General features: G+C 59.7%; 56 protein-coding genes and 5 pseudogenes (1 of these 61 only partly in view). 36 read left to right on the forward strand and 25 right to left on the reverse strand.

The annotated features are described in order from the left end of the window. Positions 1-693: 693 nt before the first annotated feature. A complete protein-coding gene (locus NKJ73_RS30670; RefSeq protein ID WP_352457998.1) occupies positions 694-993 on the reverse strand; it encodes a hypothetical protein in 300 nt (99 codons plus the stop codon). Positions 994-1224: 231 nt separating this feature from the next. Between NKJ73_RS30670 and NKJ73_RS30675 the strand changes: the two genes are divergently transcribed. From NKJ73_RS30675 to NKJ73_RS30705, 7 genes are all read left to right on the forward strand, one after another. Continuing rightward, positions 1225-2367 carry a helix-turn-helix domain-containing protein gene (locus NKJ73_RS30675; RefSeq protein WP_352457999.1) on the forward strand — a complete coding sequence of 381 codons (1143 nt, stop codon included), beginning with the start codon at positions 1225-1227 and terminating at the stop codon, positions 2365-2367. A gap of 298 nt (positions 2368-2665) precedes the next feature. Next, complete coding sequence (locus tag NKJ73_RS30680) at positions 2666-4408, forward strand: putative bifunctional diguanylate cyclase/phosphodiesterase (protein WP_502905408.1); 1743 nt, start codon at positions 2666-2668, stop codon at positions 4406-4408. 176 nt (positions 4409-4584) lie between these two features. Next, entirely contained in the window at positions 4585-5106 is a 522-nt protein-coding gene (locus tag NKJ73_RS30685; RefSeq protein WP_352458039.1) for a ubiquinone biosynthesis methyltransferase UbiE, read from the forward strand. Beyond that, positions 5103-6281 (forward strand): class I SAM-dependent methyltransferase, encoded by a 1179-nt coding sequence (locus NKJ73_RS30690; RefSeq protein WP_352458001.1) that lies wholly within the window; start codon positions 5103-5105, stop codon positions 6279-6281. The genes NKJ73_RS30685 and NKJ73_RS30690 overlap by 4 nt, the downstream gene beginning before the upstream one ends. Further along, positions 6278-8644 carry a SpoIIE family protein phosphatase gene (locus NKJ73_RS30695; protein ID WP_352572151.1) on the forward strand — a complete coding sequence of 789 codons (2367 nt, stop codon included), beginning with the start codon at positions 6278-6280 and terminating at the stop codon, positions 8642-8644. The genes NKJ73_RS30690 and NKJ73_RS30695 overlap by 4 nt, the downstream gene beginning before the upstream one ends. A gap of 2 nt (positions 8645-8646) precedes the next feature. Beyond that, a complete protein-coding gene (locus NKJ73_RS30700) occupies positions 8647-9207 on the forward strand; it encodes a slr1658 superfamily regulator (RefSeq protein WP_352458003.1) in 561 nt (186 codons plus the stop codon). 18 nt (positions 9208-9225) lie between these two features. Then, entirely contained in the window at positions 9226-9564 is a 339-nt protein-coding gene (locus tag NKJ73_RS30705) for a slr1659 superfamily regulator (RefSeq protein ID WP_352458004.1), read from the forward strand. Positions 9565-10012: 448 nt separating this feature from the next. Here NKJ73_RS30705 and NKJ73_RS30710 read toward each other — a convergent pair. Then, a pseudogene (locus tag NKJ73_RS30710) lies at positions 10013-10486 on the reverse strand (transposase); the annotation flags it as partial. Positions 10487-10505: 19 nt separating this feature from the next. On the opposite strand from NKJ73_RS30710, the pseudogene NKJ73_RS30715 reads away from it, so the two are divergent. Together NKJ73_RS30715 and NKJ73_RS30720 are read left to right on the forward strand one after the other, a co-directional pair. Beyond that, a pseudogene (locus NKJ73_RS30715) lies at positions 10506-11042 on the forward strand (SOS response-associated peptidase). A gap of 41 nt (positions 11043-11083) precedes the next feature. Beyond that, on the forward strand, positions 11084-11338 hold the full coding sequence (locus NKJ73_RS30720) for a chitinase N-terminal domain-containing protein (protein ID WP_352458005.1): 255 nt from the start codon (positions 11084-11086) through the stop codon (positions 11336-11338). A gap of 237 nt (positions 11339-11575) precedes the next feature. On the opposite strand, the gene NKJ73_RS30725 is transcribed toward NKJ73_RS30720, so the two are convergent. Further along, positions 11576-12100 carry a helix-turn-helix transcriptional regulator gene (locus tag NKJ73_RS30725; protein WP_352458006.1) on the reverse strand — a complete coding sequence of 175 codons (525 nt, stop codon included), beginning with the start codon at positions 12098-12100 and terminating at the stop codon, positions 11576-11578. Between the two features lie 821 nt (positions 12101-12921). Between NKJ73_RS30725 and NKJ73_RS30730 the strand changes: the two genes are divergently transcribed. The 3 genes from NKJ73_RS30730 to NKJ73_RS30740 all read left to right on the forward strand — a co-directional run bounded on the left by NKJ73_RS30730 (position 12922) and on the right by NKJ73_RS30740 (position 14467). Beyond that, complete coding sequence (locus tag NKJ73_RS30730; RefSeq protein WP_352458007.1) at positions 12922-13131, forward strand: hypothetical protein; 210 nt, start codon at positions 12922-12924, stop codon at positions 13129-13131. A 157-nt stretch (positions 13132-13288) separates the two neighbouring features. Beyond that, positions 13289-13873, forward strand: a complete 585-nt coding sequence (locus NKJ73_RS30735) for a hypothetical protein (RefSeq protein ID WP_352572152.1) — start codon at positions 13289-13291, stop codon at positions 13871-13873. A gap of 303 nt (positions 13874-14176) precedes the next feature. Continuing rightward, entirely contained in the window at positions 14177-14467 is a 291-nt protein-coding gene (locus tag NKJ73_RS30740; RefSeq protein ID WP_352458009.1) for a hypothetical protein, read from the forward strand. Positions 14468-14813: 346 nt separating this feature from the next. On the opposite strand, the gene NKJ73_RS30745 is transcribed toward NKJ73_RS30740, so the two are convergent. Then, complete coding sequence (locus tag NKJ73_RS30745) at positions 14814-15200, reverse strand: hypothetical protein (RefSeq protein WP_352458010.1); 387 nt, start codon at positions 15198-15200, stop codon at positions 14814-14816. A gap of 30 nt (positions 15201-15230) precedes the next feature. Here NKJ73_RS30745 and NKJ73_RS30750 point away from each other — a divergent pair, with 30 nt between their 5' ends. Together NKJ73_RS30750 and NKJ73_RS30755 are read left to right on the forward strand one after the other, a co-directional pair. Beyond that, complete coding sequence (locus NKJ73_RS30750) at positions 15231-15827, forward strand: hypothetical protein (protein ID WP_352572153.1); 597 nt, start codon at positions 15231-15233, stop codon at positions 15825-15827. Positions 15828-16210: 383 nt separating this feature from the next. After that, a pseudogene (locus NKJ73_RS30755) lies at positions 16211-16916 on the forward strand (SOS response-associated peptidase). A 208-nt stretch (positions 16917-17124) separates the two neighbouring features. On the opposite strand, the gene NKJ73_RS30760 reads toward NKJ73_RS30755, so the two are convergent. Next, a complete protein-coding gene (locus NKJ73_RS30760; protein ID WP_352458012.1) occupies positions 17125-17394 on the reverse strand; it encodes a DUF982 domain-containing protein in 270 nt (89 codons plus the stop codon). Between the two features lie 53 nt (positions 17395-17447). Between NKJ73_RS30760 and NKJ73_RS30765 the strand changes: the two genes are divergently transcribed. After that, a complete protein-coding gene (locus NKJ73_RS30765; protein ID WP_352458013.1) occupies positions 17448-17711 on the forward strand; it encodes a hypothetical protein in 264 nt (87 codons plus the stop codon). A 67-nt stretch (positions 17712-17778) separates the two neighbouring features. Here NKJ73_RS30765 and NKJ73_RS34385 read toward each other — a convergent pair whose 3' ends face one another. The 3 genes from NKJ73_RS34385 to NKJ73_RS30780 all read right to left on the reverse strand — a co-directional run bounded on the left by NKJ73_RS34385 (position 17779) and on the right by NKJ73_RS30780 (position 19445). Continuing rightward, a complete protein-coding gene (locus NKJ73_RS34385) occupies positions 17779-18399 on the reverse strand; it encodes a hypothetical protein (protein WP_502903638.1) in 621 nt (206 codons plus the stop codon). 174 nt (positions 18400-18573) lie between these two features. After that, complete coding sequence (locus NKJ73_RS30775) at positions 18574-19026, reverse strand: Ros/MucR family transcriptional regulator (protein ID WP_352458014.1); 453 nt, start codon at positions 19024-19026, stop codon at positions 18574-18576. Positions 19027-19244: 218 nt separating this feature from the next. Beyond that, entirely contained in the window at positions 19245-19445 is a 201-nt protein-coding gene (locus NKJ73_RS30780; RefSeq protein ID WP_352572154.1) for an SAF domain-containing protein, read from the reverse strand. Positions 19446-19470: 25 nt separating this feature from the next. On the opposite strand from NKJ73_RS30780, the gene NKJ73_RS30785 reads away from it, so the two are divergent. From NKJ73_RS30785 to NKJ73_RS30815, 7 genes are read left to right on the forward strand one after another with little or no spacing between them, the layout of a single operon-like run. After that, positions 19471-20685, forward strand: coding sequence for an ROK family transcriptional regulator (locus NKJ73_RS30785; RefSeq protein ID WP_352458016.1), 1215 nt, complete (start codon positions 19471-19473; stop codon positions 20683-20685). Continuing rightward, positions 20682-21941: a M20 family metallopeptidase gene (locus NKJ73_RS30790; protein WP_352572155.1), complete on the forward strand. Its 1260-nt coding sequence runs from the start codon at positions 20682-20684 to the stop codon at positions 21939-21941. Before NKJ73_RS30785 ends, NKJ73_RS30790 begins: the two co-directional genes overlap by 4 nt. A 33-nt stretch (positions 21942-21974) precedes the next feature. Next, positions 21975-23036 carry a substrate-binding domain-containing protein gene (locus NKJ73_RS30795; RefSeq protein WP_352458018.1) on the forward strand — a complete coding sequence of 354 codons (1062 nt, stop codon included), beginning with the start codon at positions 21975-21977 and terminating at the stop codon, positions 23034-23036. Positions 23037-23096: 60 nt separating this feature from the next. After that, the gene (locus NKJ73_RS30800) at positions 23097-24158 is read left to right on the forward strand and encodes a substrate-binding domain-containing protein (RefSeq protein WP_352458019.1); all 1062 of its coding nucleotides are present in this window, start codon (positions 23097-23099) and stop codon (positions 24156-24158) included. Positions 24159-24193: 35 nt separating this feature from the next. Further along, positions 24194-25168, forward strand: a complete 975-nt coding sequence (locus NKJ73_RS30805) for an ABC transporter permease (protein ID WP_352458020.1) — start codon at positions 24194-24196, stop codon at positions 25166-25168. Positions 25169-25180: 12 nt separating this feature from the next. Beyond that, the gene (locus tag NKJ73_RS30810; RefSeq protein WP_352458021.1) at positions 25181-26380 is read left to right on the forward strand and encodes an alanine racemase; all 1200 of its coding nucleotides are present in this window, start codon (positions 25181-25183) and stop codon (positions 26378-26380) included. 9 nt (positions 26381-26389) lie between these two features. Then, complete coding sequence (locus tag NKJ73_RS30815) at positions 26390-27142, forward strand: ATP-binding cassette domain-containing protein (protein WP_352458022.1); 753 nt, start codon at positions 26390-26392, stop codon at positions 27140-27142. 104 nt (positions 27143-27246) lie between these two features. Here NKJ73_RS30815 and NKJ73_RS30820 read toward each other — a convergent pair whose 3' ends face one another. Continuing rightward, positions 27247-29637 (reverse strand): thiamine pyrophosphate-binding protein, encoded by a 2391-nt coding sequence (locus tag NKJ73_RS30820; RefSeq protein WP_352572156.1) that lies wholly within the window; start codon positions 29635-29637, stop codon positions 27247-27249. 128 nt (positions 29638-29765) lie between these two features. Here NKJ73_RS30820 and NKJ73_RS30825 point away from each other — a divergent pair, with 128 nt between their 5' ends. Continuing rightward, a complete protein-coding gene (locus NKJ73_RS30825) occupies positions 29766-30239 on the forward strand; it encodes an Lrp/AsnC family transcriptional regulator (protein WP_023679377.1) in 474 nt (157 codons plus the stop codon). Positions 30240-30436: 197 nt separating this feature from the next. Here the strand turns inward: NKJ73_RS30825 and NKJ73_RS30830 are convergent, their stop codons facing one another. Both NKJ73_RS30830 and NKJ73_RS30835 read right to left on the reverse strand, forming a co-directional pair. Continuing rightward, a complete protein-coding gene (locus NKJ73_RS30830; protein WP_352572157.1) occupies positions 30437-31069 on the reverse strand; it encodes an acyl-homoserine-lactone synthase in 633 nt (210 codons plus the stop codon). A gap of 73 nt (positions 31070-31142) precedes the next feature. Then, entirely contained in the window at positions 31143-31961 is an 819-nt protein-coding gene (locus NKJ73_RS30835; RefSeq protein ID WP_352572158.1) for an autoinducer binding domain-containing protein, read from the reverse strand. A 57-nt stretch (positions 31962-32018) separates the two neighbouring features. Between NKJ73_RS30835 and NKJ73_RS30840 the strand changes: the two genes are divergently transcribed. After that, positions 32019-32234, forward strand: a complete 216-nt coding sequence (locus NKJ73_RS30840) for a helix-turn-helix domain-containing protein (protein WP_352572159.1) — start codon at positions 32019-32021, stop codon at positions 32232-32234. A 28-nt stretch (positions 32235-32262) separates the two neighbouring features. Here NKJ73_RS30840 and NKJ73_RS30845 read toward each other — a convergent pair whose 3' ends face one another. Beyond that, entirely contained in the window at positions 32263-32541 is a 279-nt protein-coding gene (locus NKJ73_RS30845) for a helix-turn-helix domain-containing protein (RefSeq protein WP_352572160.1), read from the reverse strand. A 128-nt stretch (positions 32542-32669) separates the two neighbouring features. Between NKJ73_RS30845 and NKJ73_RS30850 the strand changes: the two genes are divergently transcribed. From NKJ73_RS30850 to NKJ73_RS30875, 6 genes are all read left to right on the forward strand, one after another. Further along, positions 32670-33461, forward strand: a complete 792-nt coding sequence (locus NKJ73_RS30850) for an IclR family transcriptional regulator (RefSeq protein WP_352572161.1) — start codon at positions 32670-32672, stop codon at positions 33459-33461. Continuing rightward, complete coding sequence (locus NKJ73_RS30855; protein ID WP_352572162.1) at positions 33451-34644, forward strand: M24 family metallopeptidase; 1194 nt, start codon at positions 33451-33453, stop codon at positions 34642-34644. The genes NKJ73_RS30850 and NKJ73_RS30855 overlap by 11 nt, the downstream gene beginning before the upstream one ends. Beyond that, positions 34641-35933 (forward strand): threonine synthase, encoded by a 1293-nt coding sequence (locus NKJ73_RS30860; protein WP_352572163.1) that lies wholly within the window; start codon positions 34641-34643, stop codon positions 35931-35933. Before NKJ73_RS30855 ends, NKJ73_RS30860 begins: the two co-directional genes overlap by 4 nt. Before the next feature lie 163 nt (positions 35934-36096). Beyond that, complete coding sequence (locus NKJ73_RS30865; RefSeq protein WP_352572164.1) at positions 36097-36843, forward strand: substrate-binding periplasmic protein; 747 nt, start codon at positions 36097-36099, stop codon at positions 36841-36843. Positions 36844-36950: 107 nt separating this feature from the next. Beyond that, a complete protein-coding gene (locus tag NKJ73_RS30870; RefSeq protein WP_352458031.1) occupies positions 36951-37607 on the forward strand; it encodes an amino acid ABC transporter permease in 657 nt (218 codons plus the stop codon). Beyond that, complete coding sequence (locus NKJ73_RS30875; protein ID WP_352572165.1) at positions 37604-38335, forward strand: amino acid ABC transporter ATP-binding protein; 732 nt, start codon at positions 37604-37606, stop codon at positions 38333-38335. Before NKJ73_RS30870 ends, NKJ73_RS30875 begins: the two co-directional genes overlap by 4 nt. Positions 38336-38375: 40 nt before the next feature. Here the strand turns inward: NKJ73_RS30875 and NKJ73_RS30880 are convergent, their stop codons facing one another. Both NKJ73_RS30880 and NKJ73_RS30885 read right to left on the reverse strand, forming a co-directional pair. Next, the gene (locus tag NKJ73_RS30880; RefSeq protein ID WP_352572166.1) at positions 38376-39431 is read right to left on the reverse strand and encodes a cysteine synthase family protein; all 1056 of its coding nucleotides are present in this window, start codon (positions 39429-39431) and stop codon (positions 38376-38378) included. After that, a complete protein-coding gene (locus tag NKJ73_RS30885) occupies positions 39428-40408 on the reverse strand; it encodes a GHMP family kinase ATP-binding protein (protein WP_502905409.1) in 981 nt (326 codons plus the stop codon). Before NKJ73_RS30885 ends, NKJ73_RS30880 begins: the two co-directional genes overlap by 4 nt. Positions 40409-40761: 353 nt before the next feature. On the opposite strand from NKJ73_RS30885, the pseudogene NKJ73_RS30890 reads away from it, so the two are divergent. From NKJ73_RS30890 to NKJ73_RS30905, 4 genes and pseudogenes are all read left to right on the forward strand, one after another. Continuing rightward, positions 40762-40899 (forward strand): annotated as a pseudogene (locus tag NKJ73_RS30890) (helix-turn-helix domain-containing protein); the annotation flags it as partial. Between the two features lie 154 nt (positions 40900-41053). Beyond that, complete coding sequence (locus NKJ73_RS30895) at positions 41054-41509, forward strand: LysR substrate-binding domain-containing protein (protein WP_352572178.1); 456 nt, start codon at positions 41054-41056, stop codon at positions 41507-41509. A 191-nt stretch (positions 41510-41700) separates the two neighbouring features. After that, positions 41701-42144, forward strand: coding sequence for an AAA family ATPase (locus NKJ73_RS30900; protein ID WP_245274799.1), 444 nt, complete (start codon positions 41701-41703; stop codon positions 42142-42144). 346 nt (positions 42145-42490) lie between these two features. Then, positions 42491-42892: a GNAT family N-acetyltransferase gene (locus NKJ73_RS30905; RefSeq protein ID WP_352572168.1), complete on the forward strand. Its 402-nt coding sequence runs from the start codon at positions 42491-42493 to the stop codon at positions 42890-42892. Positions 42893-43721: 829 nt separating this feature from the next. Here NKJ73_RS30905 and NKJ73_RS30910 read toward each other — a convergent pair. Continuing rightward, positions 43722-43883: a hypothetical protein gene (locus NKJ73_RS30910; RefSeq protein ID WP_167522729.1), complete on the reverse strand. Its 162-nt coding sequence runs from the start codon at positions 43881-43883 to the stop codon at positions 43722-43724. Positions 43884-44107: 224 nt separating this feature from the next. Here NKJ73_RS30910 and NKJ73_RS30915 point away from each other — a divergent pair, with 224 nt between their 5' ends. Beyond that, positions 44108-44779: a Crp/Fnr family transcriptional regulator gene (locus NKJ73_RS30915; protein ID WP_029356805.1), complete on the forward strand. Its 672-nt coding sequence runs from the start codon at positions 44108-44110 to the stop codon at positions 44777-44779. Between the two features lie 224 nt (positions 44780-45003). Beyond that, positions 45004-45198: a DUF4062 domain-containing protein gene (locus NKJ73_RS30920; RefSeq protein ID WP_352458912.1), complete on the forward strand. Its 195-nt coding sequence runs from the start codon at positions 45004-45006 to the stop codon at positions 45196-45198. A gap of 593 nt (positions 45199-45791) precedes the next feature. On the opposite strand, the gene NKJ73_RS30930 is transcribed toward NKJ73_RS30920, so the two are convergent. The 10 genes and pseudogenes from NKJ73_RS30930 to NKJ73_RS30975 all read right to left on the reverse strand — a co-directional run. Beyond that, positions 45792-46229 (reverse strand): tyrosine-type recombinase/integrase, encoded by a 438-nt coding sequence (locus NKJ73_RS30930; RefSeq protein ID WP_502903663.1) that lies wholly within the window; start codon positions 46227-46229, stop codon positions 45792-45794. A gap of 216 nt (positions 46230-46445) precedes the next feature. Continuing rightward, the gene (locus tag NKJ73_RS30935) at positions 46446-47690 is read right to left on the reverse strand and encodes an adenylate/guanylate cyclase domain-containing protein (protein ID WP_352572169.1); all 1245 of its coding nucleotides are present in this window, start codon (positions 47688-47690) and stop codon (positions 46446-46448) included. Further along, the gene (locus tag NKJ73_RS30940; RefSeq protein WP_140762002.1) at positions 47608-47973 is read right to left on the reverse strand and encodes a response regulator; all 366 of its coding nucleotides are present in this window, start codon (positions 47971-47973) and stop codon (positions 47608-47610) included. The genes NKJ73_RS30935 and NKJ73_RS30940 overlap by 83 nt, the downstream gene beginning before the upstream one ends. Then, positions 47970-50624, reverse strand: a complete 2655-nt coding sequence (locus NKJ73_RS30945) for a GAF domain-containing protein (protein WP_352572170.1) — start codon at positions 50622-50624, stop codon at positions 47970-47972. The genes NKJ73_RS30940 and NKJ73_RS30945 overlap by 4 nt, the downstream gene beginning before the upstream one ends. Then, positions 50590-51150, reverse strand: coding sequence for an SCO family protein (locus tag NKJ73_RS30950; RefSeq protein WP_352572171.1), 561 nt, complete (start codon positions 51148-51150; stop codon positions 50590-50592). The genes NKJ73_RS30945 and NKJ73_RS30950 overlap by 35 nt, the downstream gene beginning before the upstream one ends. A gap of 20 nt (positions 51151-51170) precedes the next feature. Next, entirely contained in the window at positions 51171-52178 is a 1008-nt protein-coding gene (locus tag NKJ73_RS30955; RefSeq protein WP_352572172.1) for an ABC transporter substrate-binding protein, read from the reverse strand. A gap of 42 nt (positions 52179-52220) precedes the next feature. Then, positions 52221-53231, reverse strand: a complete 1011-nt coding sequence (locus NKJ73_RS30960; RefSeq protein ID WP_352572173.1) for an ABC transporter substrate-binding protein — start codon at positions 53229-53231, stop codon at positions 52221-52223. Positions 53232-53277: 46 nt separating this feature from the next. Continuing rightward, positions 53278-54327: an ABC transporter substrate-binding protein gene (locus NKJ73_RS30965; RefSeq protein ID WP_352572174.1), complete on the reverse strand. Its 1050-nt coding sequence runs from the start codon at positions 54325-54327 to the stop codon at positions 53278-53280. Positions 54328-54356: 29 nt separating this feature from the next. Next, entirely contained in the window at positions 54357-55370 is a 1014-nt protein-coding gene (locus NKJ73_RS30970; protein WP_352572175.1) for an ABC transporter substrate-binding protein, read from the reverse strand. Between the two features lie 468 nt (positions 55371-55838). After that, positions 55839-56067, reverse strand: a pseudogene (locus NKJ73_RS30975) (site-specific integrase) (it continues 248 nt past the right edge of the window).

Below are 56067 nucleotides of genomic sequence, written 5' to 3' on the forward strand. Positions count from 1 at the left end.
TCAAGGTCCACGTAGCTGAAAAGTTCGCCAGTTCGATCGTCGCCGCCGCGCACTCGCCACCTCCGAATCCCTTCGGAGCCAGTGAATCATTGCTGCGGTCCGGTGGCGAGGGCCTTTTTCAACAGCCTGTTAGGTGATAGCCGCGAAACCATCGGCGCACTCGCTTGCGCCAAGATGGCAGCAATCGAGACTTCCGCGACAGCAAGGTCCGCTTGCACCAAAAACGATCTTCCGAAGCAAATATCAACCGCTGGAGGGAGTAGTATTGAAACCACTGTGAACCCGTGCCCGCGGCGGTTTTCAAGTCCGGTGTCTTGGCAACAGCGCGTCGCGACTGAACGGATTCATGCGACGCGCCTTCCCGCAGCCTTTTGCCGATGAGACTTGACAGCCACAAGTAGTTCGCGCTCGCTGGTGTGAGCATTTCGAAAAATGGCCACGACCATTACTGTCAAGATTTCGGCCGCCGGGTCCAAAGGGTCGAGGTGCTCATCCGCGCAGACCTGATCGAACACGCGTTCGCAAATAGCCAGATCATGAGGGCTGAGGCAGGTGCGATTGAAATGCCGAGGCAGCATCTGTGCGAACCTTTCAGGGCCCGCTACCGTGCTTGCGGCGGGCTTTTTGCTGATGAACCGCTGAAGCGATGGCGTGTCAAAATGACGTTGTCATCTGCAGTGACTAGGAATCAATTTACTTGGTTCCTGATTGCTCCTTTATCAATCCTAGCATAAACGCACACTCACGGGCTTTATATTGTCCGGTAATCATAAGTCTATAGTAATCCTGCCGCTTGTTTTCCGGGACGTGAAATCCGCGCCGAAATTCGGCCGCCTCTTTTGGAGTTCGAGTGCAACCGAGTTTACTGGCCGCGACCTTCAAACTCCCGAGTGAGCATCCGATTTTTGCCGAAATGTCTTTCAACGGTTCGTTGTTACCGTACCCATCAAGAATTATCTTGCGACGATCTTCGCTGTTGAGCTTTGTGTTCATTTCAGCGGTCCCCTCAACTACGCTTTCACGATGCCCGATTTTATACGCACCAGGTTGAAGAGTGTCGTTAGCCTCGCATCCAGAAACTTATCTCGGCATGCATTTCTGACTGTAATCCAGCGTGATCGCCGTTTCAGTCGCCTCGAGTCGGCCAGTCTTGCCAGATGCCTGACGTACACCACATGATTGAGAGGGGCATGGGCATACCCGAATCGGATATGACACCACGCGATGGATGCTAAAAGGCAAGAGGAGGCGCTTGCGAGGCAGGCGCTGGAGCGTGATCGACGTCGTTGGCCGCGCGAAGCTCAACCTTACAATGAGGGTGCCCCGTCACTCGCGCCGGCGCTCGAACCTTTGCCCTTTTCAACGCTCGAACTGGCGCCAGAGGATCAATTCGCCGCTTGGCAGGCGCATATGGCACCGCTCGTCGAGGTCAGGTTGCCGGATGACAAATCGCTCGACGATGGCTTTCCCGCCGACCACACGGCTTGGAACCTCGACGGCATGCTGATCGTTCAACAGCGCGCACCGGCACATAGTTATATGCGTTCTGCCGCGAAGCTTCGGTCCAGCTCGATCGATCACTGGTATATCGCCTTGCCACGTACTGGCCGGTCGTGGACGGAGGTCGATCGCCGTGTAGCGGAGAACCAGCCGGGTAAATTGGAGATCAGATCGCTTGGCTACCCGTTTCGCGGGAGGACAACGGACTCCGAAAGTCTCTTTGTCTATTTGCCGCGCGATTTGTTCGCCGATGCGGCGGCAACCCTGGACGCCAAGAACAATTCAATTCTGTCGGGCAACTTTGCCAACCTCTTGCTCGATTACGTCAACAGCATCGAAGCAAGACTGCGCAGCCTCACGGCTGACGATCTGCCCCGCATCGTGCACGCAACACGCAGCATGATCATTGCCTGCCTCGGGCCTCCGGCGGAACAGGTTGCGGCCGCCGAACTATTGACGAGTGTCGCGCTAATGGAGCGAGCGCGTCGATACGTCCACCACAATCTGGATGCGGCTCATTTGACACCGGATTCAATGTGCCGGGCGCTCGGCGTCTCGCGCTCTCGTCTCTATCAGTTGTTCGAACCAAGCGGCGGTGTTCTCCATTACATACAAAGTCGCCGCCTTCTAGCAGCCCATATTGCGCTAAGCGATCCGGCGGACAGCCGGCGCATTGTTGAAATTGCTGAAGCCTTCGGGTTTAGTTCAGCGGCTAATTTCAGCCGGGCATTCAGCAAGGAATTCGGTTACAGCCCCCGCGAAGGCCGCAGCACTGTGGTGTTGCCGCGCCCCGCCAACTCTGTTCCGCTTGCCGGACAGGAGAAGGCCTCTTCCTTTGAAGATTGGCTCAAAGCGCTCGGAAGCTGAGTACAGGATCGGCCGAGCGGGCTCAAAACAGCGGGGAAGGCCACGCCGCACAATATCTTCGTGTCGCGACCACCGCGCCATCAATCACATAGCTGATTCCCGCCAATTCACGATTTATTAACGAACTGTGACTGTTCGTCGTTACCGATAATTTGCCGCCAATCACGGCGGAGCGTACATTGCAATTACGCTGCATGCCGCGCTTGTTAAGACTTCGAGTTGAAAGTTTGCTAAGGTTGACAGTTATGCTATTTCTAGACTGGGGGGCGCGAATTTGCACCGCCTATGGAGGTGGCTCTTGCGCCCAAAGGCATCAGGCGTCGGCACGGAGAGTGAGGGGCCTTCCTCGAGCGATGCTCTACGCGGCGGCGATGGGGTTCTCGCTGACCTTTTGGCGAACACGACCGAACTTTTGTCGATCTATGACCGCGACTTCCGCCTGACGCACTATGCAACCAGGCTCAAGGGCGTGTACGGAGGCGCGGTGGCGCTGGGCGCCGCCATCTGGGAGATCTACCCGAGCTTTCTCAATGCGAGGTATCGCGACGATTTCCTTCATGTGTTCCAGGGCGGCTCTCCGGCGCGGATCGACTTGCCGCCATCATCAGGCGAAGCGCCCCGGTCCGTTTTCGTCTTCGCCACTGCAAATGGTGTGGGAATCATCGAATCAAGGGCGCACGGCGGGCGGAGCGCTGCGGAGGAGCAAGAGCATGTAATTCTGCTCCATCAGGCGACGCACGACGTGCTGACCGGACTGCAGAATCGGCGGCAATTCGGCGAGCGGCTCCAGCAAGCACTGGCGGCCCTCGGCGGACCAAAGCCTAAAGCCGCCCTGTTGCAAATCGACCTTGACGATTTCAAAGCGGTCAACGACACGCTCGGCCATGGAGCAGGCGACACTCTTCTTCAACTCGCGGCGGGTCGTATCCGCGACGCGCTGCAGGACGGCGAATCCGCATACCGGTATGCGGGCGATGAGTTCGCTGTCATCCAATTGGGAAAGGAGCAGCCAGCAGAGGCTGAACGCCTCGCCGGATCTCTAGTCGACGCGTTCAAGGACCCATTCGTCATCAACGGCATTCCCGTGTTCGTCGGCTCGAGTATCGGAATTGCTTTCGGGCCGGAGCACGGGACCGATGGCGAACAGTTGATGAAAGCCGCTGACATTGCTCTTTACGCGGCCAAGACAGATGGACGCGGCTGCGCTCGAACATTCAACCGTTCGATGCTGCTCTTGCTCGAGCAACGCGAGAATCTCAGGCGCAGCCTTCGAACCGCGCTGGAGCGCGGCGAGCTTTATTTGGAGTATCAGCCGCTCATTCGGCCTCCCTCGTCAGTGACCGGTTTCGAAGCGCTGCTGCGGTGGCGGCACCCTGAGGTCGGAATCATTCCACCCAACGTGTTCATACCGATCGCCGAAGCCGACGGTCTGATGGACGAGATTGGACGATGGGTGCTCGAGGAAGCCTGTCGCCAGGCGTTGACGTGGCCTTCCTCGCTGACAGTCGCAGTGAACCTGTCGCCGGCTCAGTTCCTTAGCGGTTCGCTGACGGACACCGTCGCTCAGGTCATCGACGCAGTTGGGATTGAAGCCGACAGACTTGAACTTGAGATAACCGAGAGGGTTCTACTTGAGAAGACGATCGACAATATAGACACATTGAATACGCTGAACGTCTTGGGAATACGAATATCGCTAGACGATTTTGGGACATACTATTCATCGTTGAGCTACCTTAAAAATTTTCCCTTCGATACGTTGAAGATAGATCAGTACTTTATTGCGGACTTGGAGACCGATCTCAAAAGCCAAACGATCGTGCGATCGATCATGAATCTGGCGCACGGCCTCGGGATAAATGTCACTGCCGAGGGGGTCGAGACCCCGGCACAGGCACGGTGGCTGATCAAGGAGAATTGCGATTGCCTGCAAGGCAACTTCCTGGGTAAGCCGCTTGGAGCCGAGGCGATCAGCGGTTTCATCAGGCGGTCCCCGCTGAGGGTGGTACGCGCGATGGAGGAATCAAAACAAGCGCTCTAGCGCCTTGCGCCCTTCGTTAACGGTGAGGCGGAGATTTCTAGAACGATCGAGGCAGATATCGCGCAATTCTTCGAGTCGGTTCGAGACTGACTCATTACGGGGCGCGGAGAAATTTTTCATGGCGGAGGCCATCACCCCGCGAGAGCTCAATACTGATGGAACAAGTGAGGATGCCGATGGGACCTGTTCATCATGACCTGGCTGGCGAGCCGACCTTTGAGCCGATGATCCAGATCGACATGGAAATCAAAGCTTTTGTCTCCGCTTGGAAGCATTGCGATTATGTCTCGACATACGTGGCCCGGATGATCAGTCAAAACAGGTCAGACTCGGTCCACCATTCAAATCTCTTTTCCTCTGCCTTCAACGAATTGCTGGAAGTCGCCTTTCGTACTCGCCATGCCGACGGCGAACTGGCATGCAGGGTGTCTCGCCATGGCGCGACGGATAGGATCGAGTTAACATTTCCTTGCGTGCCAGAGGAGCGCCAATTCTACGAAGAAGCCGTGTCGCAGTTCGTAGGAATCGAGGCCAGAGAGCGGTATCTCAATTCGGTGTCGGGGGATCTCGCGCCCAGCCGCGAGGTCGTACTCCTGGAACTGGCTGTTGACTACAACGCGACACTCTGGATCGAGGACGCCGACGGCGATGCAATCAAGCTTGTAGTGGACCTTCCGCTTGAGGGCTTGCAACATTGAGCCCTTACGACCTTCTCCCGCGCTTCAAGGCGCAATACGACGCCAACAACCAGGAGTTCTCCATTTCGGGAGTGGTCCGGCCTCAGGCGATCGATGAGCTTGGGCCGAGCATAGCATTGCTCCGCGATGCGATCGGCCATGTGCGCGGCGTTCTCTACGTCAATGTCAGGCGCCTGACGCAGATGAACAACGCTGCGTTTCACAGCTTTTCGAGGATCATCATCGACGCTTGTCGCGCTCGACCCGATCTCAAATTCGTGGTCATCACGTCAAGCGTCGTCGGATGGACCTCGCGAAAATTCGGTCGCCTGAGCGGAATCGAACCGAACATCACGGTCGAGGAGTATGACACTGAATTCTATCCGGGGCAGGGTTTTCTTGAGGAAGGCGGGTTCGTACCAATCCTGCGCACTCAGACAAAGATGACTTGGCGCCACGAGCGCACAATCTTGCCGCGACACGGCATGAGGCCCGGGATCGTCATGGCCGACATCTGTTGCGGGATCGGTGATTTTGCCGTGCTCGCGCAGAAGGAGTTCCAGCCATCGCGGATCGTCGCCCTCGACCACTCCATATCAAGCCTGAACTATGCTCGACAAGTGATGCGGGAATTCGACATCCGGGGCATCGAATATACCTATGGCGATGCCTCGGAGATGCTGCTCGACGAAGCGCAGTTCGACTTGGTCACCTGCCGACATTCCCTTCAAATCTTCAATCGACCTGAACTCATTCTCAAGGAGCTCTACCGCATCTGCAAGCCAGGCGGGCGGGTCTATATCACCAACGAGAAGAATTCGCATTGCCTCGGCGAGCCGCGCGCCGAAAGCATTCGTTGGACCTACAACGAGGTGGCGAAGCTGTTCGGGCATTTCGAGATGGATGTCGAGCTTGGGCCCAAGAGCCGGCGATACCTGATCGAAGCCGGATTCGAAGACATCCGTGTGGAGACCTTCATGGTCACTAACCTGGACGGGGATCCGCAGGACTTCGCCGATGTCATTGCGGCCTGGGCGGACGTCTATGCGGGCGAGATGGCGACCAGACGCGGCGATGGACCGGAGTTCGTCGCACGCTTCCGGCAGGGCTTCGAGGATCATGTTTTCGCTGCGCTCCACCCCAAGGGTTATGCGGGTTGGCCGATCTGGGTCGCATCGGGGCGACGGCCGCAATGAAAGCCAACGATGAGCCCACACCGCGATTCGGCCTGCGCTCCTTTCGAGCGAAATTCGTGTTGGTCGTTGGCGGCGCGGTATTGTTCGACCTCCTTTTGAGCGGTGGCCTGGCGCTTTGGAATGTTCAAAAGCTGTCGCGCGACGCAACCTCCGAAGTCGGTGAGGGCCTGACGATCGCAAACCAGGAATACATTCGTTCCTATGCCGAATCGACAGCGTTAAGCGTCGACCTGCTGCTCGATCGAGTCCATGGGGACGTCAAGGCGTTGGCCGGCGTGCTGCAGGCCCAGATCGACGATCCAAGCAGGCAACAACAGGTCGGAGCCACGCTTTCGCAGGAGGCGCCGGGCTCCGTGAAGGTCGTCTACGACTCGCGGGGCGATTGGGCGCAGAACCTGCCGGGAGCGCCTTCCGTGGTCAGCGTCTGGGGCTACCTGCTGGGCGCCGACCACAGTCCGCTGCCAAGCGTTCAGCAGGAAATAGAAGACAGCACCGTGCTGGACCTCGTTGCGCCGACGCTCATGGCCAGCGGGTCGTCCAAGCTGCAAATGTATTATATTGGTCCAAAGGAACGGCCGATTTTCAGGACGGTACCGTATACGGACCAGGCACAGACCTTCGACCGGCTCTACCCAGGCCACAACAAGGCAGAGTTCTGGGAGTTTTTCTTTCCGGGAATCTATGGGTCATGGCAGCAATGGGCCAGGGATCCAGCCTCACGTCCGGTCTCTGACGATATCACCCAGACAGCGCCTTACACCGATGCGATCACGGGAAAGCTAATCGTCAGCTTTTTCCACCCACTGTGGACGCGCGATCGCACCGGTATCGCTGGTACGGCGGGAGCAGACATCACTCTCGATCAACTCGCGGAAGTCGTCGAACGTGTGAAGATCGCTGAGACCGGGTTCGGCTTTCTCACAATGTCGACTGGCAACGTCGTGGCGATCAATCCGTCAGGCCAGGCAATCATCGGCCTGACTTCATCGAGCGATGCGGGCACCCAGGGCGTCACCGGCCTGGAGAGGTCCCTGCGGGGAAGTACGCAGCCGGCTATCGCGTCGCTGCCTCTCGACCAGAACAATGACGGCGTCATTCAGCATGTCATGCTCGCCGACAAGGGCGAACGCGTACCCTACATTGTTGTCCTCAAAAGATTAAAGCCGACCAATCTGTGGAGTTCGGGACCGATCAAGTCCGAAATGATGTCGGTCGGGATCGTCGTTCCCGAACGAGAGATCTATGCATCCCTGTTCGCCGCGCAGAAGAGTATTTCCCGTGCAACCAACCGTATCCTGCTCTTTCAGATCGCCGCGATCGTCGTTTCGCTTCTGATTGTTTTTGCCGCCGTGCTCGGAATTTCGAAGCGGATCACCGCGGGCCTCAGGGCGCTTGCCAGCGCCGCCCAGCGGCTCCAGTCCAAAGACTATTCAGTCCGAGTGAGCATCCCAACGCGCGACGAAGTTGGAGCGGCAGGGGTCGCTTTCAACCGCATGGCTGAGCAGATCAGCTTTCACACGGAAAACCTCGAGCAACTCGTCGACGAACGAACCAGGGAACTTGGGGACGCAAATCAGGAGATTTCCGCACTCAACGAAAAGCTGCAGGACGAGAACGTCCGCCTTGGCGCCGAACTCGCGGTCGCCAGGCAGATCCAGATGATGGTCCTGCCGAAACAATTCGAACTCGAAGCGATTCCGGGGCTGGAGATCGCGGCCTACATGCGGCCGGCCGACGAGGTCGGCGGCGACTATTACGACGTCCTGCAGAACGGGTCCCGGGTCAAGATCGGCATCGGCGACGTCACCGGTCATGGTCTCGAGAGCGGCGTGCTGATGCTGATGGTCCAATCTGTTGCACGTGCGCTGCAGGAGACCAACGATGGGGACCCGCACCAGTTTCTGGATCGATTGAACAGGGCAATCTACAAGAACATCGAGCGGACGAACACCGGCAAGCATCTCTCGTTGGCCTTTCTTGACTTCGAGGATGAGCGGGTAACGCTATCCGGCCAGCATGAGGACGTTCTCGTCGTGCGTGCGGATGGGGAAGTTGAACGTATCGATACAATTGATCTGGGTCTGCCGGTTGGCTTGGAGAATGACATCTCGAAGTTCATTGCTACGCGTGACATCCTGTTCGGGAGTGGCGACGTGATCGTGCTGCACACAGACGGTGTGACCGAGGCCGAAGACCAAGACAGAGAATTGTTCGGGTTCGAGCGCCTCTGCCAGAGCGCACAAAAACGTCACGGCAGCAGCGCCGAGGATATCAAAACCGGGATCATCGAGGATCTCATGGCCCATATCGGGATCCAGAAGATCCACGACGACATCACCCTCGTGATCATAAGGCACACATAGCCATGACAACGCTGTTCGGGACCCCTGACGTTGCAATCGGGATGAAGGAGAGCGTCAGTCGCGTGCGGCTGTTCGACGGACCTCTCGACTTGAGTTGGCGTCATTGTGCCACGACCTCGGACTTCATCGCCGATCTTTTCGCGTTGCGCTTCCGGTCGTCCCGCAATGACTACATAGAAGTGCGGCACAGTATCGGATATCTGGTCAACGAACTCATCGAAAATGCGGTCAAGTTTCGCGCACCAGGTGAGATCTTGATCGAGGCGTCGATGGATTCGGAGTGCTTCAAGCTCAAAGTGTCGAACGACGTCGATGGTGAAGATGCCTCTAAGTTCCAAAGTCTCCTGGCAGATCTCACGGTTGGCGACCCCATGGATCTGCTGATACAGCGAATTGAAGAGAATGCCGCGAACCCCGACCTGGCAGGCTCCGGACTTGGATTGCTGACGTTGATGAGCGACTACGGCGCACGCCTGGCTTGGATATTCAGCGCCGCCGACGAAAGCGATCGGCTTTGCGTGGAGACATATGCCTCTATTCCGATCTCGCAAATTCACAACTAGAAGAAACGAAGCCCGGCTATGGAAATCAAGACAGACGACTACCGTGTGTGGACTGAAGGAAGCGAAATTTTCTTCGACGGTGCAATGCGGCTTGCCAGTTCCGAGGCCGGTGCGCCTATCTCGGCGTTGGCGACCAGTGTTCTTGCCTGTAATCCCGCTTCCATTACGCTCAATCTTAAGGATCTTCACTTTCTAAACTCTTCCGGCATCAACCTGCTCGCGAAATTTACCATCGAGGTGCGCAAGCGTCCCGATGTTCGACTCGTCGTGCGTGGAACGCCAGATATACCCTGGCAATCGAAATCATTGCCGAATCTGAAGAAGCTGCATCCCGCTGTGGTGCTTTTGATGGACTGACGAAGGTCGTCCGAAGTTAGCCAAAGGACGGCGTGCAAGAGCGCTGCAAGAGCGAGATATGTACGCCCGGATAAGTATTCGGATGCGAGGCTAACGACAATTTGGCCACGTGCGCAGATGCTCGCAATGACTTGGCGGGGGCTGGCACAGGCGGCAGGCGTCCGGGTTGGGGGGATGTCGGGCCGCCTGTGCCGATCAGCCGTCGCTGCGCAGTGTGGCGTCGTGCAGTCGCGGTCCACGACCGTGAGATAGATCGTGTCGCTCGACGGCGCGGGCGACTTCGGCAGTGGCACGCGCTTGCCGGGATCAAGCAACTTCGCGAGCTTCCTCGCAAAACCCTTGTCGAGCAGCCCCGCGACCGGCTCACGTATGTAGGCAGGAATCCGCGATGTGCGTGTCCCGTACGCCGAATGCAAGCCGCGCGGCGTCGAACGCGAGATGCAGCCGCTCCGAAGTTCGGTAGCAAGCCGCGGGGATCGTTCTCAACGGCAATGGCCTTTTCCTGCAAGAGCTTGCGGGCGGTCAGCAGCGCCCGGCGCTTCTGGCTCGTCAGGGTCTTCACATGCACCGGGCGAAACAGGTTGACCCGCATCATCTGCGCATCTGCGCAACGCCGCGAGCATCATTGCGGTCGGTTTGTTCACCTGCGCCTTAAGGAATGCCTTGGTGTGGCGGGTCTCGATGCAGATCACCGGCAGGCCGGCCCTGGCCGGCCTTCGAACAACCACTGCGACAAGGGCCCGGCTTCAAGCCCAACCCGCTCAACCCGCCAGCTGGGCTCCTTGAGCACCCGTGCCAGATCCTCCGGATGGCTAGCCACCTTTATCTCGCGGCAAATCTGGCGGCAAATCTGGCCTGTTTCGTCGATAATGCAAATGGCGGTCTCTTTCACTGACACATCCAATCCCGCGTAATGATTCATGCTGCGCTTCTCCCTTCTGATGCTTGTGGCTGCCCATGCAGACCACGTTTATCATCAGCTCGAAGCGCAGCGCGCCAAGAGCGAGACCGTAAAGACCAACGGCATGTTCAAAGCCGTCTATCAGTCACGCCGCGCGCTGATGCCGATCGACGGCTTCTTTGAATGGAAGGACATCTCCGGCACGGGCAAGAACAAACAGCCCTATGCCATCGCGATGAAGTCGGGCGAGCCGTTACCTTGGCCGCGCTCTGGGAGGATTGGCGCGACCCCGCTACCGGCGACAACATCGCACCTTCACGCTGCTGACCTGTGAGCCGAATCCGCTCATGGCGACGATCCACAACCCTATGCCGGTGATTCTGACGCCCGAAGACTACATGACCTGGCTGACGACCCCGACCCGGAACATCTCATGAAGCCGTTTCCAGAAGAGCTGATGACCATGTGGAAGATATATTTTCTCTCGTTGTTACGTTGTGAGCATGCTTCTGAATCCGGTTCTTTGGCCATTATGAGGGGCACAGACAGGCAGGCAAAAAGCATAATCACAACGTGACAACCGGCGGTTCAATCTGAGGAGAGAAAATAGAAAACGACATGATCGCCCTAACCACCCAATTCGATGCCATCCACTCGGAAAGCGGACGGATAGTCAAGGTCGTCGGCACCGACGGCACCAGCGCATTCTCGCCGAAACTTGTGCTCGTCGCAGATGTCGACGGGACGCACGTCGAGGCTTTGGACTACGTCAGGAACAAGCGGCCGGGGCATAATAGGGCAACCACAAGGCCGGTGATATCTAAGGATTCTGCGTGCGGTAGAAGCCGCAAATTACAAACGCGATGCCGATGAGGCGCATCAAACCAGGGGAATATGAATAGGCTACGAAGTAGGCGATCCCAAGCACAGCAGTAGCTATCAACCACCTGCCTGTGTGCTTGTCCGTAGACGCCATTGCGGCTTTGGTGCCTGCGAGTGACTCTCTTTTTCGAGATTCATACTCCTCTGCCCGCCCCGCGCCATCGCCCAGCGGAAAATCAAAGCGTTTCGGGATTGGCTGTCTGCTGAGATGCATCCAAACGACGGCCCTTATGGCAAGACTGAAATGCGCCCAAGAAGAGCCACCAGTTCCGCCTGACGTTTCGTTTCGGTCTTGGCGAACAGCGAGGCAAGCTGGGAGCGGATCGTGGTGCGGCTGAGGCGCCAACTGCGGGCGATCTCCAGCGGCGCATCGCCCTGAGCCAAGCGCAACGCCAAGTGCGTTTCCGCGCTCGTCAAGCAAAACATCTTTTGCAGTGTCTGAGGATTTGGCCCCGACCTGTTCTCGCGGTCCAGTAACGCCACAATGCTCGTTCCGTCAGGAGCGATAAACCCGTTCTCGTTCAATATCACCGGCCTGTCGCCGTTGCTGCGGATCACCACCCACGATAGTGAGCCCGGCAGGAAATGGGCCGGAACATTCGCGATCAGCCGCCTCAAGGCCACCGAAAGACCGCTGGCCGTATCGGCCACTTCTCCCTGGCGCTCCAGTGTGGTTTGAGCGGCTGCGTTCCATTCGACCACTTTCCTCTCGCGGTTCAGCACGAGATAGCCGCAGCCGATGCGATCAAGCATGCCGGTTATGGATTCCAGGCTGCGTGCTCTTGGCTCCCCGACCCCTGCGCCCGATGCACGATCTGGAGGAAAAACATAAGAGGGCCGCGTCGTGCGCGCCTCATGGTTATACTTGGTCGTTATCGCAATGTATCGGCTACCCGAAACAGAATCACTGTGTCTATCCATCAGAGTCATTTTCTACCCCTACCCAAAGTTTCACCCACCAGAATAAAGTTATTCGTGATCTACAGAAGTCTTCAAGTGATAATATCCGTTCGCAATAATCTTACTGGAAATCTGATGATTACACTGTTAAGATTCCCAGAATTTGGGCGCAATCGCGAGATTTATACCGTCCAGAGATCATCAACTGGTTGTAATCTTCCCGTTTGTGTTCCGGCATATGAAAGCCACGCCGAAATTCCGCGCCTCCGTCGGGGTTCGAGTGCAACCGAGTTTACTGGCTCTGACTCTTAAACTAGCATCCGATCTTGGTCGCAATATCTTTCAACGGTTCGTTATTAAGGTATCCATGAAGAATTACCTTGCGACGGGCTTCGCTCTTGAGCTTTGCGTTCATTTCGCGGGCTCCTCAACTACGCGTTCACAACACGCGATTCTATACGAATCAAATTGAAGATTGTCGTTAGCTTCACATCCAGAAACGTATCTCGGAATGCATTTTTTGAGATTTCTTCATGCCGCCAAGCTGCCGATAATATTCCTGCTCACCTGTTTCCGAAAGCGCTCAAGTAAATGATCGTCCTCAACGGCCATCTTCAGGGCCGTCTTGACGCACTCTCGACATCGCGTCGGGCGGTCCGCTAAGAGGAACGACAATGGGCATCATTCGCCTGGATGGCGAAACCAAAGCTGAACTGCATTCTGAAGCGGTTAAGCTCATCGCCCGGTACGGCAGCCCCCTAAAGACGATAAAGGCGCTCATGGCGTATAAGTGCGAGCTTGAGACTCAAATTCTGGCTCTCGCTCACCGGCACCCTGGATTGGTGACCCTCGGGTATGACGACACGCCGCCAACCTTGGAATGAGCCATGGACGTCTGTCATGACGGCGAGCGACCCGGGACTTTTGACTTACAAGGAACCCAAACGGTCCGGAACAAGAAATGCCGGGCGGAGAATTCGAGGCCGAGCCAGCCGGTCATGACTGCTATCTTGTTTGCGGCACGACGGGGTCGAGTTGACGATGCACGATGTTATCAGTTTTTTGGAAGCGAACTCCACGCTGGTGCTGGCGAACCCGGCCGTCTTTGCCAGTTTTGCCGTTCTCTTCGGAGGAGGCGGATTTGTGGTCGGCCGCTATTTGTTGACCGAACGTCTCGCGAATCTGGAAAGCCGCATTGCCAGACGTGACGAGGAAATTACTGAACTAAAAGCAAAGAAGAAAGTGCAAGATCCGGAGCCGCCGATGGTGCCGATAATCGGTACTGTTGCAATTGGTCCCACCAACCGAAGTGAATTGGACAAGCTCGATGCAGAAGCGGCCGGGCGACTGCCAATGGAAGTCAATGAGCGTGTCAAAGGGCAGCCATCCGGCTTGTCGGGAAACGCACGAGAGCCACTGGGCGAATGGATCGACACTGCGCTAACGCGCTGGTTGAGGCGATCATCGCCGTCACGTCTGTCGTCGACATCAAGGCAATCATCTCGACAGCATCTGCGGCCCTCCGTGGGCGAACGGTCTAGCCGAGACTTTGGCCGATTTTCAAAAACCCACCCGGCACGACTGGCAACTGCGTCGCTACCTTGGGCGTATTGCATGCCCGCTTAGCTTGCCGCATGTTCGGATGGGGCTTGGGAGGGCTGAAAATGCTGTTCTTCGTGGCGGTTTGCTTCTCTGCCAGCGCGACAACCTATCCAACTTATCCGATGAGCGCTTCGTCAAATGAACACATCGCTCAATCGTGGAGCTGTAGCCCGCGACTGACGTGCGGAAAGATTCGGTCCTGTGCGGAGGCAATCTGGTACCTGCAGAATTGTCCGTGGGGAGGCAATCTCGACCGCGATTGCGACGGAGCACCCTGCGAAAACCTTTGCGGCAGTAGCAATTGAGTACCACCACGGACCGGGGCCAATGACACGCCGATCTTTCGCGGAAGATCTCGAAAGCGCCGCCGAGCGCATAGCCGACATGCCTCGCGCGGATTTGCAGATTATCCTGCGTCGCGCTGCTTTGATGCTAAGAAACGTCGGTGGCGTGCCGCTTGAGCCAGCAACCGCAGACGCACTCGATTCCATAGCAGCCGAGATGAAAATCGGCAGGCCGGAGCTTATCCAGATCATTCTGCGAGAATGGCTTGAGGCCAACGCGTATTTGCCGTTTCGGACTATCGACGAGGAAAGCGAGACTGACGGGAGCGCCTAAACAGGTCTGCTAGTTCCGACGTCCAACGGATGACCGATTTCCGCGTCTTTCAAGGCGCCGCATTCAAAGCGCACGTGCTTTGTTTCGGGCGGCACTTAGGGAAGGGCAACAGGAAAACATTTACAACCATTAGCTTGTTGCGCCCACATTCTGGCGGCGATCTATCTGGTTGCGCATGCCGATCTTACATGCATGCCGAAGTCTGCCGGAAAACTTCCTTCGCCTGGCCGGTGCTGCCATTGGTGGCCGGCGCCAGCGACGGCCGAGACGCGCCCGGCCCTGGCGGCCCAGCGGTGTGCCGGCCAACGGCCGCATTCCCGCAGCCGGGTTCGATCGAAAAATGCCGTCACTCGTCCCTCCATACGACGCGCCGCTCCCATCTGATTTCAACCAGGCGGCGGTAGCGGATCGTCTCCAATTCCTGACCGACAGGATGGAATAGTTCGGCTCTCATCCATTCGTTGCGACCGCATTTTTCGCAACGGACCTTTGCCCGCACCTGGTCAATGGTGACGTTGCCGATCACCTCGCGCAGCTCCAGCGGCTTGTAGAAACGCTTGATGTTGCAGTGGCCGCAGCTGATGCGGGCCACCTGCCCCGTATTATGGGCATGCATCAACGTCCATGGCGCGCCCCTCGGCCACTTTTCGGGTTGTTCTGGCATGCCTAAAAATGAGGAACATTTTCCTCGTCCGTCAAGGCGCTCTTGACTTTTTGTTCTGTTTTTGTTCACTTGCAACGTTAACAGCAACAGGAGGCAGATATGAACCTGCTTTTGCGCGTCAAGGGTGCCTCGGGCGAGGAGATTTTGCGTGGGTTATTGGCCGCCGAGGCTGTATTGGAGCGTGCCGGCATCACAGCAAGCAGACAAGCAGCAGAAGGCATGTTCGCGCTCGAGGGCTGGGACATAAGTGGTTTTCCCGATGACGGCCAGCCGACAGAAAAAGAAGACAAAGCCGCTCAAATCTGGATGGAAGCCCAGCTAGCGGCGCTTGAGGCATGTTGCGCTGGTTGGTCTGCCGAGAAAAGGCCGGCTGCCGCAGATTTGGAATTGCCGACCGACCCGGAAGCACAACTCGCCGACAGGGCCATAGCTCTGGCAAAGCTTCGCGCGCTGACCGAGGCGGAGGACGGCAACGGCGAGTTCATGGATTCAGCCGCCGGCACGCTGGCCTGGAGTGTTGCTGCCGCGCTCGACGAATTTCTGGCGCGAGATCTGGTTTCCGATGTGACGGTCGCCTTCACCACGCTCGCACTTGCCGGTTTCCATCCAGACGAGCCAATCGAGCCCAAGCGCAAAGCCGTGCTGGACGCCATTGAGGCACTGGAGAAGGCGATAGAGAAACCGACCGCGCAGTGATGCGATGCGCAGCCCAGGGCCCACGCCGGCCAGGATCGACCGGGAATGGCCCTAGTCAGATCGTGCTGCCCGACGACCTATGTACCGGACACAGCTTTGCGCTGATCCGTGAATTCTGCGGAGAGCGCGGGCTGGCCGGAATGGTAAGGCGGGTGCAGGCGACATGGCCGAATCTTAAAAAAAGAACTGGAGACTCTACTGCTTCGCCGACCAGGCGTCCGCACAGCTGTTCCTTCAGCACTTCGGAGGCATCATTCGATCCTAGGTGTGATCGAGAAAACGGCCACCCAAACGGGGTCTGGCGCCGGACAGGCGAATACAAGAGAATTCTCGATCTCGGGCCGCTGAGTGTTCCCGAGGCCCTCCGCAACTAAGGCAACGACATGTGTAATCTTTACAGCATCACCACCAGCCAAGAGGCGATCCGCCAATGGACCGGGGCGTTGCGCGACATTCTGGGCAACCTGGAGCCGTCGATCGACATCTACCCCAACCAGTTCGGCCCGATCGTTCGCAACGCAGCGGACGGGGAGCGCGAACTGGCTAAACTGCGCTGGGGAATGCCGACGCCCTTGGAGCGCGTCAAAGGCAACGCCGATTCCGGCACGACGAATATCCGCAACCCGCAATATGGCCACTGGCAGCAATATGTCGGCATCGAGCATCGTTGCGTGGTGCCAGTGACGAGCTTCGCAGAGCAGCCCCACGCCTGGCGATAGGGACCCGGAGACAGGCGGCATACAGCGGAACTTCTGGTTCGCGCTCAGCGAGGAGCGGCCGCTGTTCTTCTTCGCTGGCCTCTGGCCGCGCTGGCAGGGAGTCCGAAAGGTCAAGGAAGGTCCGGGCGAACACGAGGTCTACGCATTCATGACCACCAAACCCAACGCGCTGATCGCGCCAATCCACGAAAAGGCGATGCCGGTGATCCTGACCACGCGAGAGGACATCGAGACTTGGTTGACCGCGCCATGGACCGAAGCAAAGCAGCTACAGCGCCCAGCTCCCGACGACGCCTTGGTGATCGTCGAGAAACCCGCCACCCAGATCAAAATCCCGCAGCAGAGCCCGGCACAAGGGTGGCTACTCTAACGGGCTTGCCAATGAGCAACGAACAGGTCATTCGCGTTCCCAGCGCCATAGAACCCGTCACACGCGCCCAGGTATTCAGCATCATAAGTGCGAGCATGCCGATTGTGGCAAGGATGTTGGATGGGGATGCGCCAAGTCCAGACAGCCATTGCATTGGGCTCTGTTTTGAACACCGTGCCGACGGAGAGCACTTCCTCTGACTGCCACCTCAGGCCCGCGGACCCAGTTCAACCAAGATGTCCGCCTCCTTCGCGGCCTCAACGAAAGCCTTACGGACGAGGTGAGCTTCCTTCAGTCCTTGGAGAGCACCAAGACAGGCTTTCCGGGCCGCGACGTGCTTCTTGCTGGTCGTCGTCGGCCATCTGTTCAGAAGGATATCGGCGGCTTGGGCAACCCGCTCCACGGTGTAGACAGTGTTCCGCGACCTGCCGAGTGCAACGCGCACAGGCTCCTCAAAACGGTGGTCTTGCACGCGCACCTCCCGAGTCTCGAAACGCGACTCAATTCTCGGTCATGTGATAGGTTCCTGCCATGTCTGATCATATTCTGCCCGGTCAAAAGAAGCCCAAGCTAATCGTCGTAGTGGCGTTCGATCGTGGCGAGGACGGCGAACTGTTTCCCGCCTTTGGTCCCGCCGATCAGCAAAGCGAGGAACGCGCAATCCGCACCGGTCAGGCGCTCGCAGTGAAGCACGTTGGCGTAATAGCATGGAGCCGCGACGCCGACCCGGCCATTGGCGATTATGGCCCGCCGACCGTGCTATTCACCAGCGGTGACGTGCCGGATATGGAGTAAATTCAGCCCCGAGATTCCATTTCGCGGTGTTCGGAGAACTCCCCTTCAATGGTTATTTGTGGATCATTTATTGGGTAACGCCGCTATTGGCGATGCGCTCTTCGAAGTCGGGGCCAAGCCCGACGGCTGAAGCACTGGCCAGCGTCCATCGCGGCGGCAGCTTCTGGGCCAAGCGGATGCCTTCTGTTACTTGCGGACGTTTGATGTGGCGCAAAGGATCAGCAGAAGTTAACATATCTTGTTCTTGGAGGCTGTCGTGCGTACGAAACGTTTCAGAAAGCCCGTCGTCGTTCAACCCGGCCGGATCGATCGCGACAGAGTTGTTGCGTCGGTATCCGACGCGGCCGAAGTTCTGCTGAGGGATTGGCCGAGGCCGGAGGGCAAGTCGCGGCTCGCCGCAATCGAAGCATGCCTCGCCGTAATCCGTGGAGAAAAACCACCAAGGATAGCGCGCCAGGCCTTCATCGCTGCTGCCAAGGAGGCCAGGATATTGCTCGGGGAAGAAATTTAGGCTTACCCAGCATCCGTATGGCCATGCCCTTGAAGCACGGAGCGCTGCTGGATTCAGCGGCGTTGTTGCTTTGTGGCATCGAGCAGAGCGTGATGTGTCGATGTAGTGCGATTTTATCGATATGATTTGATTGTCTGTCGAGGGCGACGATGTATCGGCTCGACTTGTCGATCGCACATTGATCGGCCTCCCCTGCCCCGCCAGGATGCGAGGACGTGAAGACGCAAGCCGTGCTGAAGCTTGTGTTGTGGCGTGAGCGGTGCTTACTGAACCGCGAAACTAGGTAGCTCATTCCCAGTCAGGCCATCTGGACCATCCAGACCTGATGGCATGGCCCGAAGTCGTGCACTGTCAGGCTTTGGCCTTGCGCTTTGCTGGTGCTTTCTTTGGCGTTTTGGCAACCGCCTTGCGGCCGAGACCGGCAGCTTTGGCAAGCGCAGACCGCTGAGCCGCATAGCTGGGCGCTACCATAGGATAGTCCCACGCCAAACCCCACTTGGCTCTGTACTCATCAGGTGTCATGCCAAGCAAGCCCAGGTGGCGCTTCATCGACTTGAACTTGCGCCCGTTCTCAAGGCTTATAATGTATTCGGGAAAGATCGACTTCTTAGGATTTACCGCGGGCGTAAGTATTGGCGATGGTGCAGCGACCGGCTTAGCCAGGCCAGACAACGCAGAATTAACGCTGGCGATCAAATTCGGCAGATCCGCCACGGGCGTTGCGTTGCTCTGGACATAGGCTGCGACGATATCTGCTGTCATCCCTAGCAGATCAGCCCTTCTCTGCCCAATTGCTTCATCCATCAAAATCGTTCCCTTGTTGATCTCCGGCGTTCCTATTTGGAAAATTCGGCCTGCGCAATTGCAAACAACGATTATTTGACGCTAGATCGCTCCAAGGACCGACTGCGGTGTACTGACGCCTGGCTCAGAAGAAAAATGAGATCAGTCGACCCGCTCTCGACGGTCGACCCCAAGTACATCACGCACACATCGCCGTGCGCTTCGAGAGCGGGCGCAGTTCAAACTTCGCGCAGACTTTCAAGGTTGTGAACATGCACATGGTCGCCCGCGACGACCGGAGCTGTAAGGCGACCGATCACGTCTGCGTACTTGCGCACCTTGGAGCTTGCCGCGAGATCTGCAGCGCGAGCTTGTGGCAAAAAACCCTTTTTTGAGCGGCCAGTTGACTGCCGTCTAAAATGATTATTAAGTTCGGTCACAGAACGAACTTAATCGGAGCTGCCGTTGAACGACTTGCCGCGCATTTCTCGTCAGTTCTCGCAGCGCTCCGTCATGGAGGCGATCGTGCAAGGCGGGCCGATCTCGCGCGCTTCAATCGCAAAGCAGACCGGCTTGTCCAAGCAGACAATCTCCGAGATCGTCAGGACACTCGAGCAGGAAGGCTGGGTACAGGAAACAGGGCGCACGAGCGGACATGTCGGACGCACGGCTGTCACTTACGAACTCGTATTTAACGCGGCCTACATCGCGGCGGTCGACCTCGGCGGCGCCAAAGTCCGGGTCGCCCTCACCGATCTTGCCTGCCAGATATTCGCAGAGGAAACGGCGCCGACCGATCCTCGGGGCGGACAGTTCATCGTCGACCAGATCGTGGATCTAGCGCTTCAGGCGGCCGAGAGGCACCGAATCTCGCGCACAAAGATAAGGCTGGCGGTGATTGGTGTTCCCGGTGCACCCGACAAGAAGACGGGCCGCGTCCTGCTTGCCCCGAATATTGCCGGCTTTGGCACGATGAATGTCGTTCGCGCTTTCGAGAACGCATTCGGGTTTCATGTGGTGATCGAGAACGATGTCAACCTGGCGGTGCTCGGCGAGAACTGGCAGGGGTGCGGCCGCGGTATCGACAATCTCGCCTTCATAGCGCTGGGTACCGGTATCGGCAGCGGCCTCATGGTTGGAGGCAATCTGGTGCGGGGCGCCAGCAATGCAGCCGGCGAGATGGGCTTTTTGCCGATTGGCGCCGATCCTTTCGCGCCGACATCGTTGCGCGCCGGCGCTTTCGAGCGCGTGGTCGCAACCAACGCCATGGTTGAACGCTACGCAGCGCTGACGGGCAACATCGTCAACGTGCCGACGATTTTCCACAGTGCATTGGCCGGAGACCGGCATGCCGCGACGGTGCTCGACGAAACCGCACGCTACCTCGCGCAAGGCATTGTGGCCATAGCGGCAATTGCCAATCCGCAAAAGGTCGTCCTGGGCGGCTCGATCGGGCTGCGGCCGGAAATCCTGTTGCGCGTTAGGGACCTGCTGCCGCGCTGCTTCCCCTATCCTATCGCCGTTGAGGCCAGCGAACTCGGGTCGCGGGCAGCGCTCATCGGCGCTGCCGCCATCGGGCTCGGCCAGTTGCACAACACACTGTTCGGCGTCGACGCGCCCGACGGACGCATTTCGCTTCCCCCAGCCAGTTCGGCCGTGCTGCGCGAGGCCACGTTATGACCGCCTTAAAGGACATTACCGCCCGCTTGCGCGACGCCCTCGATTGCGACGCAGCGGTGAAGCTTCTGCAGGGGGCAATCGGCCGCGAAAGCATAACCGGTCACGAAGAAAACTTTGTCGCCTTCCTTGAAGACCGGATGCGCGTGCTTGGCTTGAGCGAAATTCGGCGTGCGGAATTCGCGCCCGGCCGGCCCAACGTCTGGGGTGAGCGCAAAGGTGCTGGCGCCGGCAAGCGGCTGCTCTTCATCGGCCACACCGATACGGTCCATGTCGAGGGCTGGCGCGAGCACTGGGCTGGCACCGCCAAGCGGGATCCGTTTGCCGCGCCAATGATCGACGGGCAGATCTGGGGCCGCGGCGCTGGCGACCTCAAGGCCGGGATCTGCTCCGCGCTGTCGGCACTCTCTCTGCTCGACACAGCCGACATCCAACTGGCCAGCGACGTTGCCTTTGCCTTCGTCGGCGACGAGGAGAGCGGCCAGCCTGGAACCGGCGTCTCCGCCGGCATCAAGGACTTCGTCGGCCGCATTGAGAGAGGCGAAGTCTTGGCGCCCGATTTCGTCGTCTATGTGGAGCCTACCCGCCTTTCGGTTTATCCGGCCCAAATTGGCTTCTTCATTACCGACATCACCATCACCGGACGATCAGCCTATTTCGGCGTACCCGAACTCGGCAAGGATGCCTTGCGTGCAAGCCACGCCGTCATGAGCGCGCTATGGAAGCATTCGGAAGATGTTGCAACAAGAGCCGAGCACCCGCTGATTGGGCGTGGCTTCCTGCTGATCACCGGGCTTGCGGGCGGCGGCTACATCGCTGTGCCCGAACGCTGCACGTTGTCGCTGATCCGCAAGCTGTTGCCCGGCGAGTCGCTGGACGAGGCCGCCGCCGAAATCGAGGCAGTGGTGCGCGGCGCCATCACCGATCCCGAAATTACGTTGGCGTTCGCCTATCCGGCAGGCCGCGATCATCCGCTCGGGGGTAACGCCGCCGAGATTGCACCTGACAGGCCGGAGGTCGGCGCTCTTGCTGCCGCCATGGCCCGATCGATGGCTGGTCGCGGCGCCATCGAAGGCGCGCCATTCTGGTCAGAGTCGTCATTTTTCACCAACCGGCTCGGCATCCCCGCCGTGTACTGCGCGCCAGGCGACATTCGCAACTGCCACACCTTCGACGAACACGTCGATGTCGAGGAATATCTGGCGGGCGTCGTAGGCTTCGCCCGGTTCATGGTGGAGTATTGCGGCGTTACGGAATGAAGGACAACTGAGAGCGAAAATGGGAGAACTACCATGCTGATAGACAGACTTGTTGCTACAGCACTTGCAGGCAGCCTTATGCTGTTGGCCGGCGGAGCCGGCGCACAGACAGTGGGACCAAGCGGCGAGACGGCGACACCCAGCGCCGAGGTTAGATTGTCGGACGCAGACCTGGCCGCAGTAAAGGAGAAGGGCTACAAGGCGGCGCTGCTGTGGCACACCTCCTCCGACTTCACCAATGCGGTCACGTCCGGTGCCAAGGATGAATTTGCCCGTGCCGGCATTCAAATCGTCGCCACCACCGACGCGGGCTTTGACGCCGCGCGCCAGCGCAGCGACATCGAAACCGCGCTCGCGGCGAAGCCAAACGTCATCCTGTCGCTGCCCCTCGATCCGGTCACTTCGGCCGAGGCGTTCCGTCAGGCGCTCACCGACGGCACCAAGCTGGTATTCCTTTCCAATCTGCCGAAAGGCTACAAGCACGGAACCGACTATGCCGCCATCGTCACTGACGACCTGTTCCAGATGGGCAAGCAGGCGGCCGATGCACTGGCCAAGGCGCTCGATGGCAAGGGCAAGGTCGGCTACATCTTCCACGACGCCAGTTACTATGTGACGAACCAGCGCGACCAGGCTTTCAAGACAACGATCGAGAAGGATTATCCCGGTATCAAGATCGTCGCCGAGCAGGGGATCTCCGATCCGGCGCGGGCAGAAGAGCTGGCCAGCGCCATGCTCGTGCAGCATCCCGACCTTGACGGCATCTACGTCACCTGGGCCGAACCGGCCGACGGCGTGCTGTCGGCCTTGCGGGCAAGCGGAAACACCAAGACCAAGATCGTTACGCTCGACCTCGCCGAACCGGTCGCGCTCGATATGGTCAAGGGCGGCAACGTGACCGCACTGGTGGCCGACAAGGCGTATGAGCTCGGTCGCGCCATGGCCGCTGTCGGCATCAAGGCGCTGCTCGGCCAGGAGACGCCGGCCTTCGTCGTTGCCCCGGCGCTTACCGTGACCAAGCAGAACGTTGCGCAGGGCTGGAAGGACTCGTTGAACCGCGACGCGCCGCAATCGGTGCTCGACGCGGCCAAGTGACAGGCGAATGCCCGGCGGCCAATCAGGGCCGCCGACACCATAAAAGCAAGGGGAACTGACATGCGCACAGCAATTGGAATGTTGTCGGCACTGGTAGCGCTCGTCGCCGCCAACGCCTTCGCAGCCGAGGGCACCACCACGGGACCGAACGGGGAAAAGCCGACGCCGGCAAAGAGCGTCGTGCTCACACCAGCTGAGGAGCAGCAGATCAAGGACGGCAAATACACCGCCGCGCTGGTCTGGCATGAGATGAGCGAATACACCAACGCGGTGAACAGCGGCGCCCAGGACGAGTTGAAGCGGCTCGCCATCAGGGTGGTCGCTCAAACCGACGCTGGCTTTGATGCAGCCCGGCAGAAATCCGACGTCGAGACAGTACTCGCCAAAAAGCCCTCGATCATACTGTCCCTACCGGTCGATCCCGCAAGTGCGGCCACCGTCTATGATCCTGCGCGCCAGGCCGGCGTGAAATTGGGATTCGTCGACAATTCGCCGGCAGGCTACGTTCAGGACAAGGACTATGTGACCATCGTTTCGGACGACCTTTTCCAGATGGGCAACAAGGCCGGGATCGCAATGGCCGACGCGCTCGGCAAGCAGGGCAAGGTCGGCTACATCTTTCACGATGCCGATTTCTACGTCACCAACCAGCGCGATGGAGCGTTCAAGCACACGATCGAGCAGGACTATCCGGGCATGAAGATCGTGGCCGAGGCCGGAATGGCCGACCCCGCGCGCAGCGAGGAAATCGCGCAGGCGATGATCACACAGCACCCAGACCTCGACGGTATCTACGTTACCTGGGCTGAGCCGGCGCTTAGCGTGCTGTCCACATTGCGGGCGGCCGGCAACAGCCACACCAAAATCGTCACGCTCGACCTGAACGAACCGGCGGCACTGGACATGGTGAAAGGCGGCAACGTTGCGGCACTCATCGCAGACGAAGCCTACGATATCGGCGTGACGCTGGCGCGCGCCACGGCCGCCTCGTTGATCGGCAAGAAGGCCGCGCCGTTCATCGTGGTCGATTCCATCGCCGTCACCAAGGACACTGTCAAAGACGGGTGGAAGCGGTCCCTCAACAAGGACGTGCCCGCGACCATCGCGGCCGCCATGAAATAGGGGCAGACGATGGCGCCCCGCCGGAGGAAGTGAGAATGTCGAGTGTCAACACCAGCCCCGGCCGGGCAGCGAGCTTGGTCAGCCGCTTCAACCTGCAGCAATATGTCGTCTATCTCGGATTTCTGGCGATCTTTCTGTTCTTCGCGATCATACTGAAGGACAGCGGTTTTCTGACGGTCCGCAACCTATCGAACATCGTGCTGCAGACGGCACCCGTGACGATCATGGCGATCGGCCTCGTCTTTGTCATGTCGGCGGGCGAGATTGATCTTTCGATAGGTTCGATCGTTGCCGTGGCAGCCCTTGCCGCCGCGGTGGCGATAAACGCCTACGGCTTGTTGGCCGGGGTACTGGCCGGCCTCGGCGCCGGCCTGCTGATCGGCCTGCTCAACGGCGCCCTCGTGGCTTACGTCAAGTTGCCTTCATTCCTGGTAACGCTGGCGACGCTCGGGTTGTTTGCCGGCGTATCTCGCTCGATGACCGATTTGCGGTCGATCCCGGTCACCAACGACGCCTTCACCGGCTTCTTCGGCTCAGGTTCTTTGCTGGGTGTTCCGTCGTTGATCTGGTGGACGGTCATTGCCGTTGCGATCGCGCATCTCATCTTTCGCGAGACGCGCTTCGGCGCCCATGTGCTGGCCACCGGCGACAACAGCCGTGCCGCCAGTGTTTCCGGCATCAGCGTGGCGCAGATAAGGCTGGCCGTTCTGACCATAAGCGGCGGGCTCGCCGGCCTTGCCGGGCTGCTCTATGCCGGCCGGCTGCAGGCCGCGAAATATACGCTCGGCGAAACCGACCTTATGACGGTGATAGCGGCCGTCATTGTTGGCGGAACCCTGCTTAACGGCGGCAAGGGATCGATTGTCGGTGCGCTGGTGGGCTCGCTGATGATGGGCATGCTGAACAACGGCCTCATCCTGATGGGCCTGTCCGTCTCCGACCAGATGATCGTGCGCGGCTTGATCATTCTTGCGGCGGTCGCCGTATCGCTGCGCGAAAAGTCCCGTTGAAGGAGTTTTGTCATGTTCCTCGATGTTCTGCGGCGCCGCAATCCGAGCTTTATAGAAAGCGCCACGCGCCTGCACCAGGAAGGAAAGCTGCCGGCTAATTCCTATGTGCTCGACCTCGATGCCGTCGAAAGCAACGCTCGGGTCCTGAAGCGCGAGGCCGACCGGTTCGGCCTGAAGATTTTCGCCATGACCAAGCAGGTCGGCCGCGCCAGTTCGTTCTGCCATGCGCTCAAGCGTGGCGGCATCGATCAGGCCGTTGCCGTCGACATGGCCTGCGCGCGGGCAACGCACAGAGCCGGCCTGAGGCTCGGTCATCTTGGCCACCTGCAGCAGATCGCAAGGCACGAGGCCAATGCGGCGGCCAAAACGTTCAGGCCGGACTATTGGACCGTCTTCAACGACACCAAGGCTGAAGAAGCCGCTGCCGGCGCAAGGCTCGCCGGGTACACGCAAAACCTGCTTGCCCGCATCCGCGCCGATGGTGACGTTTTCTACCGCGGCCACGAAGGTGGTTTTGAGGCGGCCGATATCGCCGCGGTCGCCGAAAAACTGGATGGTCTCGACGGCGCACGGTTCGCTGGTATCACCACCTTCCCGGCGCTGTTGTTCGACCAGACCACGCGAACAGTCCTGCCGACACACAATCTGGCGACACTGGGCAGAGCTGCCGAAGCGCTCGCCAAGTCCGGCCGCAGCAACATAGAGGTGAACGCGCCCGGCACAACGTCGAGTGTCCTGCTTGGCGCGCTGGCCGAAGCCGGCGCCACGCAATGTGAACCGGGCAATGGCTTGGCCGGCACCACCGCGCTGCACGTCATGGAGGATCTGCCGGAGCTCCCTGCCGTTCTGTATTTGACCGAGGTCTCGCATTTGTCTGGCGGCAAAGCCTACTGCCTGGGTGGCGGCTTCTATATCGATCCGATCTTTCCGGACTACGAGGTGAAGGCAATCGTGTCCGCAGAACCCACCACGGCCGCCGCCGCGCTCAGAAGCGTCGAGGTGCCGCCGCCTGCGGCAATCGACTATTACGCAATGATTGACGCTAGCGGCGCCAATGCTCCACGCCCCGGCGACACGGCGGTGTTCGGCTTTCGCGGCCAGGCGTTCGTGACCCGCGCCTACGTGGTCGGCATCTCCGGTGTCTCAAAGGGGGCGCCCCAAGTCGAAACGATCGAAAACGGTTTTGGCGAAACCGCTGCCTGGCCTGTCTAGGAGCAAGTGATGAACGCGACCACGACCGGCACGCCCCCTGTTTTGCAGCTGCGCGACATCCGCAAGAATTTCGGCGGCCTCACCGCCATCGAAAATTTCTCGCTCGAGCTCTATCCCGGCGAGATAGTGGCGTTGGTCGGTGATAACGGTGCCGGCAAGTCGACGCTGGTCAAGATCGTGACAGGGGTGCATGCTCCGACATCCGGGACGATCATCATCGAGGGGCAGGCGGTGGCAATGTCGAGCGCCACCATGGCGCGCGCACACGGCATTGAGGTGGTCTATCAGGACCTGGCGCTCGCCGATCAGCAGACCGTCTACATGAACATGTTTCTTGGCCGCGAGCCGGTGAACCGCTTCGGCCTGCTAGACCGACGCCGGATGATCGACGACACCGAAAAGCTGGTGAAGGATCTCGACGTTCGCATCCCATCGGCTCACGCTACCATCCGCGATCTTTCGGGCGGCCAGCGCCAGGGCGTGGCGATCGCGCGCGCCACGCACTGGGCAAGCAAGCTGATCCTGCTCGACGAGCCAACCGCCGCGCTCGGCGTTGCCGAGACCGCCAAGGTCGAGACGATTGTTCTGTCGCTGAAGCAGCGCAATATCGGCGTGCTGATCATCAGCCACAGCCTCGACCAGGTGTTCAGGCTCTCAGATCGGATCTGTGTTCTGAGACGTGGCAAACAGATCGGCGTGCGCAAGACCAGCGAGACCGACAAGAACGAGATCGTCGCCATGATCACCGGGCTTCAGCACTAGCCCGGTCCGACAGAGGCGCGCCGTTCAGATATTGCCTTACCCGAGCAGCGAGTGGCATGACTTCAGATCCACGATCAGGCCCCGGCCAGAGAATGTCGCCAGCATCAATCTAGAGCGCGCAGATAGCGGATAGGGCGGCCACCGGCAATCCGGTCGGCCGCTGTGGCTATGGAATTGGCGTCGATGCCGAAATGCCGGTAAAGGTCGCCGATCGTGCCCGACTGGCCAAAATGCTCGACGCCGAGACTGCGCGTGCGATGGCCGTAGACCGAGCCCAACCAGCCGAGCGCGGCCGGATGGCCGTCGGTGACGGTGACGATGGCGCAATGCGCCGGGAGGTCGGCAAACAACCTTTCGACATGGCTCCTGGCGTGAACAACGCCGCGTTCGCGTGCCCGGCTCGCGGCAGTCCAGCCTGCGTTCAGCCGATCGGCCGAGGTCACCGCCAGGAGACCGACATCGCGACGGTCCTCCGCCATCATGCCGATAGCCTCGATGGCCTCCGGCGCAACGGCGCCGGTATAGGCAACAATCACTTCGGCATTGGGACCCGGAGGCCGCAGCCAGTAGCCCCCGTCGATGATGTCCTGCTCGAGTACGGGCGTCACGCTACGCGTGATCTGCTCGACCGGGCGCGTCGAGAGCCGCAGATAGACCGAACCGCCCGTCTCGTCGCGCAGCCAGGTGCGCTCCGACTGCACGGCGTCGCCGTCGCGCTGCATATAATCCAGCGCAAAGCGCATGATGACGCCCAACTCGTCGACGAAAGCCGGCTCGTAGGCGGCAAGCCCGTCTTGCGCTATGCCGATCAACGGTGTGGCGATCGACTGATGCGCCCCGCCTTCCGGCGCCAATGTGACCCCGGACGGCGTGGCGACCAGCAGGAAGCGCGCGTCCTGATAGCAGGCGTAATTGAGCGCATCGAGACCGCGCTGGATGAACGGATCGTAGAGCGTGCCGATCGGCAGTAGCCGTTTGCCGAAAATCGAATGCGACAGCCCAAGTGCCGACAGCAGGATGAACAGATTGTTCTCGGCGATGCCGAGTTCGATGTGCTGGCCGGAGGTGCCGAATTCCCATTTCTGCGCCGAGGCGATGCGTTCGCTGCGGAAAGTGTCGGCGAGTGACTGACGCGCGAACAGGCCGCGCCGGTTGACCCAGGGGCCGAGATTGGTCGAAACCGTGACATCGGGCGATGCCGTGACGATCGCGTCGGCGAGCGGCCCGCCAGCCCGCGCAATCTCGTCCAGAATTCTGCCGAAGCCGACCTGCGTGGAGACGCTGCCTTTGGCTTCCGCGACGAGACGACCAGGGACCACGATGCGCTGGGCGTGCCGGCGCCGCTGGCCCTTTGCCGCGAACGGAACGGCATCGAGGAACCGTTGCAGCTCCAAATCCCCAACAGCCAATCCCTCGAAGGCGTTCCATTCCCGCCCGTCGCCGACCGACATCGAGGCGCGGAGGACCGCCATCTGATCCCTGGTCATCAGGCCGGCGTGGTTGTCTTTGTGGCCGGCGAGCGGCAGGCCGAAGCCCTTGATCGTATATGCAATGAAGCATGTCGGTCGATCGTTGCCGCGTGCCGTCCCGAAGGCCTCGATCAGGCCTGGTAGGTCGTGGCCGCCGAGATTGGTCATCAGCGCGGCGAGTTCGGCATCGGAGCGCCGGTCGAGAAGCGATGCCAGGCCCGGCTTGTCTCCAATGTCGGCCAACAGCCGCTTGCGCCAGGCGCCGCCGCCTTGAAAGATCAGCGCCGAATAGAGCTGGTTGGGGCAGGCGTCGATCCAAACCTTCAGCGCCTCGCCGCCCGGTTCGGCAAAAGCGGCATCGAGCAAGGAGCCGTATTTCAGGATCACGACATCCCAGCCGAAATTCCGGAAAATGTTTTCGAAGCGTTCCCAAAGACCTTCGCGAACCACGGCGTCGAGGCTCTGTCGGTTGTAGTCGACGATCCACCAGCAGTTGCGCAGGCCGTGTTTCCACCCTTCCAAAAGCGCCTCGAAGATATTACCTTCGTCCATCTCGGCGTCGCCGATCAGCGCCACCATCCGGCCCTCGGACAGGGTTTCATCGCGGGCAACGAGATAATCCTGCACAAGCGAGGCAAACAGCGTCTGCGCGACGCCGAGGCCTACGGAACCGGTGGAGAAATCGACGTCGTCGACATCCTTGGTCCGCGACGGATAGCTTTGCGCGCCACCGAAGGCGCGAAAACCTTCGAGCTTCTCCCTGGTCTGATTGCCCAGAAGATACTGGATGGCGTGGAATACCGGCGAGGCATGCGGCTTCACCGCGATACGGTCCTGCGGCCTCAATATCGAGAAATAAAGCGCGGTCATGATGGTGGCGAGCGACGCCGAGGACGCCTGGTGTCCGCCAACCTTCAAGCCGTCCGTATTTTCCCGCAGGTGATCGGCGTTATGGATCATCCATGTCGACAGCCAGAGCACCTTCTTCTCCAGCGCCGAAAGTGCCTCCAGTTTTTGTTTGTCCATGCTGCAAGACTCCCGGTTGCGATGTCGCAATCATAGGGCTGAGCAAAAACCAATTGTCGCTAAACTTGCATGAGATTGGCAGCTGCGTTAGCTGGCTTCGCCAATATCGACCAATGGAGTAACGTTCGATGCCAAAAAGTCGACTGGACGATATCGACCGAAAGATCATTGCCGCGCTGCAGGTCGATGGCAGGATGACGGCGCAGCAGCTTGCCGAGCGGGTCGGCCTTTCGGCCTCGCCCTGCGCCCGCCGGGTCCGCCTGATGGAGGATATGGGCGTGATCACCGGCTATGCCGCCCTGATTGACCAGGACATGGTCGATCTGCCGATCTCGGTGTTTGCCTCAATCAAGCTTGAGCGCCAGCGCGAGAACGAGCTGAAGCGGTTCAACGCGGCGATCGCACGCTGGCCGGAGGTGGTCGATTGCTATCTGATGACTGGCCAGCGCGACTATCTGTTGCGTGTGGTGGTGCGCGACCTGCACGCCTATGAGCGCTTCCTGAAGGAAAAGCTGACGCGGCTCGATGGCGTCGCCTCCATCGAGTCCAGCTTCGCGCTTGCGCAGATCAAGCGGTCGAACCGGCTGCCGGTCGAGACATGATTTTTTACAAACGTTGGCAAGTCAACCGCTTAGTTTTCGGTTTCGAACAGCACGATTTCGCCCGGTGGTGACTGGAGCGGCCGATTTTGCGACTAGCGTTTATGGCTGAAAGGTGGATGCGCATTCGCCGGCATGCACCAACTTGTCCGCCAGGCAGCATGGTCGTTCGAGGCGTAACGCCCAGCGACGGCCTACGGTCAGGCCAGCTGCTTGATTGGCGTGTCGGCCCAAAGCACTGGGTCCGTTATGCGGTAGAATTGTCGCGTCGCGGCCAAGGCAGACGGGCCGACGTCGACCATCACGCCGATGATGGTCATGTCATCGCATTTGAATGGAGCGCCGAGCCTTTTCGGGCACCACCCGATCGATGCCAAGCGGTCGAACCAGTAGTCCTCACAGACAATCGTCAGATTGCCAATGCCTCTTTGAATGCAGAATTCCAGAATTCCGCAGTAGATCACGCCGGCGGCCTGGCAGGGCCGGCCGGGCTCGCGAAAATCCCGGGCCACGAAAAATCTCGTCCACTCATAGATATCGGGTCGGCGCGGAACGCCACCATCGGCAAGTTGCGGAAAGATTTCGCTCATCAGATGCGGTCTGAGGCTCGGCACCAGGCGGGATCCGGCAACGACACCTCTTCCCGGCTGGATGCCGAGCAGATGAATCGCCTCGGATGTATCAAACGGGTCGATCTCGCGACTGTCGGGGCGCCTCAGCTCATGCCAGCCACGTTCATCGACATAGATTTCATGTCTCAGGCGGAAGTAGCTGTCGAGATCCTCTCGATAGGCAAAGCAGTTTGACGCGTCGACGACATGGACCTGAATCATTGTGGTTCCTCGAGATGGAACCCCATCCGACCACGCGACGATTGCCCGTGAAATACCCAGATCTGAGGATGGATCAAAGCTCGATTTCGTGCCTGCGAAAAGCCTCGACGATTGCGTGCACGACGTTGGCGGTGCTGAGCTTCTGCTTGATGTTGCGCAGGTGGGTAGTCACAGTGTTTTCCGAGATGCCAAGTATTCGGGAAACCTCCCATGCGGTTTTTCCTCCTGCGACCCACTGCAGGATTTCACGTTCTCGCTGGGAAAGCTTTTGTCTCGGCCGCCCGAGCGAGCTGCCAACGAGTCGTTCGGCAGCCGAATAGGCATGGCGCGCAAGCGCATGAACGGTGCAGCGCACCGTCGGCGCCAAATCAATTTCGCGTCCGGCAACCGTTACGCAGGCCGGATCGCCAAACGCATCCTGGATTGGGATGCAGATCCCGTCGCAAAGCCCAAATTCTTTTGCCTCATCCATCACCCTCCTGGCATTGCCGTTCGTCAAGCCGTGATGGACGTCCCTCCAAAGGAACGGCCCGATCGCACCACGGCACAAAGCAACGCAAGGGTCATGACGATAGTGCCCGGCAGCCATGTAGTGGTCGTACCATTCCCCCGGCCAACCGTTGACGAGGATGTGTCCATCCAGCGATCCGGTGTCCTGGCGTGGCAATTCGGTGACGAGACAGGCTGCGTAGCCGTGACGTTCGATGCTCTTGCGCAGTTGCCGAATGATTTCGGCGGCGCTGCTTGCACGATCAATCAGCGCGGTTGCTTCAAAGATTTGCGTTAACTGGTGCTGTAAGACGCTCCCATGAACTGCCGGCATTTCACGCCCTTCAATGTACTGAGACAAAGAAAGAATAAATGAGTTGGCCCCGACCGCAACATGCGGCATGACGTTTGACTACTATAGTAGGTGGCACTAAAGGGCGCGTTCTGACTGCCTCGCTGCATGAGGCTGAGGTCGGTTTTTGCTCGCAATCTGAGGTTGCTGCGCCAAGGCACGGGCCTGTCGCAGGAGCAGCTCGCGGACCTTGCCGGCCTTGATCGCAACTATGTCGGCAAGCTCGAGCGGGAGGAGAACTCACCGACCCTCGATACATTGGAGGTACTGGCGCTGGCATTGCAGGTTGACGTGGAGCAGCTCATCCGTCGAAACTCGCCATGATGCACCGGCCAGCAGGCCGCCGAGAGCTTCAGCATTTCCTCTTGCGCCGCTCACGCGCCGCCACAGCACCATCGCCAGCTGAGGCTCGGGCGTTTCTGCCTGGCCGTTTGGTCAATTCCTCGATGTCGACGCTCAATGCGGTGGCAAGCTTTGCGAGCGACAGGAGTGTGGGATTGCGACGGCCGGCCTCGAGACCACTCAGATAGGCGCGCGTGAATCCTGAACGGAACGACAGTTCCTCTTGAGAGAGGGCCTGTGCGCGCCGAATCCTCTGTACGTTCAAGCCGACAACCACCCGTAGGTCCATGAGGGCATGGTCGTCGCTGCGTACACTTTAGGACGACACACTATAGTGAACATTCGGCATTGACAGACGCCGCCATTGCTGCTTTTCTCATCATATTACGGAACGCCATTCCGAAATAAGGAACGCCAGTGACAGGAAATCTTTCGTTGGAACGTGGCATTGCGGTTCTCAATGTCCTCAAGGAAGCGGACGAAGCGGTCGGGGTGCGCGAACTCGCGCGCAGGCTTGAGCAGAGTGCTCCCGCCGTGCAGCGAATTCTGAACACCCTGGCAGAGCAGGGCTATGTCGAGCAGGCGCCAGACTCGCGGCGCTACCGGCTCGGTCACTCTGTTCTGGCGCTGGCGCGGAAGGTCCTGGGCAGAGATCGCCTGGTTGGTTTGGCAGAAATCGAACTGCAGGCGCTGGCCGCCGAAGGTTGCTTCAATGCATTCCTGGGCATCAGGCGGGGCAATCGCGGTATTTATCTCCTGACCGTGCACAGCAAGAGTCCGGTCGTCATTCGCTCGTCACCCGGCGAAATGTTCCCCTTGCATTCCACCGCGTTGGGCAAGGCGCTCCTGATGGAGCTGAGCGGCGAGGCGGTCATTGGGATTCTTGGACGAGGTCCACTGGAGCAGGTTGCCGCACGCACAGTCACCGATCCGCACAAGCTCGTTGCTCAAATCAGAGCGTCCGAGCCCATCGGTTACACAACATCCCTGGACGAGAACTTTACCGGACTGATTGCGGTCGGCGCACCGCTTCGCGATGCATCAGGCACAATCATCGCGGCGATAAGTGCGGCCTACCCCCGGTCAGTGGGACCGCATGTGGAGATTGCTGAGATTGGAGAGGCAGTAATGGCGGCTGCGGCGCGCATTTCCGCCGGTCTCGGCTTTCTAGAAGCAAAACAGGCACGGGATTCCCATCATGCTGCTTAACGAAGCGCGCCTGAAACAATGCATGACGGCAGCCGGGCTTGACGCAATTATAGCGACTGCCCCGGAAAACGTGACCTATATGAGCGGCTTCTGGGCTCTGCCGCAATGGATCCGTCGCGGCCCGCAGGCTTATGTGGTGTGGCCGGCTCCTGACAAGGGCACGCCTGAAATCATCGCCAGCACCAGCACCCTTGACCTCGTTGCTGATCAGGAACTGTGGGTAAGCAAGGTGCGGCGCTATGGCGATTTTTATGCCGATGTCGCTCCGTCGACCAGCGCGGATCGCGCGAATATGCAACACCTGCAGCTTCGGGCGCTGCCGCGGCATAGCGATGCAATCGGGGCTTTGGTTGCCGCATTGGAGGAAGCCAAGCTCGCCCGTGGGCGGATCGGCATTGACGAGGCGGGACTCGCGCCAGGATATCAGGAAGCCCTCAAAGCCCATTTTCCCAATGCGTCGTGGATGCCAGCCACGGCGTTGCTTCGCGAGGTTCGTGCGGTAAAGACGACAGATGAAATCGAACGGCTTGGCCAAGTTGCCAAAATTGCCGAACGCTCCATTGAAGCAGCGCTCGCGGTTGCTCAAGAAGGTGCTACCGAAGCAGACGTGGCGCGCGCTTTCCATGTCAAAACGGTTGAGGAAGGCGCCCTGCCCGTACTGGGATGCATCGGCTTTGGCGAGCGCAGCGCGCTCATGAACGTCCAGCCGTCTGACCGCAGGTTGCGCGCTGGAGAAATCATCCGCTTCGACGTCGGTGGCCGGTTTCGGCACTACCGCGCCGACATTGCCCGCATCGCCGCGCTGGGCGAGCCGCCGCCGCAGGCGCATCGGCTTCAGCAGGCGCTGCTGCGCGGCGTTCAGCATGCCTGCGACATTATCCGGCCGGGCATGGCAGCAGCACAGCTCTTCGAGACGGTCGTGCGTGTGGTGAAGCGCGAAGGAATTGCCCACTACGAGCGCGATCACGTCGGACATGGCATCGGCCTTGATGGTTATGATGCGCCGACGCTCTCGGCGCGCAGTACAGACATCCTTGAAGAAGGAATGGTGCTGTGCGTGGAGACCCCCTACTACGAAATCGGCCGCTGGGGACTCCAGGTGGAGGACATGGTGGTTGTTCGCCAGCGCGGAGTGGAGCGGCTGACGCAGACGCACGATGCAATCACCCGGGTGCCGTTATGAGCCGCGCGGCAGGGTTTTCCTGTATTCGATGCGGCGCCTTGTTCCGGATCGATACCAAAATCGACTCACGCGGCTGCCCGATATGCTGTGCCGAAGCACCGGCCAATCTTAAGGTCGCCTACGATCCATCCGGAGCTACATCGGCCGCTTCCGCAGCGGGTGCCGCCCTGCCCTCGCTCTGGCGCTATGCCGACATGCTTCCTTGTGGACTCAGCGATGCAATCTCCTTGGGCGAGGGCCTGACGCCGTTGCTGAGCGCCGAGAAGCTGGGAAAGCAGCTCGGCGTCCCCAAGCTTCTTATCAAGGACGAGGGCGCAAACCCTACCTGGTCCCACAAGGACCGCTTCTCGACCGTGGCGGTGTCGATGGCACGTTTGAGTGGCGCACGCGTGGTGGCGACTGCTTCGTCGGGGAACGCCGGGGCCTCACTTGCCGCCTATGCTGCACGGGCGGGCCTGAAATGCGTCGTTGTCACATTCTCAGGCACCGCCGGCGCAATGCTGGCGCAGATCCGCAAATACGGCGCAAGCGTCGTATCCCTGGCCGACAAGTCCCATCGCTGGCCATTGCTTGCCGCTGGTACCGAGCGCCTCGGATGGTTTGCGACGTCGCCGTTTCACAGCCCCGTGGTGGGCAGTCATCCTGTCGGGATCGAGGGCTACAAGACCCTGGCCTACGAGATCGTCGAACAAATGCACGGTGCCGTGCCGGACTGGTGCGCCTTGCCTGTTTGCTATGGGGACGCGCTTGCCGGGCTGTGGGCCGGATTTAAGGACCTTCTTAGCCAAGGCAAGATCGAGCGGTTGCCGAGACTCGTGGCGGCGGAAGTGCATGGATCTTTGGCCAGAGCCCTTGCCGGCAAGGGAGATCTGGTTGCCGAAGTCCCCGCAAGCTTCGACACGCTTGCCATCTCGATCGGCACCACACGAAGCACGTTTCAGGCGCTCAACGCCCTGCGTGAATCTGGCGGCACGGCAATGCCGGTCGGCAATATCGGCTTGATAGCCATGCAGCAGCAGCTTGCGGCCACCGAGGGTGTTTTTGCCGAGCTTGCCTCGGTGACGCCATTTGCAGCTATCGAATCCTTGAGGCGAGAAGGCACCATCGCGCGGTCGGACAGCGTCGTTGCCATCGTGACAGCGAGCGGCCTCAAGGATTTGGATCGTTCGACCGGCGCGGGCCAAGCACAACAATCGTTTCGGTCAGTTGCCGAAGCGTGGGAACACCTTGCCCAGGACAGCGACTCTTTCACGCCCTCTGATGAACAACGCGCGGCCAAGATGTCCTGAAGAGAAGATAGAGACGATCATGAACAGATACGACTTCTGATCGACTGATGATCTCGTCCGCCACTGGACGGAATTGCGACTTCCAAAAGCTATCCACGAGAGGCAAATTCAACTCGCTTAGCGAGCGGAACCTCGATTCAAACATGATGAAAGGGGAATTTTCATGCTTCGCAAAACACTCATCGGCTGGCTCGCAGCCCTCAGTGTCGCAATGGCAACTCAGACGATGGCTGAGGAAACCCTCAGGGTCGGCGTCACGCCAACCGGAGTGCCGTTCACGTTTGTCGACACCGCAACCCAAAAGCCGACAGGCGCGATGGTCGATCTGGCAAGTGCGATTGCCGCGAGCCTTGGTACGACCGCCGATTTTCAAATAAACGCTTTTCCAGCCCTGATCCCGGCATTGACGACCGACAAAATCAATCTGATTTCCGCCAGCATGTTCATAACGGACAAACGAAAGCAGGTGATCGATTTCAGCACGCCGGTTTACGCGTATGGCGAGGCGATGTTTGTTGCTGCCGGCGATAGCAAAAACTACACGATCGACGAGCTCAGAGGTGCGACCGTCGGGGCGCAGATCGGCTCGACCTACGCTGACGCTCTGGAAGCGCTTGGCGTCTTCGGTCAAGTCAAGCTCTACGACTCAATCGCTGACATGATGCGCGATGTGGTTCTGGGCCGCATCAAGGCCGGTTTCGGTGACGCCCCGATCGTCGCATATCAGCTTTCAAAGAATCCCGACCTGGGTGTTCGCCTCGTCGACGGCTATCAGCCGATGAAAAAAGGCGAGGTCGCGTTGGCGGTTGCCAAGGAAAATCCACTGCTTCTCGAAAAGGTGAATGCCTCCATCGCCAAGCTGAAGGAAAGCGGCGAATTAAGCCGAATATTTGCCAAATATGGCCTTTGAGGCCAACCCGCACTGACCTCGACAGAAGCGCCGGCTGGCAGGACCAAGGGATCGCATCGGAATGACCGGCTTTGACGGCCGGGGTACGTGCCAAGAGGAAGCCGGCCATGACCAAATTCATCGCGCATGCAACGGAATATCTGCCGCTTCTTCTTAACGGCGTTTGGCTGACCGTCATGATAACCTTTCTTGCGCTGTGTCTTGCGACGGCGCTCGGCCTTGTCTGGGCGCTGTTCAGGACATCGGGGATACGCTGTGTCGCCGTGCCGACGCGGCTCCTTGTCGACTTCGTGCGCGGCATACCACTGTTGGTGGTTCTCTTTTATATCTACTTTGTCGCGCCCGAGATCGGCATCAACCTGACTGCGCTCCAGGCTGGCACGATCGGGCTGGGGCTGGCTCACTCCTGCTATCTCGGGGAAACTTTCCGGGCTGGCATCGAGGCGGTCGATAAGGGTCAGGTCGAAGCGGCAAAATCGATCGGAATGAAGCGTCCGTTGATGATGCGCCGCGTGGTGCTGCCGCAGGCATTCAAGATTATCCTGCCGCCTTACGCCAACAACATGGTCATGCTGCTGAAGGACTCCTCGCTTGTGTCGGTGATTTCGGTTCAGGAGCTGACCATGCAAGGCAAGATGCTTGCGTCGTCCACATTCGACAACATGACAGTTTTTACCTTGGTGGCACTGCTTTACCTGTGCCTGACGGTTCCGCTGAACCTGTTTATGCGCAGAGTCGAAAGCTATCTTGGGGCGGCGGGATGATCACCTTTGACAACGTGCACAAGTCCTTCGGTGCCCACGAAGTCCTCAAGGGGATCAACGCCGAGATCGCCAAAGGACAGGTCGTATGTCTGATTGGGCCCTCGGGTTCCGGCAAATCGACGCTTCTACGATGTGTGAACGGGCTTGAGACCTATCAGCGCGGTCGCATCAGCATCGACGGCACCGTGGTCGATGCCGCCTCGCCCCAGGTTCACGCCATCTGCGCCCGCGTTTCCATGGTTTTCCAACGTTTCAACCTGTTTCCGCACCGCACAGCCCTGGAAAATGTCATGGAAGGGCCGCTCTACGTGCTGAAGGAAAATAGGAAGCAGGTCCGGGAGCGGGCCACGGCATTGCTCAATCGCGTCGGCTTGGCCGATAAGACGAATGCCTATCCCGCGTCATTGTCGGGCGGCCAACAGCAGCGCGTGGCCATCGCCCGCGCCCTGGCGATGCGCCCACAGGCCATTCTTTTCGACGAGCCCACCTCCGCACTTGACCCGGAAACGGTCGGCGAGGTCCTGCAGGTCATGCGCGCGCTCGCACACGAGAACATGACCATGCTCGTGGTTACGCACGAAATTCAGTTCGCCCGCGAGGTTTCCGATAGTGTCCTCTTTCTCGACGGCGGCCGGATCGTCGAGCAAGGTCCGGCCAAGGACCTCCTTCGACACCCGAAGCACGAACGCACTAGGGATTTTCTTCACCGGGTGATGCACCCCGTCTGACTCTTGGCCGGTGCTGCCTTGTCGCGTCAAAGCTCTGAATTCAGACCTGTCGCTCCGCCGGGGACGAGCCCTCAAACTCTGCGAGAACGGCGCTTAGAGTTCTACGGTCCCAAGGAAATCTGGTCCATGCCGTCTCCTCGGCCGGGTGAATTCGCTTGAGAACTGTTGGCTCAAGTGGAATTGAGATTGGCCAGTCCTTCAAGCCGGCGAGCCAATCCGGGTTATAGACTGTATCGGAATGACGATGCCCTTCATCTGGCATTATGACGACGGTGGAGGCTTCGGGATTTTGCTTGGCGAACCATGCGCCGACCAGGGCTGCGGCGCCGCTGGTCGGGCCCATGAACAGCCCGTGATCGCGAAAAAGCCCATGCGCCATGGCGTAAGCTGGTAATGCGCCCACCCAATGAATATCGTCGATCATCTCATGTCGAACATTGTCCGGCAAAACGCTGTTGCCGAGCCCGCGCAGCATGCGCCTTCCGACAGGCTGGCCGAAGAGCATGCTTCTGTGGGTATCGACAGCAATCATCCTGAGATCTGGAAAGAGCTCACGAAGGAAACCTCCGGTTCCACACAGCGATCCCCCTGTTCCCACGCAGCCGACGAGGCAATCGACGCGGCGGAGTGAACGAACAACGAGATCCGCCAGGCGCGCGTAGGCAAGCCGGTTTTCCGGACTGTCGTACTGTCGTGGCCAATACGTGTCCGGGTTATCTTGCAAGGTCTTCTGAAGGTACTCGAGCCGACCACGCTGATTGCCGTCTCCCTGAGGATCATCGATGGCCATCACTTTGGCACCGAGCTGTTCCAGCCGTCTCTTGAGTTTCACGTCGATGAGGCTGGAGGCCGTGACGAGCGTAAGCCCATACCCGCGGGCGGCAGCTAGCATGGCGATGGCCAGGCCGAACGTGCCCGACGTCGTTTCAATGATGTGCCCACCGCGCTTAAGGCGTCCTGATGCTTCTGCACGGTCCACCATGAATCGGGCGGGCAGCAGCTTCATGAGGGAAAAGCAGGCGGCGTTGAGGTTAGGCGCGAGCTGGGCAAATCGCGGTGTTTCATAGGCGCGTAAGTAGTCTTCACCTGCGCTCACTGGATTACTCTCGTTTCGGCGTTAAGGCCAAATGTATGAACATCTGTGAAGCCTGCGCCCCTCAACTGCCTTGCGAGTTCGACGGCGCGCATGGCGGGTCGCGGTGCGGCAGCATCCAGGAGGATGCCGATCAAAGTGCCACTGTGAGCCACTTGCACGCCGCATGCGTCATGCCCGCGCGCTATGTCCAGAACAGTGTTGAAAGCTGCCTTCGGCAGATACCTCTGACTTATCCTGGCGCTGATGGTTGCGACACGTCCAAGCAGGCGGGGATCTTGTCGCCTAATTGAGCGACACGCCAATCCGCGCAGAACACGGAAGACTCCGATTTCCTCACTATCGTAGCGTGCTCGTCGCATGCCCAGCGTGTCGATGGGCCGGGCACTGCCGTCCCTGAAACCCACAACGAGAAAGGGCGGGAACTCGCCTCCGAAATGTTCGATTGTACGGCCTTCCCGGTGAGCGAAGAGGAGAGCTTGGTCGCAGTAGGCGATGGCGTCGCTTGCGCCTTCCGCGGCCACCGCCAGTCGCGCAACAGTTGACTGGCGCAGCGTGACGCGCGCCGAAGCCGCGACCGCGCGGATCGACGCAATGACGTCTGCCGTAGAGGAACCGTAGCCGTGCCCTATCGGAATAGAGCTTTCGATCGTCAATTCTCCCCCTCTTCCAGCTACCCCGACATGCTCGAGCGTGAGGGCCGCCGCGCGCGCCGCTTTGATCCGGTTTGCGGGTCGCGGCCGAATGCCATCTTGTTCATCCGGCCAGAAGGTCACTAGCGACTCTTGCGACGTCAGCGGAAGCGTGACGAGTCCGCGACAAAGCCGTCCGTTTTCCGCTTCAAAGACGCCTTGGAGGAATTCCCCGTGATGGGCGTGTGCCCGACCGACTCCTACCACCAGAGGCCACGCGACAGTCTCGCTGTTGATGTTGCTCGAATGTGTCTGCTGGCCGGATCTCGGTGTGCTTGTCTGTATCACCGCATCATCTCCTCACCATGGCATTGGGCGATGATGCGTGCGACTGACCCGTGCTGTCACTCGCCAAATCTTGGTAGTGCCATTGGCAAGCACATCGTGCAAAGATACGGACAAGATTACCCCACCAATTGGAGCCTCCAATACTGGACTAAACACAGCAGCACTCGTTTCGGGAACGGTTGGCCATGCGCCAAGCAATCCGAAACGAGTGCGGCCATGCACGGTGTTTTCAGTATTGTTCTTCTAAGGAGGGTTGGACTGCCCACCCTTTGTCAATACTGAGATCTGGCGATAGTCCGCAGCGGCCAAAAGCGCTCAAACGCGTTTTGTCGCCAACTTGACTTTGAGCAGAGATGCGGAGCTCCGTCCAACTCGCGACCCTCAATTATGCACTTGTGGTCGCGGAGGAGGGCAGCTTTCTTCGCGCCTCGCGACGCGCAGGGATCGATCACTCCGCCGTCAGCCGGCGCATACGCGATCTCGAATACGCCATGGGAACGAGGATTTCGCCGCCATGCCCGCGACATCGGCCCAACCCCGGCAGGCGAGCGCTTTCCTGGAGCGTCCGCGCTCCGTGCTGCTCGAGCTTGATGATACTCTCACTCTGGCCAGGACCGCCACCAAAGATGAACATGAAAGCTTTCCATCGGCTCCAACGGAATCATCCTCGCCGGGCGAGGCTTGGATGCAATCATCGAGTTCGGGCAATCTCATGCAAATGTGACCGTCAGCTTGATAGAGAGTTCTTATCCTTCGCCGAAGGCTGCTCTGGGTGCCACCCAGGCCGACGTCGTCGTGTCCTTCTCCTCCCGATTCACCGGCGGCGCATGCGAACTGACACTGTGGAAAGACACTCTGGCTGTCGTTCTTGCTTCAAATCATTCTCTCGCAAGCCATTCCGTGATCGAGTGGCAGGATCTGGAGCAAGAGACGTTGCTCGTCCGCAGAGGCGAAGCATTTCTGCTCGCCGACGCTGTTGGACGCGGCGTGCAGCATCCTCCAATCCTCGAACATCACGTCAGTGCAGGCATCTTTGCGCCTCGTCGGAAACCGGCTTGTAGTCGCTCTGATCCACGACCGAGATGCCTACAGGGTTCTTAAAGATGCGATCTGTCGTAAGCTGCGGATCGGGGCAAACCAATTCAGATCTCCAGTTTAGCCCGTTGGCGACCCGACAACGCCAATCCTGCCTTACCGATCTTCGTCGCGTTCCTGCGCGATCGGAATTCGTCCTGACAGTTATCCGACCGTCATGGTCGGACAATCAACCCGGTTTCAGAGTCCGTCGTGCCTTGGCGAATGCTCTGTTTATTGTGATGAACCGGGTCAGCATCGGCGGGATCGGTTCCGGGCCAATCTCACAACTAAGGCGTCGGCGCCTTTTAACGCCCTTGCCTCTGCGCGTCTTGCACGGCTGGGCTGCCGGTTTCCTTGCAAAACTGGAACTGTACTCCATAATTGCAAGGATAATTGGACGCCGCATCAGCATAGAACTCACCGAGACGCTGGACAGCATGCCCGCTGTTGCGCTGCTCGGGCCGCTTCAGGTCGGCAAGACAACCCTGGCGCCGGAAATAGCCGAACGGCGTCCTTCGATCTACCTTGACCTCGAGTCGGACGCCGACCGCGCACGGCTTGCCGAGCCGGAGCTTTATTTGGCCGAGCATCAGGACAAGCTGGTTATGCTCGACGAGGTCCACCGGCTACCGAACCTGTTCCAGAACTGCGCGGGCTGATCGACCGCGGTCGGCTTGGCGGTCGCAAAGCCGGCCGCTTCCTGCCAAAATCTAACGCTTGGCACCCAACTAAACTGCCGCTCAGAGGTGGACAGCGGCTGTTCGTTTTGTCCACCCGAACGGGCAAGGAGCGCCATGTTCAGACATTCGCGGTGCTTCTCCAGAGCGGACGTTAGCTCATCGGTAGGAGTCGACCTGCGGACCATGCCTGATGGTAGGTGTAAGGGAACGGCGTGACCCCCATGCGATGAAGCGGCGGTAGGCCGCCGCTCCGAATTTGAGCGGCCCGTCCGGCAACGCTATAATTGACCGGCAGGGGACATTATCGATGACGCAAATCAGAGCCATGACTGAGCAGGACGTGCCGTCGGTATCGCTGCTCATTGGAGAGTCTTGGCGCAGGACGTACTCGCCAATCATGGGTGCCGAGACCGCGGCCCGGATTTCGGATGAAGATCACACGCTGCAGCGGATTGCGGCGAAACTGACAGACACCAACAAAATGTCGTTCGTGGCAGAACGGCCAGACGGCTCGATTGCCGGCTACGCGATGGCTAAGATGAATGAAGCCGGCGACGTCATGCTTGACGGGATCCACATCGATCAAAGCGAGTACGGCACCGGGCTAGCCGCTAATATATTGCACGCTGTCTTTGCCGCCCATTCGGGCATTCCGAGCATCGCACTCGAAGTGCTCGAGGGAAACGACCGGGCAATGGCCTTTTACCGCAAACATGGTTCGAAGTGATCGATCGCAGGGCCGCGTCGCACGGTGCAGAAGGCCATGCATCGTTGATTATGCGCAAACTGCTATCGCACGCCTAGTCCGAACTCGCGCATCGAACAGTACATCACGTCTTCCGTCCCCAGCGCACCGGCGGCCTCCCCGCTCGCAATCCAAATAGACGTCTTTCAGCTGTTTGATTGGCATGTCAGCGTGAGCGAACGCGAGGTCCTGAGCGTCAGAAGCCGACAATGAAGCCGGACTGATTGCGATCAGCACGGTGCCGAGCGTCACAGGCGCGAGGGACTTAACAACTGACATGATCATTTTGAGATCCTCCCCAGCTCCCGTCGGTCAACATTCAGTCCTTGGGGTCGCAGGTGTAGTGCCGTTCGAAGGTCCCGTCCGCGCGCCGCTGCTTGTCGAAGCCGCGATGTAAGGCTCGATCGCGCGCTCGTGGACCAGCCAAAGGGGATCTCGGCCGAGGCGTAGCCACTGCCGGCAGCCAACCGTCTCGGGATCGAGGCCGAAGCGATCCTGGTGCGCTCGATCGTCGTGCCGGCCGCGCCTGCCCCCGCATGACGGATGGCGCGGCTTCGCAAATCGCACATGATTTCGTCACGTGAGATGCCGATGTCGCCAAGGACGTCATCGGGTAAACGGCTCAACTGGTCCGTTGCCGACAAGAGAGCTTTTCGCTCGGCGCGGAGGCGTAACCACCTGCGAAATGGACCAATGGCGGCAGCATGAATTATAACCATGATCAGATCGTCCCTTCATTGATCTGAATTGACCGGTACGGAACGGCGCGAACGGCACTCCGGGCGAGAGCGTCAGCCGTCCGCGAGGCAAGTTAGGCGTAGTGGTCGATGGATTGGTTTTGCCGCGGCGTGCCCATACGGCGGGCGGTGGCTGGCCCCGGGCCACGCATGTAATAAAGCTCCGGGCGGTAGCGCGGCGCGACGAATTTGCGAAACCCCGCAGCAAGTTTTGTGACGGGAGCCAAGAATTTCATGACTGTTCCCTTTCCCTTCGCCGGCTTGCACACGAGCCGGCGGGCCTGACGTTGCAACAAGGATATGACAGTCGAACCAGGCTCGGCTGTGGGAATTCCCACACCGGGGAAAACATTGGCGAAATCCGCTCCCAGTTTGCATCCCGGAAAGCGGGGCCTGCGGCCATCAAATTTCCTTGGATAGGGAGTAAGGTGAAGTACACTTGATTGAACAAGAGACCGTTGTGACAGGCTCTCTGGCCTTCATCTCAAGACTTTGCGATGCCGACCTCGCCGCGCTGACCAAACGGTGGCACGAGCGCAGCTATCGACACAACGAGCTAATCATTTCCCACGGCGACACTGGTCGCGATGTCTTCTTCCTGCTGGAAGGACGGGCTCGCGTGACACTGGTTTCAGCGGACGGCAGGGAGATAGCGTATCGCGATGTCGAACCGGGTGACATTTTCGGGGAGCTCGGAGGCATTGACGGGATTGCACGCTCTGCCAGCGTAGTCGCGCTGGAGGCAACCCGCGCTGCACGGCTGTCCGGCACAGCATTCCGGGATATCGTGATGACCCACCCGACTTTTGCCTGGATGCTGCTTGAGCATCTGTCTGCCCAGCTCCGGCGCATGACCGAGCGGGTATTCGAATACAGCACTCTGGTCGTGCGAAAACGGCTGATCGTCGAGCTCCTGCATCGGGCGGAGAAAGCCGCACTCGTGGACGGCGAGGTGTCCATAAGCCCGGCACCGACGCATTCCGAGCTGGCGGCAACGATGAGCACGCACAGGGAAGCGGTCTCGCGCGAAATGAGCGACCTCGCCAAGAGAGGCCTGATCGAAAAGCGCGGCAGCAGGTTATTGCTGCATGACGTCTCGGCACTACGGGCGCTGGTCGACAAGAAGGAATAGCGAAGGCTGTCGCCGCGGCGGGGGGCACCGCACGTTTCATACTCCTCGGCCGCAAGTGATTATTCGTTCCGGCAAACCGGGCAACCTAGCGTGCCAGCGCGCGGGTCGGGCTTTGATCACTTCACCCCTTGCAAGAATCATGACTCGGCTTCTTGATGCGGGCACGGAACGTTATCCCCAGCCTGCTTGCAGACTTACAAGGGCGGATCGAAGGGTGAAGCCGCATGGACGTTAAATACCAGATCTTCGTCAGCTCGACCTATGCCGATTTGGTGGACGAAAGACGGTCGGTCATCGAGGCCGTTCTTAACCCTCGGGCATATTCCTGTGGGGATGGAGGCATTCCAAGCCAGCGACGACACTCTTTGTCATCCCGGCCGGTGCGGACGAAGCGTTCGAGGCTTCGTTGCAGGACATGATCGCGAACCGGCCAGAGATGGGTGCGTGGACCTGGCGGGTCGGTGACGGGGAGATGCCGGCCCTTCCATAGGCTGGGACGACATCTCAGATTTCCATCGATGTCGTGAATCGATTGGCGGCTATCGATTCAGACAATGCGTTGGACAAGGATCTCCGCTGTCTTGGACCATGACGCTATGGTGAGGGGTGATCAGCGATCGTCTTTTTCGGTGAGCATGCTGCGGGTTTACCGCCGCCGAGGCGCACGTCTTCGAGCAGATCGCTGCCGGCAGGACGACGCTGGAGACGCCAGCGGCGCTTGGGATCCGGCGCACGACCGTTTAAGACACATCTCGAGCACATCTTCCTCAAGACGGGAGCAAGCCGCCAGGCCGATCTCATCAAGCTCGCCCACTCGCTGGCTATACCGCTGTAATAGCCTCTGCAATTGGTGTGTGACGTCGGAACGGATCGCAGGCGGACTCTGCGGCGGGCGTCTTCTTGGAACCGGCAACCACTGCGGCCACGTCGCGCGGCGGACACTGTCTGCGTGTCAGCAAGGTCCGGTTCGGGTCACGGAGCGACGCTTCATGCCGGCGCCGCTCCGCGTAGCCTATAGTTCGACTTGCTCGGAAATCGCCAGCGCGTCATCGACCTCTATCCCGAGGTAGCGGACGGTGCTCTCCAGCTTCGTGTGACCGAGTAGCAGCTGGACGGCGCGGATGTTGCCCGTTTTCTTGTAGATTTGTGATGCCTTTGTCCGCCTCATTGAGTGTGTTCCGTATCGCTTTGGATAGAGACCGATGCTGGATACCCATCTGCCTACGATCCTCCCATACTGCCTCGTAGACATGTGCGGCTTAGCGCGAACCCGGCTCGGGAAAAGGAAATCCGTTTCGGTCAGGCCTCGGCCTGCGATCCATGCACTGACGGCTGCGCGTGTCTGCTCCGTGATCTCGAACTGCACTGGCCGCCCTGTCCTCTTCTGTACGATAACCGCCCGAAGCGCGCGATGCGGGCTCGCGCATTGTAGCGCCTCCGGAGCCGACAATGAGGGGTACTTCAATAGGTCGGATGCCGGCTCTCCCGTTGAAGCTGACCGCGGTAATGGGCGCAGTCGCGCCACAGGCTGCCATCAGGGTTGCTACTGGCAGAACGCACACTTTCTCCCCGTTGCGGGCGGATTCGAGATCGGTCGTGGCTGGGATGCTTTGTGCCGACGGTTCGATGGGCCGTATCTCCGAAAGAGACCAGCGTGCGTCCAACCCTAGCTTGGCCGACCGATCCACCGCACGATTTCATAGGCAGGCATCGGGCGGCGAAAACCCTTCAGCGTCAGTTCGCCAACAAGAACGGATTCGACCAGCGACTCGACAGCGCCGAGGACCCGCTGGCTAACAAGAATCTGGCGCGATTTGGCCTCCTCGCACAATCGGGCGGCATGGTTCGACACAGTGCCGATGACGGCATAGTCCGAGCGCTGATCAAAACCGATGCGCCCGATGGTTGCGTGGCCCCTGGCAATGCCGATCCCAAAGCCAAGCAAATAGTCCCGCTTGCGCCATCGCTCTGAATGCTCGTCAATCGCGTCGCGCATTGCAGCAGCCATTGAGACAGCTCTCTCGCTGTGGTCGGCGCATGGCAGTGGATCGTTGAAAACCACGACGATCCCGTCGCCCACGAACCGCTCGAGAGTCCCCTCGTGGCGGACAATTTGTTCACCAAGACAGGAATGATACTCGGCAAGAACGGTCATGACTTCTTCGGGTTCGGCGGTCTCTGCGAAGGCCGTAAAGCCGCGCAAATCGCAAAAGACAACGGTCACCTCGCGACGGTGGCTCTGCAAGAGCGCATCTCCATTGCCCGCCGCAACGATGAGGTCGGCGACCTGTTCGGGCAGGAACCGCCTGAGCCGCGCCATTCGATCGAGCTCCGTCACCTGGTCGGCCACGGTTTGCTCGAGCGAGCGATTCCAGTCGGAAAGTTGCGCGGCTTGGTCCTCAAGGCGTTTGGCTTGGCTCGCGACAGTGTCGTGAAGCGCCTTCTGGCGCAGCATCGAGCGCACCCGCGCTAACAGCGCCCTGTGCTCGAAGGGCTTTGTCAGATAGTCGTCGCCACCGGCGTCCAGCCCCTCGACCACGTCGCGCGTGTCGGCTTTAGCGGTGACCAGAATAACGGGGATCGATCGCAGCGATTGATCGTGCTTGAGCATGCGTACTACACTGATGCCGTCGAGCTTCGGCATCATGATGTCGAGCAGGATCAGATCCGGCGTGAGTTCGCGGGCTTTCGCAAGCCCCTCTTCCCCATCGGCGGCGGTTGCAACTTCGTAGCCATTCGCCTCGAGGCGCATGCGCAGGATCTCGAGGTTTTCCGGAGTATCGTCGACCGCGAGAATGCGAGGCGGATCGTGCAAAGCGCTGCCTCCCTCAAGAAAGGAACCCGCGAATCTCGGAAAGCAGCTGGCGCGGACTGAATGGCTTGGCAATGTAACCATCGCACCCAGCAGCAAGGGCTTTCGCCTCGTCGCCCGACAACGCGTAGGAGGTGACGGCGATAATCGGAATGTGCCGGAGCGCCGGGTCGGCCTTGATGCGGCGGGCCGCTTCATACCCGTCGATCACCGGGAGCTGAATGTCCATAAGGATCAGGTCTGGCCTGTGCGCTCCGGCTGCAGCGATGCCGGCGGCGCCGTCCGCTGCCTCGATCAGTTCGTATTCGGTGGTGGCAATGAGATCGCGGATGATCTGGCGGTTGTCCTCGGTGTCTTCCACCATCAGGATTCGTTTGCTCATGCGGCCCTCACGTCCTCATTCACCCGGATTGGTACCTTGAGACGGAATGTCGACCCTGACCCGCTCACGGACTCGACGTCTATGGTTCCGCCATGCATTTCAACGATGCGCTTCGAGATCGCCAGGCCAAGACCTGTGCCACCCTTCTGCCTGGTGCTGCTGTTGTCGACCTGCTGGAATTCTTCGAAGATGAGAGCCTGGTCCTTGGACGCGATGCCGGGGCCGGTGTCTCGGACGGTGATCTCGAAGTGCCCGTCGACCGCATCGGCAAGAATGTCGACCGCACCCGTTTCGGTGAACTTGACGGCATTGCCTGCAAGATTGAGCAGGACCTGCGTCAAACGGCGTTCGTCCCCGCGGCCGATTGGAAGTTTCTCGGCAACAGCCGTTGAAAGCTCGAGACCCTTCGCTCGTGCCAGCGGCTCGACAGCCGTAACGGCCGAACGAACAATCTGCGCGACGGAGTAGTCCTCGATCGCCAGCGTGAGCTGGCCGGCTTCGATCTTGGAAAGGTCGAGTACGTCGTTGATGAGCCCGAGGAGGTGACGGCCGTTTGCCTGCACGCGCGCGACGGTCGTCTTTGCCTTGTCCGGGAGTTCGCCGTAGATGCCGTCGACCAGCAGTTCTGTGAAGCCTAAGACCGAATTGAGCGGTGTCCTGAGCTCGTGACTCATGTTCGCTAGGAACTGCGACTTGTGGCGGCTAGCAGCCTCCAACTCCCGGCCTTTCTCCTCAATCTCCCGGAACAGCTTGGCATTCTGGATCGCGAGCACCGATTGGGCTGCGAAGGTCTCCAGCAGGTGGACAACTTGCTCATGGAAGGCACCTGGCTTGTAGCGCCTGACGACCAGTGCACCGACGATCTTGTTGGGCCTCAGCAGCGGAACGATCAGGATACCGCGATATCCGGCTTCGAGGATCGTCTTTCTTACAAGGAAGGATGAGGCCTCCTCGCTGAGGTCGGGAAACTGCACCGGCATGCAGCGCCCGGGTGCGTCGCCGATCCCCATGTCGGCCAGCCCGATCGTCTGGTGTGAGACTGCGGCGATAAGCTCATCGCTCATACCGAAGTTTGCGCGCGAACGGAATTGCTGCCGCGTGCTGCTGAACACGTAGATGGTGCCAGCATCCGTCTCCGACAACTGGACCGCTTTGGCGACGATCGTTTTCAGCACCGTGTCGAGATCCAGCGTCGAATTGACCGCCTTGCTCACCTCACCAAGCGCCTCGAGCTCACCAACAGACGCGGCAAGCTCGCGCGTCCGTGACTGCACCGCCTCGAAAAGCCGCGCATTCTCGATGGCGATCACCGCCTGGTCGGCGAATGTCTCGACGAGCGCGATCTCCTTGGGATTGAAAGGTTGCGGCTCAACCCTCGTCATGACGAATACGCCAACGAGATCACCTTCCCGCAACAGCGGGGCAGCGAGGACGGTGCGGAATCCGCCTGCCTCAGCGATCAAGGCGACGCGGTAGTCCGGATCAGCGGTCACGTCTTCGATTTGCACGATCCGCCGATCTTCGATTACGCGCCCTACGGCGGAGCCTCGGCCTGCGGCAAGCGCTGGAAGTGGATTGGCGTCGACATAAGCACGGAAACTGGGCGGGTAGCCATGCGTCGACACATAGCGGAATACGCCATCCAGCAACTGCACGATACCACCCTTGTCGGCACGGCAGAGCCTGACAGCCGATTCCACCAACGTATCGAGCACGACCTGCAGATCGAAGGTAGAGCGGCTGATGACCTTCAGAACGTCTGCAGTGGCTGTCTGCTGCTGAAGGGCTTCGTCGAGCTGCTGGGTGCGTGTCTCAATCTCCTGATACAGGCGCCCCAGCTGGTCGGAGGTCTGGTTGACGTTAGCGGCGAGCACTCCAAGTTCGTCGCGATTGGCGACGGCAACCTGTTGGGCGAAGTCGCCGGCCGCTATCTGGCTGAGGCGCGTCTCGATCTTCTTGACCGGTTCGATCAACGACCAGGAGATGATGTAGCCGAGCCCCAACGCCAGCAGGATACTGCCCACAGCAAACGAGACCACGATCAGTCTGGACGTGCCGTACGCACCCTCGGTCGTTTCGATGGCCACTACCATGTCGGCCTCGGCCATGTTGACCAGCTGGTTTGTCAGCCGCTCGAGGCTATCAGCCGACGGTATGATTTCATCAAGCTGAACCTTGCGCGCCTCCTCAGTGCGGCCGGCGCGGACGAGCTCTGCCACGTGCGTCACCCCGGCCGTCAGCCGTTCGTACTCTTGCCTGACCTGGCCAAGCACTTCCACCTCGGCTTTGGCGACGAACTCCATGCGGTCGAGGTCGTAGCCGAACTGGTTGAGCTGGCGCAGCGCCGCATCCAGCATCCGGTCGTCCTGAAGCAAAAGGGCGGTGGAGATGCCGTAGAGCTGGGTGGTCGTATCGTGCTGGACCTGGCGATAGGCTGCTATCCGGCGCTGCAACTTGATCAGCTCGTTTGTTTGATCATTGACCCCACTCAGCACCTGCAACCCGACGGCCCCGAGCACGATCAGCAGGCCGACAATCGACAGGAACGCGATCAAGAGCTTGGTCTGGACGCGCGCCGGCAGCCGGGCAACCCAGCCAACGAGCCGGTTCGTTATGCTATTTGGATTCGTCCAAGAGGCTGAGAAGGTCATCCCGGAACTCCTCCAGGTCGAACCGGACACCAAGATACTGTACTCGCAAGATGCCACCGGGGTCCACGAGCGACGTCAACAAGGTATGGTCGACATCTCCGTTCGCCGCTTTCTTCGCGATGACCCCGTATTTCCGTCCAACCTCATGGACAATCGCCGGATCACCGGTAAGAAACGACCAGCCCTTCAGATCGGCGCCAAAATTCTGCGCATATTCCTTCAAAACATCGGGCGTGTCGCGCTCCGGGTCGACGGTGATCGAAACGAAGGCGATTTTCGGTCCGAATGCACTACCCAACTTTTCCTGCACGCTGGCCATATGGGCGGTCAGCATGGGGCAGACGTCGGTACAGTGCGTATAGATGAATGAGACGGCGACCACCTTGCCGCGAAAGTCGTGCAGCGACACGCGCACCCTGTCCTGCGATACCAAGGTAAAGTCCGGCGCCTGTCCGATCGTCGGCAGGCGCTCGTCGTGGGGCGCGTCGTGCGCGTGTGCTGGCCCGGCCATCAGCGCCAGCAGCAAGATGCGCGCCGGCCACTCGCTCACGTTTTCATCTCGCGCTTGACCTCGTTGAAAAGGCGCCAATCCGTGCCGTTCGCGATGATCTCGTTTGGGCTCGACTTGACAATCCCGGCTTCATGCAGCCGCAGCGAGAAGAACCTCATCGTGTCCTCGGGATCGAAGTCGCGCCAATCAGAGTATGGGAGCTCGCGGAGCGACTGCACGGCGTAGTCGTATTGTTCGGTGTGTCCGCCATCCACCAGCAGGCGTGCCACCCGTTCCGGTTCGGCCGCGCAGATGTCGGCCGATTTGATGATGGCCCGGATGACGCGCTTGGTGGCAGCTGGATTTTTCTCGGCATACGCGGCGTTGACCGCCAGCATGCAGCAGTAATATTGTGACCACGGCCGGTCCTTGGAACTGTCGAGGATGACGTGGCCGACTTTGCGGGTGCGCAGGTCCTGAGCCTCAGGCGGAAAAGCCAGGAAGGCGTCGACCTTGCCCTCGGCGAAGAGCTCCGCCGGCTTTGCCTCGCCGACGATCCATTCGATGTCGCGTTGCGGATCGAGGCCGATATAGGTCGCCATAGCACTGACGAAGATATGCGGATCCGACGATAGATTGCCGCCGACGCCGACTTTGCGGCCCTTGAGATCCGCGATGCTCTTGATGTTCTCGCGTCCGAACAACTCGTAGCAGCCGACATGGACTCCGGAGATCACCTTGATCGGAGCGCCAGTGTCGACCGGAATGATTAGGGCCGTGGCAAAGTCAATGCCGAAGTCGATGTCGCCGCGCGCCAGCATCTCGGTCTGGGCGATACCGGCCTCGGCGGCCACGAAGCCGAAATCTGAGAACCCCTCTGCGCGGATCAGATCCTCGGCGACGTACTGCGGAGCGATGCAGATACCCGGCGCCGCCGCAAAGCGGGCGACCGTGGTTTCAGGTGCCGCTTCGGCGGCGGCCGCGTTGCGGCCCTTTGCAAGACCCACACCTGCGAGCGCGGACAGGCCTGTGAGGAAACGGCGGCGGTTCTGGATGATCTGCATAAGCCTTTCCTTCCCTGATGGGACACGACGTTCGGCGATTGCCTACGTCTTCAACTCCTGCTTTAGTTGATCGAGAAAGCGCCAATCCGTTCCGGTGGCGATTATCTCTTGCGGGCTCGACTTGATCATGCCCGTTTCGTACATGCGCAGCGCGTAGAAGCGCATCGAGGCTTCGGCATCGAAATCCCGCCATCTGTCGTACCGGAGGTCGCCAAGCGTTTGCAGCGCGAGTTCGTAGCTGGGGACGAAACCTCGATCGACCAGCTGCCCTGCAGTCCATGACGGATCTGAGACACAGAGGTCGGCGCCCTTGAGGATGGACCGCAGGACGCGCTTTGTCGCCGCCGGGTATCTGTCTACATAATCCGCAGTCGCGGAAATCATGCAGCAGAAGTGCTGCGACCACGGCGGGTCGGTGGTCGAGTTGAGGATTGTGTGGCCTACTTTCCTGGAGCGAAGTTCCTGCGTGCGGGGCGGTTGGCCGAGCACTGCATCGTACTTTCCTTCGACGAAGCCTTCCGCAAAATTGTGCTCTTCGATGACCCATTCGATGTCGTTGACGGGATCGAGCCCAACATAGGCGGCCATCAGAGAAACCAACACGTGTTGCGGCGAATCAAGCGTAAAGACCCCAACCCGCTTTCCCCGCAGGTCCGAGACGCCTTTGACGCTGTCGTTGGCGATCAGTTCGAGGCACCCGGAGTGCAGTCCGCTTAGTACCCTGATCGGCACTCCTGCATCGATCGACGCCAGATGAATCGGCACATAGTTCACACTGAAATCCGTCTCGCCGTTTGCGATCCACGCGGAATGATCAACCTTCTTGTCACCTTGCACATAGCGGACATCGGTGAATCCCTCGGCGCGCAGCATCTCTCCGGCGAGGTACAGGCCCGCCCAGCAATAGGCGCCGCCGATGTACCGCGGCAGGCGGACCGAGGTGGTCTCCGGCAGCGGCTCAGCCCAGGCTTGCGTAGAGGTGCCGATAAGGCCCGCGGCGCCGGCTGACGCAGCGCCGGCTAGGAAACGGCGGCGGTTCTGGATGATCTGCATAAGCCACTCCTTCCCTCGATAGGGCGCACGGCGTGTTGGCGATTGCCTACGTCTTCAACTCCTCCTTCAGTTCGCTGAAGAAGCGCCAGTCGGTGCCTTGGGCCAAGAGCTTCTGGGGGGTGCTCTTTAGCATCCCGACCTCGTGGAGGCGCAAGGCGTAGAAGCGCAGGGTGTCCTCAGCGCTATACCCACGCCAACCGTAGGGGAGCCCCTTTATGACCTGGAGGGCATGGTCATAGCGCCTAGTATAGCCCTGCTCCACCAAGTACTGCGCGGACTGCTCCGGCTCGCTGGCGCAGAAATCCGCCGCTTTCAAGATGGCGCGGAGGGCGCGTTTGGTGGCCACCGGATACGTGCGGACGAACTCCCGGTTCCCAGCCAGCATGCAGCAGAAGTATTGCGACCAGGGCCGGTCCACGGTGCTGCTAATCACCACATGTCCGATCTGCCGCTCCCGCATCTCCTGCGGTTCGGGGGGAAAGCCTAGGTAGGCATCGATCTTCCCCTCACTTAGGAGCGGGATGGACTCGGGTCCCGGATGCGTGACGAAGTGTATGTCCTTATGGAGGTCCAGGCCCACATAAGCCGTCATAGCGCCGAGAAAGACGTATCGGCTGGAATCTAGCGCTGGCACGGCCACGGTCTTCCCCTTGAGGTCGCGGATCGACTGGATGCGATCGGTGCCGAACAGCTCAAAGCAGCCGACGTGGAGTCCTGCCAGGATTACGATGGGATCCCCCGCTTCCAGGCTGAGAAGGAGCGGGGCGGCGAAATGCGCACTGAGGTCGGCTTCACCAGAGGCGAGGGCCGACGCGATGTCTGCGGTCCCCTCTTTTTGGAGGTAGTGCACCTCAGTGAACCCTTCGCTGCGCAGCAGTTCTTCGGCTACATACTGGGGGGCCTGACAGATGCTGGGAATCCGGACGAGCCGGATCCGCGTCGTCTCAGGCGGTGGCTCCGCAGCGGCTCGCCTGCGGACGCTAGTCGTTTCCGGCGGTGGCTCTGAGGGGAGCGATTGCTGGACCCCGACTAGGCTCGCGGCGCCGGCTGCCGAAAGGCCGGCCAGGAAGCGCCGGCGGCTCTGGATGATTTCCATGTCCACGTCTCCCCTTGAGACAAATGGGATCAGGTTTTCAGCTCACGCTTCAACTCGTCGAGGAAGCGCCAGTCCGTTCCGTCGGCGATGATCTGTTGCGGGCTCGATTTGATCATGCCCGTCTCCTGCATGCGGAGTGTGTAGAACCGCAGGGAGTCTTCAGGATCGAATTCCCGCCACCGGTCGTACCGGATATCCTTCAGCGTTTGGAGCGCGTAGTCATACGATGGGACGAAATCGCGATCGACCATCTGCCGGGCCACCCTCTGCGGATTCGACACGCAGAGGTCAGCCGCCTTGAGGATGGATCGCAAGACCCGCTTGGTCGCCACCGGGTACCTGTTCACGTAGTCCGTTGTCGCGGAGATCATGCAGCAGAAATACTGTGACCATGGGCGGTCGACGGCATTGTTGAGTATCGTGTGGCCGATCTTCTTGGCGCGCAGCTCCTGCGGCTGGGGCGGCGTGCCGAGGAATCCGTCGATCTTTCCTTGGACGAAGAGCTCCGTCGGGGTGGCGTCTTCAGTCAGGACCCATTGGATATCGTTCACGGGATCGAGCCCGACATAAGCGGACATGAGAGTCAGCCACACGTGTCGCGAGTTATTGAAACCATCCACGCCCACCCTCTTGCCCCGCAGATCCGCGACGCTGCGGATGCTCTCCTTGGCGATCAGTTCGAGGCATCCCGAGTGCAACCCGGTTAGCACCTTGATCGGCACGCCGGCATCGATCGACGCGATTTGGTTCGGCGGAAAGTTGACCGAGAAATCCGTCTCACCGCGTGCGATCCACTCCGATTGGTCGACGCTTCTGTCGGCTTCTACGTAGCAAACGTCGGTGAAGCCATCTGCGCGCATCAGTTCTCCGGCGATGTACGCGCCGGCCCAGCAGTAGGAACCACCAACCCACCGCGGCAGCCGAACCGTGGTCGTTTCCAGCGGCGGTTCCGCGTGAAGCGACTCCGGAAGACCGACAATACCGGCAGCGCTTACCGCTGCAGCGCCGGCCAGGAATCGGCGGCGGGTTTGCATGATCTGCATCCGAACGCTCCTCTTCCGAATCGCAAATGGCAATTCTGGCCGGAACCGAGCAAAAGAGGTTCCGGCAGTGACAGACAGTCTTGTGAGCGCGCCGAACACAGCGAATTACGAGCGCGCCCAGAGTCTTGATGCGGGAGTCTTGCGCTCTCCGTCGCCGGCCCAGTATTAGCAACCGACGATATGCCACGGTACGCCCAATTTGCGTTGGTTGCGAGCGCAAAACTTACTCCGCCAAACGTCCCGCCAGCACCTCGCTGTCAGGGAGACTGTTTGCGCGGTTCAGAATGGCCACTTCGAGTTTACTGCGGCCGGGCCGAGTCATCGACGCAAAGGTCTGCACAGGGTCATCAGTACTGGTTGCGCTTAACGTCTGGTTCCGGGAAGGAAAATCGGCCTCGCAAGGTCTCGAAAGGGTCACAAAGCGACGCTTCCAGCCCGCGTCGCTCTGTCCGTTGTCGCAGGTTCATTTCACAGGTCGATCTGTTCAGAGATCGCCAAAGCGTCGTCCACTTCGATGCCGAGATAGCGGACCGTGCTCTCGTATGGCCCAGGAGCAGTTGCACCGCGCGAATGTTTCCCGTCTTCGTGTAGATCTGCGCGGCTTTGGTACGCCTCATCGAATGAGTTCGGTATCGCTTGGGATCGAGCCCGACGCTGGGCGCTGATGGCAGCTCGAGTCTGCTCCGTGATCTCGAAT

Origin of the sequence: Mesorhizobium sp. M0074, assembly GCF_040322975.1 — a bacterium.
Classification (GTDB): domain Bacteria; phylum Pseudomonadota; class Alphaproteobacteria; order Rhizobiales; family Rhizobiaceae; genus Mesorhizobium.

Coding starts and splice junctions, on each gene's coding strand:
- NKJ73_RS30840 (WP_352572159.1), top strand. CDS start 32,019: ATGAGGCTGAGGTCGGTTTTTGCTCGCAATCTGAGGTTGCTGCGCCAA.
- NKJ73_RS30945 (WP_352572170.1), bottom strand. CDS start 50,624: ATGACCTTCTCAGCCTCTTGGACGAATCCAAATAGCATAACGAACCGG.
- NKJ73_RS30705 (WP_352458004.1), top strand. CDS start 9,226: ATGGAAATCAAGACAGACGACTACCGTGTGTGGACTGAAGGAAGCGAA.
- NKJ73_RS30965 (WP_352572174.1), bottom strand. CDS start 54,327: ATGGAAATCATCCAGAGCCGCCGGCGCTTCCTGGCCGGCCTTTCGGCA.
- NKJ73_RS30870 (WP_352458031.1), top strand. CDS start 36,951: ATGACCAAATTCATCGCGCATGCAACGGAATATCTGCCGCTTCTTCTT.
- NKJ73_RS30725 (WP_352458006.1), bottom strand. CDS start 12,100: ATGCTTGATCGCATCGGCTGCGGCTATCTCGTGCTGAACCGCGAGAGG.
- NKJ73_RS30720 (WP_352458005.1), top strand. CDS start 11,084: ATGATCGCCCTAACCACCCAATTCGATGCCATCCACTCGGAAAGCGGA.
- NKJ73_RS30865 (WP_352572164.1), top strand. CDS start 36,097: ATGCTTCGCAAAACACTCATCGGCTGGCTCGCAGCCCTCAGTGTCGCA.
- NKJ73_RS30970 (WP_352572175.1), bottom strand. CDS start 55,370: ATGCAGATCATGCAAACCCGCCGCCGATTCCTGGCCGGCGCTGCAGCG.
- NKJ73_RS30940 (WP_140762002.1), bottom strand. CDS start 47,973: ATGAGCAAACGAATCCTGATGGTGGAAGACACCGAGGACAACCGCCAG.
- NKJ73_RS30675 (WP_352457999.1), top strand. CDS start 1,225: ATGGATGCTAAAAGGCAAGAGGAGGCGCTTGCGAGGCAGGCGCTGGAG.
- NKJ73_RS30735 (WP_352572152.1), top strand. CDS start 13,289: ATGCACGATGTTATCAGTTTTTTGGAAGCGAACTCCACGCTGGTGCTG.
- NKJ73_RS30765 (WP_352458013.1), top strand. CDS start 17,448: ATGTCTGATCATATTCTGCCCGGTCAAAAGAAGCCCAAGCTAATCGTC.
- NKJ73_RS30775 (WP_352458014.1), bottom strand. CDS start 19,026: ATGGATGAAGCAATTGGGCAGAGAAGGGCTGATCTGCTAGGGATGACA.
- NKJ73_RS30860 (WP_352572163.1), top strand. CDS start 34,641: ATGAGCCGCGCGGCAGGGTTTTCCTGTATTCGATGCGGCGCCTTGTTC.
- NKJ73_RS30845 (WP_352572160.1), bottom strand. CDS start 32,541: ATGGACCTACGGGTGGTTGTCGGCTTGAACGTACAGAGGATTCGGCGC.
- NKJ73_RS30695 (WP_352572151.1), top strand. CDS start 6,278: ATGAAAGCCAACGATGAGCCCACACCGCGATTCGGCCTGCGCTCCTTT.
- NKJ73_RS30730 (WP_352458007.1), top strand. CDS start 12,922: ATGGGCATCATTCGCCTGGATGGCGAAACCAAAGCTGAACTGCATTCT.
- NKJ73_RS30960 (WP_352572173.1), bottom strand. CDS start 53,231: ATGCAGATCATCCAGAACCGCCGCCGTTTCCTAGCCGGCGCTGCGTCA.
- NKJ73_RS30825 (WP_023679377.1), top strand. CDS start 29,766: ATGCCAAAAAGTCGACTGGACGATATCGACCGAAAGATCATTGCCGCG.
- NKJ73_RS30795 (WP_352458018.1), top strand. CDS start 21,975: ATGCTGATAGACAGACTTGTTGCTACAGCACTTGCAGGCAGCCTTATG.
- NKJ73_RS30740 (WP_352458009.1), top strand. CDS start 14,177: ATGACACGCCGATCTTTCGCGGAAGATCTCGAAAGCGCCGCCGAGCGC.
- NKJ73_RS30790 (WP_352572155.1), top strand. CDS start 20,682: ATGACCGCCTTAAAGGACATTACCGCCCGCTTGCGCGACGCCCTCGAT.
- NKJ73_RS30685 (WP_352458039.1), top strand. CDS start 4,585: ATGGGACCTGTTCATCATGACCTGGCTGGCGAGCCGACCTTTGAGCCG.
- NKJ73_RS30875 (WP_352572165.1), top strand. CDS start 37,604: ATGATCACCTTTGACAACGTGCACAAGTCCTTCGGTGCCCACGAAGTC.
- NKJ73_RS30700 (WP_352458003.1), top strand. CDS start 8,647: ATGACAACGCTGTTCGGGACCCCTGACGTTGCAATCGGGATGAAGGAG.
- NKJ73_RS30800 (WP_352458019.1), top strand. CDS start 23,097: ATGCGCACAGCAATTGGAATGTTGTCGGCACTGGTAGCGCTCGTCGCC.
- NKJ73_RS30855 (WP_352572162.1), top strand. CDS start 33,451: ATGCTGCTTAACGAAGCGCGCCTGAAACAATGCATGACGGCAGCCGGG.
- NKJ73_RS30805 (WP_352458020.1), top strand. CDS start 24,194: ATGTCGAGTGTCAACACCAGCCCCGGCCGGGCAGCGAGCTTGGTCAGC.
- NKJ73_RS30810 (WP_352458021.1), top strand. CDS start 25,181: ATGTTCCTCGATGTTCTGCGGCGCCGCAATCCGAGCTTTATAGAAAGC.
- NKJ73_RS30750 (WP_352572153.1), top strand. CDS start 15,231: ATGAACCTGCTTTTGCGCGTCAAGGGTGCCTCGGGCGAGGAGATTTTG.
- NKJ73_RS30955 (WP_352572172.1), bottom strand. CDS start 52,178: ATGCAGATCATCCAGAACCGCCGCCGTTTCCTCACAGGCCTGTCCGCG.
- NKJ73_RS30670 (WP_352457998.1), bottom strand. CDS start 993: ATGAACACAAAGCTCAACAGCGAAGATCGTCGCAAGATAATTCTTGAT.
- NKJ73_RS30905 (WP_352572168.1), top strand. CDS start 42,491: ATGACTGAGCAGGACGTGCCGTCGGTATCGCTGCTCATTGGAGAGTCT.
- NKJ73_RS30820 (WP_352572156.1), bottom strand. CDS start 29,637: ATGGACAAACAAAAACTGGAGGCACTTTCGGCGCTGGAGAAGAAGGTG.
- NKJ73_RS30830 (WP_352572157.1), bottom strand. CDS start 31,069: ATGATTCAGGTCCATGTCGTCGACGCGTCAAACTGCTTTGCCTATCGA.
- NKJ73_RS30835 (WP_352572158.1), bottom strand. CDS start 31,961: ATGCCGCATGTTGCGGTCGGGGCCAACTCATTTATTCTTTCTTTGTCT.
- NKJ73_RS30815 (WP_352458022.1), top strand. CDS start 26,390: ATGAACGCGACCACGACCGGCACGCCCCCTGTTTTGCAGCTGCGCGAC.
- NKJ73_RS30910 (WP_167522729.1), bottom strand. CDS start 43,883: ATGAAATTCTTGGCTCCCGTCACAAAACTTGCTGCGGGGTTTCGCAAA.
- NKJ73_RS30920 (WP_352458912.1), top strand. CDS start 45,004: ATGGACGTTAAATACCAGATCTTCGTCAGCTCGACCTATGCCGATTTG.